We start from the raw sequence: 57671 nt of genomic DNA on the forward strand, positions 1-57671 counted from the left end.
GACCTTTATGCCGAGATGAAACGGATGCCTTCCAGTGAGCGGATTCGCTTCTTTGCCTTGCTCACCAGCAATGCCTTTCGCGAGGATGACTTCACCCATGACCAAGTATTCGGGTCCGTTCACAGGGCGCCATTTTCGGTACCAGAGGCAGCCGAGTACCTCGAAGTCTCTGTTCCAACCCTGCGCCGCTATGTGCAATCCGGCAAACTGAGGCCGGTGCAGGTTGTCGGGCGCAGTCAATTGTTTGATGCTGCGGATTTACGTTCTTTTAAACGAAAAAAGTCAGCTGCTTAGAAGCGCGACACACAGTAACTAAATGGTCAACGCATGGACACGGGGTCAGGCCAAGAGTCCTTGCAAAAACACGGGGTCAGGTCTCAAGAAAAGAAATAGGAAACAGGACACGGTTTCTGCTTTTCAAACCGAAACCGTGGCCTGTTTGTCCCCTATTTCTACTCTGCGTTGACTCAAGTGGTGTAACTGTTATATTTACAAGCATGGAAAGCTGTCTGCATGAGATGTAAATTTGACCACCGAAAGAGTAAAAAGCTGAAAGCCGATCCCAGACGGGGAATTGGGTTTACAGAGGTTCAGGAGATATGGAATCATCCGCATTACGTGGACTTTCGGTCGGATGACCCGGAACAATTCCGTGCAATCGGTTGGGTGAAAGGGCAGCTTTTTTCAGTCATATATGAAATCAGAGAAGATGAGCAAGGAGAATATTATCATCTCGTTACGCTTTGGAAATCGACCAGGCAGGAGGAAATCTTATATGAAGAACATAGCTGGTAAAACCAACCCGTCGGCCGATGAAATTGCTGAAAAAGCAGCGAGCGGCGAGGATGTGTCTCTGTATTTCACCAATAAAGGTGAAATGAAACCTGCAGTCCAGAGAGTGAACGTTGATTTTGGGGTTGATATGCTCAAGGAACTTGATGCCATTGCCAAGGAATTAAATGTCAGCCGCCAGGCTGTTATAAAGCTCTATCTGCGTCAATCCTTGAACCTGCATTATTTGGCTCGCAAAGGTATGGAGTCAAAGTAAGCGTACAGAATGGATGAGGGTCAAGTCTTGACATGACAGTTGCCTTGGGCCTGTTAGGCTCGCAGGGTTTACTTCTTGCGTCCATTAAAAATGGGGGGAATACCGAGGCATTTTACGGGATATGCCTGGAGAGGATCATGCGTTGGTGCAAAATGCGCACGACGCCAAGGCTGTCTTTGCCCGGCCGGTAAACAATTAGATGGGAGCCGACCGGGTAGACCAGGTGCGTCGGGGGCAAGTTGTCTCGACAACGGCCAAGTTGCGGGTTGTGATTGAGCGCCATGAGCGCGTCGTTGATCTTATCGCGGTAGACGACGAGTTGAGCGTGGCTCCAATTTTCACCGGTAAAGCGCAGTATGTGTCAATGAAATCCGCTCGTGCTCTCGGCGAGAGCTTGATTAGTAGCGGCCTAAGGGAGGACATCAGGGTCCATTGGTCGGCCACTGTGCATTGCGTTAACAGCGCTTTGGGTCAAAACACGGGGTCAGGCCTCCAAGTTGACAAGTTGCCCCCCCCTGTTTGCCTGCTGATCACCCAAGCACAAGCACAAGCACAAGCAATATTTTTCGCTTTTGGTGAGATTCCACTAGACGAGGTGGCGGAAGTGGAAATCAACCGGGTGTCGATTGATGCTGCTGATGGCTACGCAGAAGTGGCCGACCGGTGGACCGGTGAACATTACAAATTCAAGGGACTCGTAACCGTTCACCACCTTCCTTCCCACTGAAAATAATCGCGGGCATGGCCCGCTCCTACAGGCTCGGTGGTAGTGTAGGAGCGGGCCATGCCCGCGATATATAATGTTCCGTTGATTGTATTGTTGCCCGGTGCGGCTGCCACCAATTGCAACGACCGGGCAGGACATCAGGCTCCCCGCTCTCGGCTGTCATGAGATGGATATGGTTCGAAGTGATCATGGACTTCAGCACCAGTAAACCATAGCGCTTTTCCGCTTCGTACAGCCAATGCCGCCACCTCTGCCAGCCGCGGCGGGTGTTTGATGGCGATGAAAATGCCCGTCAGGCAGTTGCGGTTGATCCCCGCCTGGTATTGGAGGGCGATACGCCGCGTCTTATCGATGAGTGGCAGATTGAACCCGCCATCTGGAATCATATCCGGCGAACAGTTGACGAGCGCGACGCGCCGGGCCAGTTCATCCTGACCGGTTCCGCGGCGCCCGCCGATGATCGATCCGCCTTGTCCATGGCGAGGCAGCGGCTCAAGCAGCATTGCGGCCGGCCCTGGTAAATGAACTGGGGCATGGGGTTGATCATTCCCTTACCGCTGAAGACCTTTATGCCGAGATGAAACGGATGCCTTCCAGTGAGCGGATTCGCTTCTTTGCCTTGCTCACCAGCAATGCCTTTCGCGAGGATGACTTCACCCATGACCAAGTATTCGGGTCCGTTCACAGGGAGCCATTTTCGGTACCAGAGGCAGCCGAGTACCTCGAAGTCTCTATTCCAACCCTGCGCCGCTATGTGCAATCCGGCAAACTGAGGCCGGTGCAGGTTGTCGGGCGCAGTCAATTGTTTGATGCTGCGGATTTACGTTCTTTTAAACGAAAAAAGTCAGCTGCTTAGAAACGCTCGACACGGGGTCACGACACGGGGTCAGGCCTCCAAGTTGACAAGTTTATTTTCCCTGTTTTCCTTCCCACTGAATAAAATCGCGGGCATGGCCCGCTCCTACAGGCTCGGTGGTAGTGCAGGTGCGGGCCATGCCCGCGATAAGGGTGAAATCAGGGACAGACATCACGCCGAAAAAACCTGTCATCACAGAGGAGGCCAAGTCCTGGGTTGTCAACTCTTTTCTCCCTCTATTACCAGGCGGGATTCAAGTAACAAATTGGGGGGGGCTTACAGAGTTGGCCGGTTGACTTCCCTTAGGGGGTTCGTTACTATTTGAAAATAGAAGACGATCAGGGAATATCCTTTTTTTTGAGGGAGATGATGCCATGAGAAATGTGGTTGAAATTGATTTTCCAAGTGAAATACTGCTTGGCCTCCACCTTGATGCCGAACAATTTGCCAAGCTGATTAAAAAAGAAACGGCTCTTGCCCTTTTCAAGGATGGTAAGCTTTCTTCTGGCATGGCAGCGCGTTGGCTCGGTGTCCCCAGGGTGCATTTTCTTATCCTGGCCATGCAGGAGGGGGATGCAATGCTGCTGCAGGACGATGAGGATGATTTTGCCCGCGAGACTTCCCTGTTGTGATTGTTTATTCCAACACCACCCCCTTCATCGCGCTGGCGGGCATAGGTTGCCTGGACCTGTTGCCGAAAATATTCGGTCAGGTTCGTGTCGCCCAAGCTGTCGTTGATGAGTGCGCCGAAGGTGGCCGTGTATTCGTTCCTTCTTTGCTTAAGTTGGATTGGGTTATTCCTGTTCCTGATGATCCGGCCACGGAGTTGACGATTTTATTCGAGCTCGATCGCGGGGAAAAACAAACGATTTTGCTTGCCCGGAAAGATAGGGCCGAGAAAATCATCATCGACGAAAGGCTGGGAAGAAGGGTTGCGGAATACCTTGGGCTTGATGTGGTTGGTACACTGGGTATCCTTGCCAAGGCCAAAACACTTGGCCACATCAAGTCATTTAAAGACACGGCATCCCTCATGCAGCAGAACGGAGTCTACTATAACTCCTCGTTGATTCAGCGTATCGCGCTCCATTTGGGTGAATGAGGTAGCCATGGGCAAGCGGCACGGGGTCAGGCCTCCAAGTTGACAAGTTGATTTTCCCTGTTTCCCTTCCCACTGAAAAAAATCGCGGGCATGGCCCGCTCCTACAAGAAATAATCGCGGGTATGGCCCGCTCCTACAAGTTCGGTGGTGGGGCCCTGAATCCGTAACGGCTGGACGCTTGTTTTGGATGCTGGTGCCAGTCGGCCTGCTGCTTGCCTGCAACTCGGGCGTGAGCTTTCCCTTCCTTGGGTGGTCAAGTTGGCCTCGACGGAGCTGCCGACCGGCAGCAATCGCCCTTGGGTCTCCCGCGGCAGCCACGGCGTCCTGGTGCTCAAACCATGAACCCGGTATACCTGGAGACCGCTCGGCTGCTCACCCAAGTGGTTCCGCTGATTTTTAACGGTGATACTTTCGCGCTCAAGGGCGGGACGGCCATCAATTTGTTTGTGCGCGATATGTCACGACTATCCGTGGACCTCGACCTGGTATTTCCCGATCACCGGATGGAGCGTGTACAGGCACTGAAACAAATCAATGAGGCCATCCGGCAAGCTGCGGGACGGTTGAAAGCAGAGGATTCCAGATCTATACCTTTACCGCCGCAGATGCCGGCGAAACCAAGCTCCTGGTTCGATGGGTAGAGTGGAGGTAGGTCAAGGCCGAGGTCAATTTTGTGATGCGCGGCACCGTGTACCTGTACCCGGTTCGGATCGGGTCACTGTCCGCTAAGGCGTGCGATTTGCTGATGGTGATAGGTTCATTTGGCGCTTACGTTTAAATCACGTTCCGCCGATGGTCGCCAATTGTCGAGACACAATAGAGTGGGAGGAAGTGCAGTTTCTGGTCAGATACTGTATTGCTTGTGCCACTATACAGTACCAATCCATGCGGGCAATTCTGATATTTTTCCAGCATCATGTGCAGACTTCGCAAACTCCCGCTTGCTCCCGACTTAACTTCTACCGGGTAAATATTTCCTTGCCGAACAACGAGAAAATCTACTTCGGCACTGCTGCCACGGCTCTCCCGTGCCCAATAAAACAGTTCTGAACTATGCCAGGCGAGGAGTTCCTGGGCTACGAATTGTTCGGCAAGTTTTCCACGGTACATCGCCAGGAGATTTTCCTGCTGCAATTCCAGTTCAACCGGCACCTGACAGAGTCTCTGCATAAGACCTATGTCGAGCATGGCTGCCTTGAATTTCTTGGGGTTGGCTGTTGCCCCTAACGGCAAACCACGGGGATCACAGGCCGGAATTTTATGAATAACCTTCGCCTTGGCCAATAGGTCAAAGGCCTTCCGATTCATCTGGCTTGAATGCGCATCATTTAAGCGGGTATATTTTAATTGCTCGCCAATACTTTTTGCCACTCCCAAAAAAACTGCATCCAGACAGGTCGTGTTGATATGGGGGGTGTATTTGGAAAAATCATCGCGATACGAGTCGAGGATTTCTGCTTGGACTTGAAAGGTTTCAACCATGGAACCAGAGTCACGATAGGTCTTGACACATTCAGGCATGCCGCCAACAAAGAAATAGTGCCGCAATTCCTTAAGAATAGTTTTCTGCATGGGCCCGGCAACATCAACCGATTGCTGGAGAGTGTATTCGGCCATCTGTTCTTTGCCGGTTGCCAGAAGATATTCATAAAAAGTCATCGGATGCAGATACAGATACTGAACGCGACCGACAGGAACGGATATTTCGCCGAAGGCAAACTCCAACAATGAACCGGCTGCTATAACATGGAGTTCGGGCAGCTCTTCATAAAAGTAGCGTAAGGCCAGTATTGCTCTCGGGCACGCCTGAATCTCGTCAAAAAAAAGGAGCGTCTGCCCGGGTATGATTCGACCGGCTGTCAATTCCAAATGGTTCAGTATCGATTGCGGCTGAAGATTCTCAGCGAAAAGAGGGTGAAGGTCGCGACGTTTTTCCAGATCTACTTTGACAAAGCTGGTAAATTGTTTTGCCAGCACATTCTCGACCAACCATGTTTTCCCGACCTGGCGTGCCCCGCGAATAATTAGAGGCTTCCGGCGCGACGAATCTTTCCAGCCGGCAATCTGTTTTTCAGCCAATCGTTGCATGCATTATTCTCATTTGTTCCAGGTGGTTCGCACAACGGTAAAGCACAACACAACCGTAGAGTACCCTCCGTGAAGATATAAAGTCAATGTTATTTCGACCGTATAAAAGTAAAAATTCAACGGTATTAATATTGCTTTATGGGTCATTTACGGGGTCAGGCCTCCAAGTTGGCAAGTTGACCCTCCCTGTTTCCCTGCCCACTGAAAAAAATCTCGGGCAGATGGCCCGCTCCTACAGGCTCGGTGGTAGTGTGGAGCGGGCCATGCCCGCGATATATAATCTTGCATACTTCACGCAACAATGGTACACGCAAAGTTACATATTCTATCACTTTGTGTGGACTTTTTCGATGCAACCGATAAAACAACTCAGCCGGATTCTCGACAACCTTGCAGACTCGGATAATTATCTCTTTGCTGTGGATGATCTGCGCTGCGCACTGCCGGATACCGGTTCCGGGGCATTTAAGGCGTTACTGAGCCGTGCGCAAAAAAACAACATGCTCAAGCGTGTCTGCAAGGGGATATATCTGTTTGAGCGCGTCAAATATCCTGCGGGGTATGTGCTGTTTCATACCGCTGCGAAACTACGTTCCGATACTTTTAATTACTTAAGCCTTGAAACGGTGCTCAGCGATGCCGGGGTCATTTCCCAGATCCCTTTGCACTGGATAACGCTGATGTCGTCCGGGCGCAGCCATATCGTTGAATGCGGTGACTATGGGCATATTGAATTCATCCACACCAAGCGTAAACCGACTGATATTGCTGATCGATTAACCTATGATCCGGAACGTCGCCTCTGGCGAGCCTCAGTATCACTGGCCCTGCTGGATATGAAACTCACCCGCCGCAGTACCGACCTGGTGGATTGGAGCCTTGTCAATGAGCTTGTTTGATCAACTGGTCGATGAAGCGACACGCAACCTGCCTCAGTGTGCCCCTTTGCGGGTTGTGGTGGAAAAGGAACTGCTGCATCATGACATTCTTCGCGAGATGAGCCGGGCCGGATTTTTACAGAGGCTGACGTTTATCGGCGGAACCTGCCTGCGCCTCTGCTACGGTTCACCGCGGTTGAGTGAAAATCTGGACTTTTCCGGAGGCGCTGATTTCACTAAAGACGCTCTGGTGGATCTTGGATCTGTGCTGGTGAAGAGGCTGGAGGTAAAATATGGATTGCCTGTCTCAGTCAGCGAACCGGTTCGTGAAGAGGGTAATGTCGATACCTGGAAGCTGCGGATGGTAACTCGCCCTGAGCGTAAGCATTTGCCAGACCAACGCATCAATATCGATATCTGTGCGCTACCCAGCTACGATCGGCGTCCGGTGATGCTGCGCAACCACTATGGCGTCGATATGGGAACCTCGGGCCTGATTGTTCAGGCACAAAGCCGAGAAGAGATTTTCGCCGACAAAATCGTTACGTTCGCTCTGCGGAAGAACCGCTTGAAAAACCGCGATCTGTGGGACATCGTCTGGTTGCATCAGCAGGGCCTTACTGTACCGGTGGAACTGGTGCTGCGCAAAGTTACTGACCGGAGGATGAAGCGGGATGTTTTTTGGGATCGACTTGAGCAGCGGCTGACATTGTTACGATCAGACCCTTGGTGTCAAAAGAATTTTTTGTCGGAAATGCGGCGCTTTCTACCGCCGGCGGTGGTGGCTGAAACACTCGCGCAGGAAGCATTCTGGACTGTTTTGATGGATGTGGTTGCCGGGGAGTGTGATCGAGTTAAAAACCAGATCTGATTTTTGAGAGCTTTGTTTTTTTTTCCAGGGTCTGAATCCGTGAGCGGTCGTCCGTGCGTCAGCTTTGTTGTTCGTAACCGTTCGATTAAAGTACACTTTATCGAACGGTTACGGGCAATGAATATGGCGTGCGGACGGATGCCCCGAAGGGCGGCAGGTGAAAGATATTGCCAAGGGTTCCGCTGCAATTATAAAATGATTACAGTAATATATGTTAAAAACAAGCGTCCAGCCGTCACGGATTCAGGCAGGGGAAACAAACGTATTGACCAAGAGAGGGACGATGGTTGCGGACTATGGCGGGATAGCTCTGGGGAAGAAAGAGAAAATGATCATCCACCTGCGCCATCACGGGGCGCGGGATGGGGTGACCGGTTCGTGTCATCAGCTTCTGCTGGACGAGAGAAAGAGCCTGCTCATCGATTGCGGCCTGGTGCAGGGCGCGGAGGCCGGCGACAATAGTGCTGTCGAAGGCGACGTGCTCAAAATCGATTTTCCGGTGGCGGATATCGTTGCCCTGGTGCTGACCCATGTGCATATCGATCATGCCGGTCGCATTCCCTGGCTGCTGGCCGCGGGGTACAAGGGGCCGATCATCTGTTCCGAGCCCTCGGCGGCCCTGCTGCCCATTGTCCTTGAGGATGCCTTCCGGCTGGCGGTGACCAGGCGGCGGGATGTGGTGGCCAATTATCTCCGGATGGTGCGGGAGCGCCTGGTGGTCCTGCCCTACAACACGTTCCATACCCTGCTCGACTCCGAGAAACGGCGAGTGCGCGTCAGGCTGCAGCGGGCCGGACATATTCTTGGATCCGCGTATGTCGAGTGCGATCTTCTTGACAGAGAGACCGGGGTCAGCAAGCGGCTGGTTTTTTCCGGCGACCTGGGGGCACCGTGGACTCCGCTGCTGCCCGCGCCGCGATCGCCCTGGCGTGCCGACCTGCTGGTGCTGGAGAGTACCTACAGAAAAATACGGGGTCAGGCCTCCAAGTTGACAAGTTGAACCTACCCTGGAATATACTATCGATTTGCTCTTGGCCTTTCTCCTTAACGGTCTAATTTTGGTAATAAAATCAGTCTGCTAAGGATTTTTTCTATGCTTAAAACTCCCGACAATGTTATTGCATTTTCTATATTGATTGTGCTGCATTTGTTGGCATAAAACTATTGCAATTGTTGTTATTGATGGTTTGGATTTAACGAGGATGAGATGCGCTATCGCTCAAGAGTGGTGGACAATGAATTGCGGCAGCGCCTCTCATCTACCGGCGCTGTTGTGATTGGAGGACCGAAAGCTTGCGGCAAGACGGCAACAGCCCGGATTCTGGCTGCCAGTGAGGTACTGCTTGATGGCGATGAAAATACCCGTCAGGCAGTTGCGGTTGACCCCCGCCTGGCATTGGCGGGCGATACGCCGCGTCTTATGGATGAGTGGCAGATTGAACCCGCCATCTGGAATCATATCCGACGAACAGTTGACGAGCGCGGCGCGCCGGGCCAGTTCATCCTGACCGGTTCAATTGACATGAAATCAAAAAATATCTGATATGTGATCATACAGAGAAACTACAAGCGCCCCTTCATGCAATTTGTAAAAAAAGGCTCGCAAACCATTGCAGCTGGCAATTGAGGACGCGGTCGATGTAGTCTGCGACACCCCGGATATAGCTGAAGCCAAGGCGGGAGATTTAGCTGGAATCAGGGTTTACAAATTCCGTTTCAAACGTCAGCAGTACCTGATAGCGTATCGCCCAGCCGCGCAGGAATTGATGGTTGAAGTGCTGGTCATTGACTTCTATCAGGTGGGTACGCACGAAAACTTCTACGAGACCCTCAAGCGTTACCTCAGAAAGGAGATCGACCGAGGAGAAAAACCATGAATCAGTCCCTTACCGCTGAAGACCTTTATGCCGAGATGAAGCGGATGCCTTCCAGTGAGCGGATTCGCTTCTTTGCCTTGCTCACCAGCAATGCCTTTCGCGAGGATGACTTCACCCATGACCAAGTATTCGGGACCGTTCACTGGGAGCCATTTTCGGTACCAGAGGCAGCCGAGTACCTCGAAGTCTCTGTTCCAACCCTGCGCCGCTATGTGCAATCCGGCAAACTGAGGCCGGTGCAGGTTGTCGGGCGCAGTCAATTGTTTGATGCTGCGGATTTACGTTCTTTTAAACGAAAAAAGTCAGCTGCTTAGAAGCGCGACACACAGTAACTAAATGGTCAACGCATGGACACGGGGTCAGGCCAAGAGTCCTTGCAAAAACACGGGGTCAGGTCTCAAGAAAAGAAATAGGAAACAGGCCACGGTTTCTGCTTTTCAAACCGAAACCGTGGCCTGTCTGTCCCCTATTTCTACTCTGCGTTGACTCAAGTGGTGTAACTGTTATATTTACAAGCATGGAAAGCTGTCTGCATGAGATGTAAATTTGACCACCAAAAGAGTAAAAAACTGAAAGCCGATCCCAGACGGGGAATTGGGTTTACAGAGGTTAAGGAGATATGGAATCATCCGCATTACGTGGACTTTCGGTCGGATGACCCGGAACAATTCCGTGCGATCGGTTGGGTGAAAGGGCAGCTTTTTTCAGTCATATATGAAATCAGAGAAGATGAGCAAGGAGAATATTATCATCTCGTTACGCTTTGGAAATCGACCAGGCAGGAGGAAATCTTATATGAAGAACATAGCTGGTAAAACCAACCCGTCGGCCGATGAAATTGCTGAAAAAGCAGCGAGCGGCGAGGATGTGTCTCTGTATTTCACCAATAAAGGTGAAATGAAACCTGCAGTCCAGAGAGTGAACGTTGATTTTGGGGTTGATATGATCAAGGAACTTGATGCCATTGCCAAGGAATTAAATGTCAGCCGCCAGGCTGTTATAAAGCTCTATGTGCGTCAATCCTTGAACCTGCATTATTTGGCTCGCAAAGGTATGGAGTCAAAGTAAGCGTACAGAATGGATGAGGGTCAAGTCTTGACATGACAGTTGTCTTGGGCCTGTTAGGCTCGCAGGGTTTACTTCTTGTGCACGGGGTCAGGCCTCCAAGTTGGCAAGTTGATTTTCCCTGTTTTCCTTCCCACTGAAAAAAATCGCGGGCATGGCCCGCTCCTACAAGCAGTAACCGTTCACCTCTTTCCTACCCCCTGGCCAGTTAAGGTGACAGATTATTTAACTGGATCAGGTTCAAGTCCAGCCCCTTGATATGACAGTATCCGCTGCCAGCGCCTACGCCCTGGTGGCAGATTTAAAATCTACACCCTGCTGGTGAGCTAGCCGTGCCCGGGCGTGGACTGGATCACGATCACGCTGCAATAGCCTTGGGCAAGCAAAGTCGGTTACCAAACGTGGTTATTGACGGATATCATCAGGGAATGTTTGCATGATTAAGTTTTCTGTTTTTATTGATATTTTACTTGTTGCACTGTAAAATAAATGAGCAATCTTTGCATCAAGTGGAGGACAAGATGAGCCGACTTATTATCAAGGAGCGAATGCTACGCTCCATCGCCAAGCGAAAAGGCGAAGTGGTGCTACGGGGGGATTTCGAGAAAATGGGCAGCCCGAGCCAGGTCAGTCGAGCCTTAAATGAGCTTATCAAGGCCGGTCGGCTGGTCCGTATCGGTTACGGGGTTTATGCCAAGGCCCGGGTCAGCTCGGTTAGCGGCAAGCCGGTACCGCGTGAGCCGTTGGAAGTGTTGGCATGGGAAGCCCTGGTTCGGCTTAAGGTTGATGTCCGTACCGGTCGTGCTCAAACAGCTTATGCGGAAGGGAAAACCGGTCAAATTCCGATGCAGGCAACCTTCAGCACCGGCAACCGCCGGATTAGTCGTAAGCTGTCGGTTGGTAACCGTTCGGTTCGCTATGAAAACAATTACTCCGCAAGAACGAAACGCGATAATCGACCTCACGGGTGAGGGTCTTTCCCTCCTGCCGGCCGGCGTTCTAGAAAAAGACCTGCTGGTCACCGAGGTATTGCACAACCTCGTTGCCATGAATACACCAGAAGTGCAACTGGTATTTTGTGGTGGTACTTGCCTGGCTAAAGCCCATGGCTTGATCAGCCCACCTCCGCCCGCTTCAGTCCCACCAAATCGCCCACGACTTGGGCCAAACCAGCCTGATGTTCCCGGTCCACCCCAACCTCACCATCGAAGACATTCGACAGACCTGCACCGTCCTCCAACAGGTGATGGCTCAGGCCCAAGCAACAAACGGGAACGAGGGCGCTACTTCTTGCAACCATTTAAAATGGGGGAATACCCTTGGACCCCGCTAGACATCATCCTGGCTCTCTATTGTCAAGCGGGATTGGAGTAATCAGATTATGACCTCGCTGTTTCTTCATAAAATCATACCCGTGCAATTGCACTACAAAAACAAGAGAGATGATGTGGCACCTGCCGCCCTCAAGGGCTGCGGGTGACGGCCATTACAAAATTCAGTACAGAAAACCAAGCAGCCACAGAGGTATTTTGTTACCGATCCCGTATTCTTCGTTGTCCCGGAGATCAAAGCTGTCTTTAATTCCTGATATCTGGTTGAAATCCTTGTTCTTGCCCCCGACTTCGAACAGGTGCCGTTCGTCGACCAGGAAGTCTCCCCGAGCCGGATAGTGCAAGCGATGTCCGGCATTGCCCAGCATGGTGGCGGCAAAGGTTTCCCGAATCGCGCCTTGTTGGGGATAATCGCAGAGAATGCTGAACAGGTTAGGGTTGTCGAAATACAGTTTGTCGGCTTTGGCCAGTGATTTATGAGCGGGTACCGTCCGCACCAGGCTGCCTTTTTCCAGGTAACCCAAGTAGGCGTACAGGGTACGGATATTGATCCTGGCCGCGCCGGCCAATTTGGTCACCTTTAATTCCAGGGGGGGCGACCGGCAGATCAGCTCCAGAATTCGGTTGAGTTTATTGAGATGATCTTTGTCGATATTGTAAATGACCGCCAGGTCGGAATCGATCATTTGCCGGACAACTTCGATCAATTTTATCGGATAGTCCACCACGCCTTCCCGGTAGAAAGGGTAGGCGCCGTAAGTCAGGTAGTCGCGGTACAACGGTAAAATCCTGCGGTCCGCCAGGCGGGTGACAATCTCGCCGGCAATCGCGGCATGGTCCTGGACCAGGGTGGCCAGATCCAGGGCGGCAAACTCCAGGCCGGTTTCCAGTTCTACAAACTCGCGCAGAGAGAGGCAGGGCAGGTTGTAAATCACCGCCCGGCGGGACAGGTCCACTTTGGCATGGTCCAGGTGCAGCGCCGAAGAGCCGGTGAATATGACCCGCAGGGAAAGGGTGTCGTACACTGCTTTGAGGTCGGCGGCAAAGCCGCTTTGTTTGTGGATTTCGTCGATTACCAGCAATTGGCCGCCAAGCTTTTCAAATGCTTCGGCGATATCGTAGAGACGCATGGCGTTGACCCGGGGATGATCGGCGGTGACATAAAGCGCCTTCTCGGCCGCCAACCCTGACTCCTGAAGCAATTGCCTGACCAGAGTGGTTTTGCCCGCACCCCTTGGTCCCTTGATACCGACCAGTCGCCCGTGCGGATTAAGCTTCGCGTGGAGAAAACGCCGGTATTTTTCCTTTCGGCGTTGCAAGATGCTGCGGGACAGGGTGATTAAATGGTCGATATCCATGCTGAAAACCTACTGTTTTTTTTGTAACCGTTCAGTTTCCAGGTTATGCAGTCTTTTTCATAACCCGGTGAACGGTTGCGTTTTTATTGTATCGCAATACATCAAAACAGTACCATTTACTGTACTACGATGCAACATGCATCAAAGGGACGTTGCTTCCCTGATCCGCACGCACAGCCTTTAAAAATACATCCAGATTTTCAGTAGAAATAGGGGACAGACCACGGTTTTGCTTGGGAAACAGAAAAGCTGGTCTGTCCCCCATTCCCTGCTGCAGGGGGGGGCGTGTCGTCCAAGCTGTTGTTGATGAGTGCGCCGAAAGTGGCCGTGTCTTCCCAGGATGTTCCCTTGGGATTTTTGGGTCGCGGGCATGGCCCGCTCCTACAAGTTCGGTGGTGGGGCCCTTGCTTGAGGTAGGTAGGTTGCAAATGATGGACACTATTTGATGTGTCGGTTTGGATCCTGCCGGCCATGCAACACGCGGATAATCTCCATTTGTCTGGATCTTACCTGATAGAACACAACCAGGCGTTCAACCGGAAAGCTGCGCATCCCAGACATAAGCTCAGGGCGTTCAATGCCGATGAGAGGCTGTTCTATCAGCGCCCAAAACCGTTCTTTTAGATGCTCGAGATATCTTAAGGACTGGTTCGCTCCCCAGTTGCGCAGGCCAAATTGATAGATGTTTCTCAGGTCATCTTGAGCAACCGGTGAAATTATCAACCAGTATTGCCAAGGGTTTCGCTGCAATTATAAAATTATTACAGTAAGATATGTCCAAAATAAGCGTCCAGCCGTCACGGATTCAGGCAGGGGAAACAAACGTATTGACCAAGGGGGAGGCGATGGTTGCGGACTATGGCAGGATAGCTCTGGGGGCGAAGGAAAAAATGGTTATCCACCTGCGCCATCACGGGGCGCGGGATGGGGTGACCGGTTCGTGTCATCAGCTTCTGCTGGATGAGAGAAAGAGCCTGCTCATCGATTGCGGCCTGGTGCAGGGTGCGGATGCCGGCGGCAATGCTGCCGCGGAGGGCGACCTGTTCAAAATTGATTTTCCGGTGGCGGATATTGTTGCCCTGGTGCTGACCCATGTGCATATCGACCACGCCGGACGCATTCCCTGGCTGCTGGCCGCGGGGTACAAGGGGCCGATCATCTGTTCGGAGCCCTCGGCGGCCCTGCTGCCCATTGTCCTTGAGGATGCCTTCCGACTGGCGGTGACCAGGCGGCGGGATGTGGTGGCCAATTATCTCCGGATGGTGCGGGAGCGCTTGGTGGTCCTGCCTTACAATACGTTCCACACCCTGCTCGATACCGGAGAGCGGCAGGTGCGCATCAGGCTGCAGCGGGCCGGACATATTCTCGGTTCTGCCTATGTCGAATGCGATCTTGTCAACAAAAAAACCAGGGTCAGCAAGCGGCTGGTTTTTTCCGGCGACCTGGGGGCGCCGTGGACTCCGCTGCTGCCGGCACCGCGACCGCCCTGGCGCGCCGACCTGCTGGTGCTGGAGAGCACCTATGGTGACCGGCTGCATGAAAACCGGCGCCAGCGGCGACTGCGACTGCAGGCAGTGATCGAGCAGGCGCTGCGCAATGGAGGCATCGTGCTGATCCCGGCTTTCAGCATCGGCCGGACCCAGGAGATCCTCTACGAACTGGAAGATATTCTCCATCGTCGCAAGGGAAGCAGTCTGGCTGATGTGCCGGTTTTACTTGACTCGCCCCTGGCCGGCAGGATCACCGAGGTGTACCGCGACCTCAAGCCCTGGTGGGACAAAGAGGCGCTCAGTAAACTTGCCCGTGGTCGCCGGCCCCTGGCTTTTGCTGGTCTGCACCGGGTCGACGGTCACGAGGATCATCTCCGGCTGGTGGATGCGTTGAGCCACAGCGGACGATTGGCCCTGGTGGTTGCCGGCAGCGGCATGTGCACCGGTGGTCGCATCGTCACCTATCTGCAACGGATGCTGGGTGATCCCCGCCATTGCGTGCTCTTCATCGGTTATCAGGCCGCGGGCACGCCGGGCCGCGATATCCAGCGCTATGGCCCGCAGGGGGGGTATGTATATCTGGATGGCGAGAAGGTGGCAATTCGTGCCCGGATCGAGACCATTGGCGGCTATTCGGCCCATGCCGATCAGGCCGGGCTGGTCCGGTTCGCCGCCCGGATGCGTCACCAGCCCGAGGCGATCCGTCTTGTTCACGGCGAGCCAACGGCCAAGGTGGCCTTGCGGCAGGCCCTGGTGGATGAAATGGGGCCGGGGGTTGACATTTCTTGATCCAAAGAGGATAGGCAGACAAGATAAAATTGTATTGTACCCGAATCCGTGACGGCTGGACTCTCGTTTCGGATATATGTTGCTGTAATCAAATTATAATTGCGAAGGAGCCTTTGATAATACTTTTCACCAGCCGCCCTTCGGGGCATCCGCTCACGGATTCAGGTTTTATACAGGTGCCTGGTGTGTTCAGCCTCAAGGCTGGTCCTGGGGCTTCTTCGAACAGACAGTGTTTTTTGTTAAAGATGCCGATTGGAATCCATTTTTTGATGCAATATCCGCACAACATCAATCCCGCCAGGTGTCACCTTGAAGAAAATGACGTGGGAGCCCGAATTGACTTTTCTGTACCCCGGTCTCACGTCACCGATGTGAATGGAATTTGTGGGATCGTTGCTTTGTCTTTCCATTGCCGCCCACAGGTCACGAACATATTTCTCCGCCTGGTCCATGCCCCATCGGGCAAAGGTGAAATCCCAGATGTCGCCCAAGTCAGACCTGGCCCTGGGTGTCAGGGTGACCCTGCTCATACGGAAAGGGACTTCTTTTTATCCGCGATGAACTTTTCAATATCCAAGCCTTTAGAGGGCCCGGAATTTTCCCCCTCGATCAAAGCTTTTCTTAATTCCTCCAGCTTGAGATGATCTCTGCGGATCAGGTCCCGCACATAATCCGAGGCGTTGGCATAGCGCCCGGACTGCACACATTCCTCGACCCATCTCTTCATCTGGTCAGGCAATGAAATATTCATTGTCGCCATGGCACTCTCCTTACTTTTGAGTTGACATCCCTATTTTATGGCAATCTTTGCCATATGTCAAAAAGAAAAATATGAGAGAGATGTAGCCACCAATAACAAAGACCAAGGCAGGACATCACGCTCACCCCTATCGACTGCCAAGTGATGGGTCCGGGTCAACATTCTTAAAAAAACCTTGGCCAGAATGCATTTGCAGCTGAGGTTGTTATTATGCGCAAGAATCTAAATAAATTGTTGCCTCTACCTGTTTCCGCTATAATAGCCAATAAAGAAAAAAATATTTCAGGGGGCCAGACATGAGGAGCACAATCACCACCAGGGGACAGACCGTTATTCCGGCAGAGATCCGGAAACGTTTTCATCTCGACCCTTCCAGGCAACTAGAGTGGATTGGAGAAGATGGAAATATCAAGGTTTTGCCTGTTGCTGAGGATCCCATCGAGGCCTTTCGAGGCCGGGGCAAGGGCGGCTCGACAACACGGTTAATGAATGAGCGCAGACGGGACCGACATTGAGAATGAAGCGTAATTTACTGGACACTTTCGCACTCCTGACCCTTCTGTTCCTGCTCGCAGGTCCTTTTCCCGCGGGAGCAGAATCCCTCGCACGCGGAGCCTTTCTTGCCCCCACCACCTTTGCCGATGTGATCGAGCAGGTCACACCCGCTGTTGTCCACATTGTGGTCAAGAAAACGCCAAAAACGACTACAGGCCCGACTCGGGGGACAGATTTTTTCAACGACCCGGTTATTGCCGATTTTTTTGGCGAAGGAGTATCGGTACCGCAGCACCCCGGGGAGAAACGGCCCCATTACGCCAATGGTTCGGGTTTTGTCATCGATGCCCAGGGATATATTCTCACCAACGCCCATGTGGTGGCTGATGCGGACACCATCACCGTGCTTTTCCCGGACAAAAGGTCGCTGTCCGGCACTCTCATCGGTTCAGATCCTTTGTCCGATGTCGCCCTGATTCGCGTTCAGGGCCGCAACCTGCCCTTCGCTGAACTGGGTGACTCCGACGCCCTCCGGGTGGGTGACTGGGCCCTGGCCATCGGCTCTCCCCTGCAAACCATGCAGACCGTGACCGCTGGGATCATCAGCGCCACCGGCCGCAGCAGTGTCGGCATCAGTGCGTATGAGGATTTCATCCAGACCGACGCGGTCATCAATCCAGGCAATTCAGGCGGGCCGCTGTTCAACATCCACGGCCAGGTCATCGGCATCAACACCGCCTTTGTCACCCAGGCCGGTGGATACATGGGCGTTGGCTTTGCCATTCCCATCAACATGGCCAGAGTCATTGCCCAGCGACTCCAGGAGGATGGTGGCATGATCAGGGGGTGGCTGGGGGTGACGCTGCGGGATGTCACCCCTGACATGCTTGTGGCACGCAACTGGCCGGTCGATGCCCTGCATGGTGCGGTGGTGACGCGGATCGACCCCGATTCACCGGCCGCGAAATCTTCCCTGCGGCAGGGAGACCTGATCCTTGCCTTTGAGGGCAGTGCCATCAAGGGGGCGGCCGACCTGCGCAACCGGGTCGCCCTGAGCAGACCGGGGTCCAAGGCGAGTATCACCCACCTGCACAAAGGGCGGCAACGGACAGCATCCATCGTCCTGGGAACGCTTCAACAGGAATAACAGGCCAGCGTGGACTCCTTGCCATTGATCACCGCGGTCAAGCCGCTGGCACCGGCCCATCCGGGGGGTGGAGAACAGCAGCGTCCGCCCTTTACCCTGGGGCAAATGCTGACAGGCACGGTCAGCGCCAAGGGCGAGGCCAACCAGTTCACCCTCGACATCAACGGCCGGCTGCTGACCGCCGAATCAACCGCCTCCCTGCAGGTGGGGCAGCGACTGAACCTCCAGGTCGCATCCCTGTCCCCCCAGATGGAATTACGGGTCATCACCCACCCCGCCAACCGACCGATCGCCAACGCCATTCATCTGGCCGGCCGCCAGGACACCACGCTTCCGGCCCTTGCCGCCCTGAGGGAAACAATCAACCTCCTGCCGCAACTCAGCCCGGAATCCCGCCAGACTCTGCAACTGTATGCAAACAGTCTTTTCAGCCGCCCTCCAGAGGCGCTATCGCCGCCGGGACAAACCCCGCCGAGCACACCACTGACCGCGCCGATTCTGGAAAAAACCCTTGCAGCCCTGACCAATCCGGCCAACACGAGCAGTGGGCCACTGCTCCGCGAAATCAGCGGATTGCTCACCCAGCTGGCCCGGTCACCGACCCTGCCCACCGTTTTTGCCGGCCAGGCCATGACCCTGGCATCGGTCTTTGCTCAAGCCGGAGACGGCCAACCGGCATCCGGCGCCTTGCCGCTGCCGACAGGGACTGCCTTCCCCGCTGCCGTAGCGGCTGGAGATATGCCGGCCCTGCTCGCCCGAATAGGTACCGCCCAACCGCAGGATCCTCAGCTCCAAGCTCTTCTCGCCCGCCTGCAGCCCCTGCTCCAATCCGATCAGCCCTTGCCTGCCCTGGCAGCCTTCCGCCAGCTGACTGCCCTGCTGGCCGACATCCCCGGTGAACGGATCCCGGCCCTGCCGCCTCTTGCGGACAATGGTCAACAGCTGCGGGAGATTATCGATCGGCTGGGCATCAACATGGAGCAACTGCTTGCCCGCGGCGAACGACAACAGGCGGTGCAAACCTTGAAATTTGCCCTGATGGAACTGGCCCAGCGCCTGCCGGCCGCTGACCCGGGAACGACACAGGTCGACCAGATCACCAGGACCATCGAACTCTACCAGCTCCTGCAGATCCGCCTGGTTAGCGAGGCCCTTTTTTTCCTGCCCCTGCCCTTCTCGTTCCTCGAACAGGGTTTTCTGCTCATCGATGCGGACCATGCCGGCGCCAAAGGGGAGGAAAGCGGCGAGCAAAGGGAAAAATCCATTGAGCTCCACCTGCGCCTGCACGGTCTGGGCAATCTCCGCATCGCCATGCGCCTCGGAGCCAGCGGGGTGGCCCTTGATTTCATGGCTGAAGACGCGCAGCGGGCAAAATTCCTTGCCGATCACCGCGAGGAAATCCACCAATGGCTCACTGCCATGGATGTGACCTCGATCCGCTTTCTGGTGGGCAGCGGTGAACCGGTGAAAACTCTTTTGGAAAAGATTATCGACGGACCTACGGGGATGGTCGACACCAGTGCCTGAAGTCCGGGGAACCTGACCAACCGCGTGGGCAGGCAAAAAGACGCCTGCCCACCCTACTCGGCTCGATCCGCTTTCTGGTGGGCAGCGGCGAACCGGTGAAAACCCTTCTGGAAAAAATTATCGATGGACCCTCGGGGATGGTTGACACCAGTGCTTGAATCCCGGGGAAATCCCAGCAAGCGCGTGGGCAGGCAAAAAGACGTCTGTCCACCCTGCTCTGCCCACGGATTGAGGCTATTAACACCGTAAGAGGTTTGGCATGACGGAAAAGACGCAAAGGAAAAAAGCGGTGGCCCTGCTCTATGATCAGGCAAAATCCGCGGCGCCCAAAGTTGTGGCCAGTGGGTCCAACCTCATCGCCGAGACTATTATTCAAACCGCCATTGAGGCCGGTGTGCATATCAAGGAGGATCCGGATCTGGTCGAACTGCTTGCCGGGGTTCCTGTCGGCGAGGAAATCCCCGCCGAACTCTACCAGACCATTGCCGAGGTCCTGGCCTTTGTCTATGCAGTGAACAGTAAATTCAAGGAAAAACTGGAAGCTCAGACAAAAGAGCAAAGATGAACGCCTGGATTCGCAGGTCAAGGCAGATGCCTGCACGACGGTCGTTCCCTCATCCCTGATGCCGACTTTCTTTTCACTGTGGTCAAGAAAAAAAATATAACGAGCAAAAACCGCTTCATATAAATTTTTTTCTGACGTATACTCAGGTTAAATGAACATGCATCTACAGGATTTTTCTGACAACCTGTTTGATTTTCACGTTTTTTTTGGTTTTCATTACCTGTTTTTCACCTTTTTTTTTTGTTTGAGATCCCCCACTTTAACAGTACTCACGACAAACTCTTTGCACGTGCACGAGGTAGCCATATGAACTATGGAGTTGTTAGCCAGGAACAGCTTGAAAAGATAGATGAAATCCTGACTGAGAAGCTCATCCGCATCGGTGTCGACTGCGTTATCATCATTGACATGGCCGGTAATATCATCACCGCCAAGGATAACGGTACGTCCAAGTACGACGTCTACTCTTTTGCCGCCCTGGCCGCCGGTAACTTTGCCACCGTTGACGCCATGGCCAAACTTGTGGGTGAACAGGAATTTTCCCTGTTGTTTCATAAAGGATCCGAGTGCAACATCCATTTTTCCAAGATCGACGACGAACTCCTGTTGATCACGATGTTCGGCAAAAGTATTTCCCTGGGTTTCCTGCGCCTGAATGTTGTTGAAACCATTGATCGCATCAAGAAACTTTGGGCCCGTAAATAGCATTTTTCATCCTATCGGCACGGATCACCGCTGTTTTTTCGCTGACGTCTCCGATCAGTTTAAAGCCGCAGGAGAGTATTTTGAGTTTCATCAATCTCAAAGAAAAAATCGTCCAGGTTAAAATTGTCTACTACGGTCCCGGCCGTGGCGGCAAAACCACCAACCTGGAATACATCAACCGGAAATTTTCCAGACAGATTCAGTCTGAGATGATCAGCCTGAAAACCCACGGCGACCGAACCCTGTTCTTTGATTTCCTGCCCTTCAATATGGGACAGATCAAAGGCTACGAACTGAAAATTCAGCTCTATACCGTACCCGGCCAGGTGAAGTACAACGCGACGAGAAAGCTCGTTCTCAAGGGGGTGGACGGTATCGTTTTTGTCGCCGACGCGCAGGAACAAATGCGGGAAAAAAACATCCGTTCGCTCAATCAACTGCATGAAAACCTGACGGGGTACAAGGAATCCATTTTTCGCATTCCTCTGGTCCTGCAATACAACAAGGTCGATCTCCGCAACCAGGGAATCCCGGTCCTGCCCACCTCTGTCCTGGACAAGGATCTGAACAGCAAACTCAAGGTCCCGACCTTTGAAGCAAGTGCGCTCACCGGGTACAATGTCCCTGAAACGCTAAAGAAAATAATATCTTCCACCGTTATTTCCATCCAGAAAAAACTCATGTAGTAACGACAACGTGTGGCAGCCAACACCAGAGCCGGGATATGAAAAAATCGCAGCGTGAACCAGTTGTTAAAATAGACGAATTCGAGGATCTGACACTCTTTGCCAATGAATCTTTTGATACCCAGGATGTCGATCTCTTCGAATTTTCCAGGGAAGAGTCCTCGCCCCTGACACGGCTCAAATCCATTATTCTGTCACTTGACTGGGAGATCAATGACGAAATCCTGCAGGAACTGGCAGATGAACTCAAAGCCCTCGATGGGACCTGGGCTGATGATAAAGTCGCTCAGGTTTACCTGCAGGGGTTGAGCAAGATCGGCGCCTATCTCCGTGCCAAGGGCGCGTATGCGCACCCTAATTCGATCAAACTGCTTCTTTCTTTCTTCTATAATTTTGAAAAAATCATCTCCTCGCAAACCATTACCGGTGAAGAAATCACCACCCTGCTCAAGAGTGATGTCCGGAAATTCAAAATTCTCCAATACCAGATCAACCAAAGTGAAGGGGTCGTGAGCCCACAGGTTGCCCCAACCACAACGGCAGCCGAGCCACCGCAACCACAAGCACTGGCTCCCGTGGAAACGGGCGACGGCAAAGAGCTTAAAGCCGCCATACTCAGCCTCGACTGGGAGGTCAGCGACGACAGTCTCAAGCAATTCAACACCAGCCTCTCCCGGTATCACGAAAAGGTCGCCGGCAACAAATGGGCCATGGTGCTGACCCAGGGATTGCAGGCACTGGGCGACTATATCGGCGAAGAAGGTGCCGAGGCCCATGCCGAGGCCTTTATCCTCCTCCACTCTTTCAACGATGCCCTGGAACAGGTTGCTCAGGTCGACGAGAAAACAATCGATCCCGAGCAAAGGGAGACCATTGAAAACATTCTCGTTGACCAGATCAACCGCCTCAACAATCTGAAAATGCTGATCGCGGCACCGTCCCAACCCACCGTCGACGAGCAATTCATCGAGGAGGTCGTTGACCGGCTCAGTACCCCGGCGGCCATGGATGAAGACGACCTGGAACCAGCCGTGCTGGACCAAAACCTGCCATCGCAGCCATCGAAATTGACCGAAAATTTTGCCATTGCGATGGACGAGATCGCCACGGATACAACGGACGACAGTGCCCTGGAAGCTGAACTGGACACCTTTTTTACCCTCAACGATTCCAAACCGGCCATGGAAAGCGCTGAAGTCCAGTATCCCGATGAAATTCTGCCCCCGGATGCGATCCATCCGGTAGACGACGAACTGGCCGACGATCTTATTGGAGCCCAGCTCAGTGACCGACGGGGAATTCAACCTGCCCTTGCTGATGCTGACGAACTGGCCGGCTTCAATGAAGACACTGAACCTCTGGACTTTCCGGCCCAGAGCGATCTGGCGGAACAATTGGATTTTCTTTTTGCGGATGCCGATAGCGATATCACCTCGAAATCAGCTCCATTCAAGCCATTGGATACCGGCCCCCTGGATTCGGTCAGCAATGAAAACCTGGAATCAGTGGCAACGCTGGCCGATGTGGCCCCCGAAGATGCCGATTTCTTAACCCTCGATCTGCAGACATCCACCGACGATCAAATACCGGCAGCCCTGGCCGATACTCAGGCTCCCGACGACATGTCCGGCAGCGAGGTCAAGGAAGAGATCGTTGATCAGGGTATCCTTGATATTGAGAACAAGCTGGACCACTTTTTTGCCGACGCCGCGGACGAGTCTTCCGAACCCGCGGCAGTGGCCACCGACCACAGTGCCGACGAGGTTGAACGTGCCCTGTTCTTCACCGAGGAAAACGGGGTCGAATCAGCCCTGGCAGACAGCCAGGAAGAGCGAGGTTTTTCCGAGGAAGAGGCCATCGCCTCCCTTGACTACACTCCTCTTGGTGAAATAGAGGAAAAACTCGATTTCTTCTTTGGCTCTGAAACCGATGAGCAACTCGGCGAAGAAGAAGAGACCGGTCTGGTCATGGATGTAACCGGGGAAAAAGAGCCGTCCGTTGTCGAAGGTCAGATTCCAGGACCATTCACCGATGAAGTCCGGGAAGAGGATGCCGTTGCCAAGGCCCTGGGTATTGAGATGACACCTGCGCTTGCAGACGCCGATGACCTGCAGGTGAGGGAGGAGATCGAAACCCCGGCATTTGACGAACTCGAACTGGATGGGGAACTGGAAGAAAAACTCGACCTGTTCTTCGACCTCGAGGAGACCGCTATTGATACGGAAGAACCCTTGGTCGAAATGGTTGCAGCGGCTGAGGAACCCGTCGAAGCATTGACCAGAGCCCTTGAGGCAACGATTGAGGAGGAACAGCCGCCCACGGTCGAATTGGCCGAAGAAGAATCTGTCACCATTTCAACGGGCGACGAGGACAGGCACATCCATCTCGCTGCTCTGGGTGCGCTGCTGCCGGGAATTGTCCGGGCCGCGTCCCGGGAACAGGCGGCGGAATCGACCCGCATCATCCAGGCACTCAACGATGTCGATATGTCAGCAGAACACCAATCGCTGCTGCACATGCTGCAGTCGATGATCAGCCTCCTTGCCCGCCTGCCCGCACGGGATGGTGCGGCAACCGAGAAAGTGGTCAATTATCTCTACGAGCAACTGCTCCAGGAAACATGTCGGCCGGAAGTGCTGACAACAGCTGTGCAGCGTTTCACCGCCTGGTTGCAGGAAGCCACGGCACTCATGCCTCGGGTGCCGACCACCGCGGACAATACGGAGGAGGCACCCCAGTTCGCCTACACCGCCCAGGAACTGTATTTTGAACTCACCGAACTACGTGCCCAGCTCAAAGACGAGTTCGCCAAACTGCGCCACGAAATGCACCACCATAACAGTTGAGCCGGTAAGGTGGGCAAACGGTTGTATCGTTTGCCCGCCCTTACACGGGTATCGGCGCTGGTTGTTTTTTAATCAATAATATCGAGATGTTGCAGGGTGGGCAGGTGTCTTTTCTCCTGCCCACGCGGTGTTGTATAATTTCATTTCTCACCCCGAGCGACGGGAAAAAAACCATGTTGTACGCTGACCGCGTGGGCAAACGATACGGCCGTTTGCCCACCCTACTGCGGCATCGGTTTGATTGCAGTTTAGTCAATAATATCGGAGGGTTTGTAGGGCGGGCAGGCGTCTTTTTTCCTGCCAACACGGCCCTGTATCGTTTTCATGCCGGACCACATGCCGTGCCGGCTTATTTCTGCGGATCAAAAGCCTGGCGCAGGGCCTCACCGATGAAAATCAACAGCACCAGCGTCCCCACCAGAACCAGAAAAGTGGTCAGAGAGAGCCACCAGGTTCGATATTCGCTTACCCCTGGGAAAAAACAGTGTGGGCACGGTACTGCTGTGCCCACACGGGCTGCGCCACGAAATGCACCACCATAGCAGCCGAGCCGGTGGGGGTGGGCAAACGGTTGTATCGTTTGCCCACACACGGGCATCGGCGCTGTTTGCTTTTTTGTCAATAATATCGGAGGTTTTGTAGGGTGGACAGGTGTCTTTTTGCCTGCCCACGCGGTCCTGTATCGTTTTCATGCCGGACCACATGCCGTGCCGGCTTATTTCCGCGGATCAAAAGCCTGGCGCAGGGCCTCACCGATGAAGATCAACAGCACCAGCGTCCCCACCAGAACCAGAAAAGTGCTCAGAGAAAGCCACCAGGCTTCGATATTTGCCTTGCCCTGGGCAAGCAGTTCCCCCAGGCTTGGTGTTGTCGGTGGGACGCCCAGGCCGAGAAAATCAAGACTGGTCAGGGCCAGGATTGCCCCGGACATCCGAAAAGGAAGGAAGGTGATCACCGGAGTCATGCTGTTGGGCAGGAGATGCCGGTACATAATGGTCAGGTTACCGACCCCCAGCGCCTTGGCTGCTTTGACATATTCCATGTTGCGGCCTCTGAGAAACTCGGCCCGGACATAATCCGACAACCCCATCCAGCCGAACATGGACAGTAGCAAGAGCAAAAGGATCGGGCTGGGTTTGAAAATCGAGGCAAAGATGATCAGCAGGTACAACTCCGGCATCGACCCCCACAATTCTATAAACCGCTGGAAAAACAAATCAAGTCGCCCGCCGAAATACCCCTGCAGCGCTCCGGCAACGATACCGATCATGGTTCCGACCAGGGTCAGTGCCATTCCAAAGAGAACACTGAGCCTGAACCCGTAGAGCAGCCGGGCCAGGACATCACGGCCCCGGTCATCGGTTCCGAGAAAATTTTCCATGGTCGGTGGTGAGGGGACCGGACGATCCAAATCCCGATTGATGGAGTTATAACTGTGCGGATTGGGAGGATAAAGAATCCAGTTGCCGTCCTCGGTCAGTATCGAGCGGATATATGCGTCACGGTAATCTGTCTCGGTCTCGAAATCGCCACCAAAAACCGTTTCCGGATACATCCGCAACAAAGGAAAATAGTACTCCCCCTGGTAATGCACCAGGAGTGGTTTATCATTGCTGAGGACCTCAGCAAACAGACTGATACCGAACAGCACCACAAAGATCACCAGGGAATAGAAGCCGCGCCGGTTATGACGAAACCGTACCCATCGCTTCCGAGCCGGGCTGATGTTGGCGCTGCCTGTTCGCTGCTCCATTTCAGGACCTACCCTCAAAACCGATCCTGGGATCGACCAGCACATAGGAAAGATCAGAAAGCAGCCTGGAGATCAACCCGATGATGGTGAAGAAATACAGGGTGCCCAGGACCACTGGATAATCACGGTTCATAACCGACTCGTAGGCAAGCAGTCCCATGCCGTCCAGGGAAAAAATGGTCTCGATCAACAGGCTGCCGGTAAAAAAGGCCGTGATGAAACTGCCGGGAAAACCGGTAATGATCGGGATAATTGCATTGCGGAAGACATGCTTGTACAGCACCCGTCCCTCTTCCAGTCCTTTGGCACGGGCGGTGATCACGTATTGTTTGCGGATTTCCTCCAGAAACGAGTTCTTGGTGAGAAGGGTCATCACCGCCAGACTGCCCACGGTGGAGGCGGTTATGGGCAGCACCATGTGCCAGAGATAATCAAGAATTTTTCCTATCAGACTCAATTCATACCAGTTGTCCGAGACCAGGCCGCGCAGAGGAAAAATATTCCAGAAACTGCCGCCGCCGAACAGCACCAGCAGAACAATTCCCAGAACAAACCCGGGAATGGCATACCCGACCAGAATCGCGGTGCTGGTGAGAACATCGAAGGTGGACCCATCACGCACCGCCTTGGCAATGCCCAGGGGAATACAGACTGAATACACGATCACAAAGGTCCACAAGCCAAGCGACATGGAGACAGGCATCTTGGAGATGACCAGCTGAGCAACGCTCATGTGGTGGTAATAGGATTGACCGAAATCGAAGACAAGATACCTGCGCATCATCTCGGCAAAGCGGGTTAAAGGCGGTTGATCAAAGCCGTAGAGCTTCTTCAACTGCTCGATACGCTCCGGATCGATCCCCTCGCTGCCCTGATACAATCCGCCGGCCGCTGCCTCACCGGTGGCACCGTACCCGCTCAATTGCGCGATCATGCGCTCCACCGGACCACCGGGGACAAATTGGGTCACAATGAAGGTGATGAGCATAACACCGAACAGGGTGGGGATCATCAGCAGTATTCGTTTACAGATATACCAGCCCATGAGGTTCCTGTCCTATGCCGCGCGTCCGTACAGAGAAAGGACCGGTACGGCCAGGAAAAGAAGGAACAGGCATGCACCTGTCTTCCGACCGGGATGGAAGGCACGCTCAGCAGAATACATCATGCAACCACTGCTTCGGTGTACTCCTTCAGGAGATCCTGATCCCGCCGACAAAGTCCCGCTCCTCCCGCTGTACCGCTGCCGGATTCGATCGGCCGTGATGCCCGTCCGACTCCTGCCTGCCGGGAAGGTCACCGGCAATCGTTGTTTCCTTGCGTGGCGAGAGAGCCAGGGGGACATAGGCTGGCGCTGAATTCGCCGCGACCACCGGTTCCGCCGACGGTACTGTCGATGATGAAACAGCTGAAGATCGTTCTTCCAAGGGGCGCTTCAAGATAGCCAGCAATCCCTCCTGGATCAGCGACACGTTCACCAATTCCCAACTCCGGCTTCCCAACTCGTTGAGTGATTTTTCCACTTCTTCATCGTCGATATATTTGTCACCGAGAAGACCATCCTTGGAAAATTCAAACAAAATTGTTCTGTATCGCCACACCATCATCAACCCCTCTTTTCCTGCCCACCTGGGTAAATCGGCCGATCTTTCTGTACCCGTTTCGGGTTGCAGATCAAGCACTTGTTAACCTTGCATCCGATGAACGTGGACATCCTGTGCATAATAATCTTGTATCTCCACCCGCTGCAAGCTCGGATCAGCGCTGCAGCTGATCATCGTTGAAAATACCCTCAATAACCCGGCCATCGCTGAAAGTTATTTTCCCTTTGCCATGCCGCCGGCCATTCCTGAACATTCCTTCATAAATACTGCCATCAGGCGAGGTCAAGATACCGTATCCATGGGGCAGGTCATCTTTGAAGGCACCTGTATATTGTTTCTTCTCAATATAGACCATCGTCCCCTGACCGGAGAATAGTCCTTTATTGAATTCGCCCTCGTATCGACTGCCGTCCGGGAAGGTATACACTCCGCTCCCATGAAAGTGGTTATCTTTAAAGGTCCCGACGTATTCGGAACCATCAGGATACCTGAGTCGTCCCTGACCATTTTTCAGGCCACGCTTGAACAGACCGGTATAGGTGCGGCCATCGGCATACCCATATACCCCGCTCCCTTCGATTCGTCCCTGATTGAATTCACCTTCATAGCGGTCACCGTTGACCAGGGTCAACTGTCCCTTGCCGTGCATCAATCCTGCCACATAGGTCCCTTTATACACACTACCGTCGCTCAGGGTGTTGATTGCCTGTCCTGAAAAGGGCTCTTTAGCCTCCCGATCACGGTACAGCACCCCCTTATGCGTATATAGTCCATCGATGCGCCTGGCCTGCATCATATCGGCAAAGCTGGCGACCTGCTCCGCATCGTCAACCGTTGTCTGTATCGTGGCAGCAGTTGCAACTGGATCCGGCGGTTCGGGATCCGGCTGCGTTACCACAGGTGGCGCTGGAGGTGGGGTGTTCCCCTCCCCGGCCACTGAAGTTTTTGCTGGGGAATGTGATGCCACCTCGGGGGTGATACTTGTTTTGTTACGGTCATCCTCCGTCGCCTCTTCCCGGATCAGCCCCTTGCGGGATGTCTCCACGGGGTCGGGCGGCAGCTCCGGTTGACCATCGGCAAAGAGACCGGTGAAGACTGTACCGTCCGATCGCCGCAACCGCCCCTGTCCTTCCATGCGATCATTGACAAATTCGCCGTCGTATCGGCTGCCGTCGGCGCTGGTTAACCGTCCCCTGCCCTGGCGGACTCCGGCCACCCACTGGCCCTCATACTCGGAGCCGTCACTGAAGCGCATGGCACCACGGCCATGGGGTAAACCTTTATCAAAGGTACCGGTGTAGACGCGGCCATCCGGCCATGTCTGTTTCCCCTCTCCAGTCAGGACGCCATTGTGAAAGGTTCCGGAAAGGACCGTGCCATCGGCGGTGGTCAGGGTGCCGGTCCCGTGATACAGATCCTGATGAAACTCTCCCTCATAGCGGGAACTGTCGGTCATTTCCAGCACACCATGGCCTTGGCGGTGGTCACCGATGAAGGTGCCGGTATATCGTGAGCCGTCAATATAACGGCGGACACCGAAACCGGCGGGTTTCCCTTCAAAAAATTCGCCTTCAAAAGAAGATCCGTCCGCAAACAGCAGTTTTCCCTGTCCCTGGATGATGTTGTTGCGAAAATCGCCGCTGAATTCCCGCCCGTCGGGGTAAAAAAGCGTACCAAGACCATGGAAACGCCCCAGTTCGAAATCACCGATGTATTGCATGCCATCGGGATAGATCAAGGTTCCTCTGCCGCTGATCACTCCGTTGTGAAACATACCGGTGTACTTTCTCCCATCCCTGTACTCAAGGATTCCCTGACCATGGAAACGGCCACGTTCAAACTGCCCTCTGTACACCGTTCCATCCGCGGTTGTCAGCGTTCCCGTGCCCCAGAGATACCCTTCTCGGAACTCGCCCTCATAGACACGGCCGTCGCTGTGGGTCAGTACTCCACGACCATTGTGGCAATCGCCCTGGATACAGGCAGCCTGGGCCGTGAAGGGCAACAGCAGTAGAACAAAACAAAAAATAATGAGCCCTTGCACATCCGCCCCCGTTTACCATCGTTGAACTATTTTCAATCCGGCCGCAATCTTCTTGCCGAGAGAACCGCGATTCCTGGCCGAGATCTTACGCCTCGTTTGCAAAACCTTTGTGCAACCAGTCACAGGCCTGAATCCGTGAGCGTTCGTCCGTGCGTCAGCTTCGTTGTTCGTGACCGTTCGATTAAAGTACACTTTATCGGACGGTTACAGGCAATGAAGATGGCGTGCGGACGGATGCCCCGAAGGGCGGCTGGTGTAAGTTTTTTCAAGGGTTTAGCTGTAATTATAATATGATTACAGCAAGATATATCGAAAACAAGCGTCCAGCCATCACGGATACAAGGGAAAAATCAGGAACGGCGAACATAGAGCCGACATGGTTCACCGGAACTGGACAGGACCACCGAAGAAGGCCGATGCCGGCTTTTGAAGCCATAGGCCCGGCATCCCCACGGCCTTCTCGGGTCGTAGGTGATGAAAAAACTCCGACACTGCATGCAATTCACCCCTTGCCCCTGCGGCGGTTTCCTGCTTGTCATGGGCCTGTCCATGGCAAACGGATTTCGTTCAGCCGTTCTCGACCCTTGGGTGAGGACAAGGAACGGCTCATACTTTTTTCGGGTAGTCGAAAAAATGGAGAAATCCGGTCCCTTCGGTTATCTCGCCCCAGGAGACAACAGGAAATTCCAGGGCGACGATACCGCTGGTGGGAATATTGGCAATCCCGAGATTGCCGAGCATGTTGGCCAGGATCGTACTCTCCGGATTATGACCGACCATCAGGACCGTCACCAACCCTGGATCAAGGGTCTGCACCAGGTTGAGCAGCGTTGCGGGTGCAGCCGCATACTGGTCGGCATGGACCCGCAGCCTTGGCAACGGATACCCCAATTGCGCAGCATAGTGCTCGGCGGTGATTTTTGCTCGAACCGCCGGGCTGGTCATGATCAGATCCGGCCGTATTCCCCGACGGGCCAGGCGTCGGCCCATTTCCGGAGCATCACGCTCCCCTCGCTTATTGAGGGGCCGCTGAATATCGCTCAGCGAGGCATCCCGCCAGCTTGATTTGGCATGGCGGCAGATCAGCAGTTGTTTTGTCTCTTCAGGAGGTGATACGGGTTTGGATTTCATTCCAGAGTCTCTCATACGCCTGGGCGGCATTGGATTTGGGCAGGGCAGCGGCAACAGGCTGCCTGTACAGGCCCATCCGCTCAATGTCCGCGGAATAGGGGATGACGGTTTGCAGCAGACCGGTTTGGTTCTGGGTGCTCCGCATCAGATCCAGGTGCATCTTTTTCCTTTTTTCCACCATGGAAAAAAACACCAGCACCTTTTCCCGCCCTTGGCCGATTTTGTCAAGAAAAGCGAACAGCTGTTCAAGGGAGAGCAGAGACAGGGTTGTGGGAATCACAGGCACCAGGATGAACTCAGCGGCATAAAAGATATTTTCCGACAGCAGGGTGATATTCGGGGGACAATCGAGAAAGATCCGTTCATACTCCTCTTGCAGCGGTTGAAGCACCTTGTGGAGCCGTTGCTGGGACTTCTTGAAATCATCCAGGGCAATATCGATGTTCCGGTAGGAGAAATCAGCGGGCAGCATGTCGAGATCGGGAAAATCCGTGCCCCGGATATTGGCGTCAATATGTTTTCCCCCTCTGAGCAGTTTCTTGCTGCTGAATTTTTTCGCGGGGCGAATGCGGAAATAGTAGGAGGCGGACCCCTGGGGATCCATATCGCAAAGCAGGGTTTTCCTGCCCTGCCGGGAGGCGAGATAGGCCAGATTGACCGAAGTGGCGGTCTTGCCAACCCCACCTTTGATATTGTAGACAGCAACAATACTCATGTTGTTTATTTCCGCGACTGAAAGAGCCTGGTAAATAAGGCGGTGTTTTCGGGATCACTGAAGCGGGTGAAAATCTCCAGAAAATGGCAGCGCAAAGCCAATTGCTCCTCATAGAGGCTCTGCATCAGACCGCCAAGGGCGGCCGCAATTTCCAGATCGCGATGCGTGTTGCCCCTTCGCTTCTCCAGAGTGCTGACCACCATGTCCTGCTGCACGGAAAGATCATTGAACACCCCGAGAATGTCCTGCAATTTTTTCAATTGCCGGACCACCACTTGAATCTCTTTTTCTGGATACAGGGTCCTGAAAAACTCAATGGCGTAGCGGAGTTTCTTACATTGAATCCGTAACCGATGCACATCTGCATCCGGTGTGTCGGCATTCAAGGCCAGACCGTCCTGCATAACCCGCTTGAAGCGACGAAAAATAATCTTGCCGGCCAGCTGATCCACCGGGGTCTTTGCCTCGGCAGCTGGTTTCGCATCTTCGGACGCTAGATACCGCCGCCATTTGTTGAGAAGGGTTCTGGTTTTTTTCGACCGTAGGACCTGCGCCATTTTTTTCACTTCCTTGCGTCTCTGCTCGACGAGATCGTCAAAAAAAGCCTCCAGTCCCGGTCGCAGGGCGGCAGGCAAACGATCGGGATAGCTGTCCCGTCGGAGCAGATAGACATCAAGATCCCGGGTTGGTCCGGTGATTCGTCCCAACTGAGCAAAATCTTTTGCAAACGAGGCAACCACTGACGCCGGCAGTACTTTTTTCACCAGGCTCAACCCTGAACGGGTCCTGCGGATGGCGACTCTGAAATCATGAAGGAATTCACTGTCCAGATCCTCAAGAACTCCGGGCAGGTTGCGTTGCATGGCTGTCAGCAGATGACGGTAGATCAGGACCATGGCCTGACGCGAAGTCAGTGAGTCATCAAGTTGCAGGGAAAATTTGGAGGTATAATCCAAGGGCCGCCGATCAATGGCACGACAACCTTCTTCAAAACCGATCAACGGGGAGGCAGGAGTGGTGAGGCCATTGTTTTCCAGGAGAAGTCGGACCCGGACGGTTTCCTGGTCATACCCACGCACACCGAACAGGCGCAGCATCCGATACACTGTTTTCCCGGTGACCGGTCGTTGTTCCTCAAAGACCACCCTGGCCACGGTCTTCTCATCTTCATTGAGCAGACGGAACTGGCGGCCGACCAGAGAAACCGTGGCAAGAGGCAACAGACAGCGGACAGACAGCAGTGGCTCGATCACTTTCCTGAGGCTGCCCGGGGGGAAATCCCCGGCGAAACAAGCTCGATGCAAATGCGGCCCCCCTTGCTGCACGGTCACCGCGCCGCTGTCACCATGATACAGGGTCCAGGCCGTGCCATGACAATGGAGAATATACCCCCGCCGATACAACCGCCAGTCAAAGGAATCAGCATAGGTCACCGTAGCGGCATATTCCGGGGCGGCATCGACACCAAATTCCGTTGCCAAAGCGGCGAGCAGGGTCTCGGTCCGCAGGGATTCGGGAATAAACCAGGTATCAGGCCCGGATGGCATCATTGTGGCACCTCAACTGCGATAATCGGCGTTTATTTTTACGTAATCAAAAGATAAATCACAGGTGTACACTTCGGCCTCGGCGCGGCCACGCTGGAGTTGCACGGTAACAGTGAACTGCTGCTGTTGCATCACCGCGGTGGCGGCAGCCTCTGCATCTCCACCGACCGCCTGACCATTAGCCACCAGGAGGACCGAATCAAAACTGATCGCCACCCGATCCGGGTCAAAGGCGCATTTCGATCGACCCAGGGCGGCGATAATCCGACCCCAGTTGGCGTCCTCGCCAAAAAAAGCCGTCTTCACCAGAGCGGAATTGGCAATTGTCCGGGCAGCGGCGACCGCTTGCTGCTCATTTTCGGCTCCGGTCACTCTGATGGTCACCATTTTGGTGGCCCCCTCACCGTCGGCAACGATCATCAGGGCCAGCTCCCTGAAAACCTTGTGGAGGGCTGCACCAAATTGATGCAGAGCCTCAGGGGTTCTGGCATCTATCAGGGCATGACCGGCCAGCCCGTTGGCCATGACCAGCACCATGTCATTGGTGGAGGTATCGCCATCAACCGTAATCCGATTGAAGGTCTGTTCAACCCCGGACTTGACCAGGTGATCGAGGGTGGGAAAATCGATGCAGGCGTCGGTCACCACGAAACAGAGCATGGTCGCCATGTCCGGCATGATCATCCCCGACCCTTTGGCCACCCCGAGCACGGAAACCTCAACGCCATCGATCAACATCCGGGTCGAGGCAATTTTAGGGTACGTATCGGTGGTCATCATGGCCCGCGCCAATTCAGTGAATCCCTGGGGAGAAAGCCTGCCCACCAGCGGTGCCATGGATCTGGAAAAAGGCTCAAGGGGCATGGACTGACCGATGACCCCGGTGGATGCCACCTGAATCAGCGATTCCTCCAAGGTCAAGGCATCCGCCGCCAGAGCGCTGACCGCTCGAGCTGTCGCCATGCCCGCGGCCCCGGTACAGGCATTGGCATTGCCACTGTTGACGACCACGGCCTGAGCCAGCCCTGAACGAAGCCGTTCCATGTCGAGCTGCAGAGGTGCGGCCTTGACTGCATTGGTGGTGAAGGCACCGGCTGTCACTGCCGGTACTTGAGAGAAGATCAACCCCAGATCAAGTCGGTTGGGATACCTTATCCCGGCGGCAACCGCAGCGGCGGAAAAACCTTGGACCTGCATGGAATATCCTGTTTTTTATTGAGGTTATTGTATTCACCCACAGCGGGATCACTCTACCAGATACCGTGCAAAAGAAAAGAGGAAGATCGTGGCCCAAGAGCAATTTTCCTTGACCATCAGCAGGTTTTCATGTGACAGTACAGCAACTTGGCAGAATCTCCCGGGTTGTCATGCCAGTAAAGGTTCCTGCTTCCAGTCCACGCCGCCTTTCTCTTACACCCGGTACACGTTTTCCAATTGGCAATCCCGGTCGATACTGTCTGGCCAGACCCGCTCAGGGCGGTTGCAGCCGGATCCACAAAGGGTCCGGTCAGCACCCTCCTGGATTCGTGAAACCTGGGCGCTTGTTTTGGATATATCTTTTTTGTGATCATATTGTAATTACATTGAAATCCTTGATAATAACCTTGACCAGCCACCCTGCGGGATGTCCGTCCGCCCGTCATTTTCATTGCCCGTAACCGTTTGATACAATGCACTTCTATCGAACGGTCTAGGACAAGAAAGCTGACGGACGGACGAATGCCCACGATTCAGGACCCTGTGAGCTACCGTTATCATACCTTATGGATGAATTCACCTGGATACTGACCACATCCCTGTTGATTGCCGACCTTGCCATCCGCATCGGCTTTTCTCTGCGGGTCATCATGCGCAAACGAGTCCCCAGCGTCTCCTTTTCCTGGCTGGTGGTCATTCTTCTTTTCCCCTTCATCGGCGCCCTTATTTATCTCCTCTTCGGTGAGTACAGGCTGGGCGAGCGAAGGGCCCAGCACCTCCTCAAGGGTCGATCGCTCATCAAGGAGTGGTCCAACGCGCCAAGAAACTCAGCTCCTGTCGACTGGGGCAACATTAACCCCGAGTGTCTTCCCCTGGATCGACAGATAATCGCCACCCTTGGCATCCCCACCATGCCCGGCAACCATCTCCACCTGATCGACACCTCTAAAACATTTTTCGACCGTATGATTGAAGATGTCCGCGCAGCCACTTCAACCTGCTACTTCGAATTTTATATCCTCCATGAAGCTGGCCAGGTCAATGATTTGCTCGCGGCCCTGCTGGAAGCGAGACAAAGGGGAGTGACCTGTCGCCTGCTTCTCGACAGTATCGGTTCGAGAAAATTCCTGCGCGGCAAAACAGCGGCACGGATGCGACAGGAGGGAATCGAGGTGGCGGAAGCGCTGCCGGCGGGTCTTATGCATATCCCTTTTGTCCGCATCGATCTGCGCAATCACCGGAAAATTGCCGTCATTGACGGAGAAATCGCCTATACCGGCAGTCAGAATCTGGTGGATCCCCGCTACTTCAAGCAGGAGGGAGGATATGGTCAATGGATTGATACCATGGTCCGGGTCACCGGACCGGTGGTGGAATTGCTCACCGCGATCTTCATGTTTGACTGGCTGCTGGAAAGCAACAAACGGCTGCCTGATTATACCGGCATCACCAACATCCACCAGGTGCCTCCGGCGGGCGAGGCCCTGGTGCAACTGGCTCCCTCGGGGCCCGGCTACGGCGAGGATACCATCCATAACCTGCTGTTGACCACCATCTATGCCGCCCGCAGGGAGTTGGTGCTCACTACTCCGTATTTCGTACCGGACAACGCCATCCTGGCGGCACTCAAGTCGGCAGCCCAGCGCGGAGTTGCGGTGACCATTATTGTCCCGGAAAAAAACGATTCCAAACTGGTCCATTATGCCAGCCGGGCCCGTTACGATACCCTCTCCAGAGCTGGAGTGCGTATCATGACTTTTTCCGGAGGCCTGCTGCACGCGAAAACCATTACCGTCGACAGTGACTTCTGCCTGTTCGGCTCGGTCAATCTTGACATGCGCAGTTTCTGGCTCAATTTTGAAATAACGTTGTTTATTTACAACAAGGACTTCACCCGCCAGGTCCGGGCCCTGCAGCAAAAATACATGGACGGCGCAACCGCCCATGACAGTGAGTCCTTTGCCGCCCGGTCCTATGGCCAGCGGCTCCTGGAAAATTTTGCCCTGTTGCTCAGCCCTCTACTGTAAACCCGCAACCGTTGAACATTTATGAAAATTCTGCTCCTCAGCGATATCCACGGTAACTATCCGGCTCTTGAGGCGGTGAGCAGGGCATCAGCGCACCATGGTTGTGAACAGATCGTCAACTGCGGCGATATTACGGTCTATGCGCCTTTTCCCAATGAAACCATTGACTGGCTGCGCAATCGGGATGTTTTCAGTATTCGGGGCAATACCGACGACAAGGTGCTCAAACTGCTCAAGGGAAAAAATTTCCGCAAACCAAGCAAACCTGAAAAACGGGTCATGTATACCAGTACAGCGGCCCTCCTTTCCCCGGTCAACAGAGAGTATCTGCTGGGATTGAAAAAAAAGAGACTGCTGTCTATCGACGGCATATCCTACGGTCTTTTCCATGGAAGTCCGGCCGACCACGAGGAATTCCTCTTTGCCGACACCCCGGAAAAGCGCTTCAGGGAACTGGCGGCAGGCACATCCTGTAAAGTCGTGATCACCGGGCACTCCCACTCACCTTATCACAGCTATGTGAATGGCGTCCATTTTATCAATCCCGGCTCAGTGGGCAGAATGTTCGATGGTCGCCCGGAGGCCTCCTTTGCCGTACTCGAACAGCTGCACGGCACCATCAGCGTTACCTTTCACCGCTGTCCCTATGATGTCGAGGCAGTGGTCAAGGCCCTGCAGCGGTACCAACTGCCTTCGGTGTACGGGGAAATGTTCCGCACCGCGAGCAAACGGAATTGAACCGCCGTTTGCAATGATGCCTCGCACACGTTCGTCGGGTGGGCAAAAAGGGCTGCATGCCCTGGACCTGAATCCGTGACGGCTGGATCTTGTTTTGGATATATCCAGCTGTCATCAGATTGTCATTACAGAGAAATCCTTGATAATAACCTTCACCAGCCGCCCTTCGGGGCATCCGCTCACGGATCCAGGCTGGAAACTGGGCACTCTGCCAGATGCTCACCCCTCGGCGGCGGATTGACAGGCCTCCATGATCCTGGCCTCCACATAGCCCAGTTGGTGCTCGGAGCAGGTCTCAAGATCGAAACAAAGGGCATCTTCCCCCAGGAGACCACCGGGGACAAAAGCGCCCCGCTCTTCCGGGTCCTCGATCATGTCAGCGAAAAAACAGACCGACAGCCAGCGGGGCTGGTCCTCGATCACATCAATCATCAGCAACAAGGGCCGATTACTTTCAGGATGCGTGGCCCGAAGGGAATAGGTCAAACCGGGACGGGGATGAAACTCGAATTCGACCCCGGCCCGCGCCGCGAGCAGATCCTTCATCCGGATAAAACCTGCTCTGGCTCCCTCGGTATCATCCTGCCAATCCCTGAGAAATGCCTCTATCGTCTCGTTGATCTGGTCCATTGTCTTCCCCCTTCTGTTTTCGTTGCCAGTACAATCAGGTATCTGAATCCGTGACGTCAGGGCGCATGTTTTGGATATATCTTGCTTTAATCATGTTATAATTGCAGTTAAACCATTGACAATACCTTTCACCAGCCGCCCTTCGGGGCATCCGTCCGCACGCCATCTTCATTGCCCGTAACCGTCCGATAAAGTGTACTTTAATCGAACGGTCACGAACAACGAAGCTGACGCACGGACGAACGCTCACGGATTCAGGAGGAAACCTGATTTTTCGTTTCCTGTTCTTTCCGTTGTGGATTTTCCCGCAACTGATATGCTACCCTGCCTTATACCGCAAAAAAATCCTTCTTCCAGAAAAAAAGCCGAGCACCATCAGGCCTCAACCGTTCATACATCTCAGGGGACAGACGAATGGGTAAAAAAGTCAAAAAAAATGAGCTGGTCAAAACCGTGGACATCAAGCTGCAGGAAGGAACCGCGTTGCGGTTCAAGGATGTGAAGAAGGACAACGACAACCTGCCGGTATGGGTCAGCAAAAGCGCCCTGGCCTATGAAATAGAATTAAAAAAACTGCAGGCTGAACTGATGAAACTGCAACTGGATATGAAAAAAAACGGTACCCGCGTTCTTGCTATTTTCGAGGGGCGTGACGCTGCCGGCAAAGGCGGGACCATCAAACGAATCACCGCTTTTCTCAACCCCCGCAACACCAAGGTCGTGGCCCTGGCCGCGCCCAGCGACAAAGAGGTGACCCAGTGGTTTTTCCAGCGCTATGTGCCCCACCTGCCCGCCGCCGGCGAGTTGGTCCTCTTTGACCGCTCCTGGTACAACCGCGCCATGGTTGAGCCGGTCATGGGTTTCTGTACCGACGAGCAGCATAAACGATTCCTCAAGGATGTGCCCCTGTTCGAAGAGATGCTGGTCAAGGACGGTATCAAGCTGTTCAAATTTTACTTCTCCGTGTCCAAGGAGGAACAGGCCAAGCGTTTTGAAGCCCGTAAAACTGATATACTCAAGCAGTACAAGCTCTCCCCGGTGGACAACCTGGCACAGAAATACTGGGATCAGTACACGGTCAAGAAATTTCAGATGCTCAACGAGTCAAACCGTTCCATCAGTCCCTGGACCATTATTCGTTCCGATAACAAAAAAACAGCGCGGCTCAACTGCATCAAGCACATCCTCTCCAATCTCGAGTACGAAAAAAAACTTCCTGAAGAAGAGTTGCAAATCGATCCCAAAGTCGTTATTTCCGGTATTGAAGAAATCAAACACATGGAAAAAAATCTCTTTGAACCGGAACTCCTGCGCGGCTGAAATCCATGGCGTGCCCGTGCATCGGCCACCAACAACGTAGCTGACGCACGGGACGAACGCTCACGAATTCAGATCCATGAGAGCGATCAAGCTGTCGCCCTGCCCGCGGCCTCAAGCCGCCATGCCACAGCATTTTTTGTATTTCTTGCCCGATCCGCAGGGGCAGGGAGCATTTCGCCCGATTTTCTCTTCGCTTCGCTGTATCGGTTTCCGCTCTGCCTGCGCTACAGTCTCGCCGCCGCCTGTTTGTTTTGCCTGTTCAAGTTCACGTTCGCGCTGACGCCGTTGCTCTTCCTCCATGCGGGCCAGTTCGTCATCACGGACAATCTGGATACGCATGAGGTTGGCAACGGTGTGTTGCTTGACGGCTTCCACCATGGCGCGGAAGAGATTGAACCCTTCGCGCTTGTATTCGATCAGTGGATTTTTCTGGCCGTACCCGCGCAGCCCAATGCCCTCTTTGAGATGATCCATCTGGAGAAGATGATCCTTCCACAGGGTATCCACCATCTGCAACATGACCATGCGCTCGAGCTGGCGCATCTGTTCAACCCCATTGCGCTCTTCCTGACGGGTATACCCCTGCTGGACGACGGCCAACAGTTTTTCGGTGAAGGTGTCGGCACTTAACTCCTGGCGATCCTCATCGCTCCAATCGAGTTTGAGGTTGAAGAGCTGCCCGATCCGTTCCTCCAACCCCGGCCAGTCCCACTCCTCGGAGGTCGTTTTCTCAACGGCATACTCGGCCGCCACCACCTGAACCAGGTCAGAGATCATGTCATCGATGATCGGCCGGACAGTCTCGCTGGCCAGGACCTCACGGCGCTGGCCATAGATCACCTCCCGCTGTTTGTTCATGACATCGTCATAATCCAGCAGGTGCTTGCGGATATCGAAGTTATGCCCCTCCACCTTGCGCTGGGCGTTCTCAATGGCTTTGGAAACCATGGAATGCTCGATGGGCTCATCTTCCTCCATGCCCAGTTTATCCATGATCCCGGTCAACCGGTCGGAACCGAAGATACGCAGCAGGTCATCCTCCAGGGACATGTAAAAACGGGAGGACCCCGGGTCACCCTGCCGGCCGGAACGACCGCGCAACTGATTATCGATGCGGCGGCTGTCATGCCTTCCGGTGCCGAGAATATGCAGCCCGCCCAATTCCCGCACCCCTTCTCCCAGCTTGATGTCGGTGCCGCGGCCCGCCATGTTGGTGGCGATGGTCACCCGTCCCTTCTGGCCGGCGCCGGCAACGATTTCCGCCTCCCGATCATGCTGTTTGGCATTGAGTACGTCATGGGCGATTCCTTCCTTGCTCAGGAATTTGGAAATTTTCTCGGAGATGTCGATGGAAATCGTGCCAACGAGAATTGGTTGGCCTTTTGCGTTGAGTTCTTTGATTTCCTCAACAATATTACGGTATTTGGCTTGCTGATTCTTGTAGATGACATCGGGAAAATCCAACCGGATCATCTTCTTATGGGTGGGGATAACCACGACTTCAAGGTTGTAGATCTTCTTGAACTCCGCTGCTTCGGTATCCGCGGTCCCGGTCATGCCGGAGAGTTTTTCATACATACGGAAGTAGTTCTGGAAGGTGATCGAAGCCAGGGTCTGGTTTTCTTTTTCGATCTTGACTCCTTCCTTGGCCTCCAGCGCCTGATGGAGCCCATCGGAATAGCGCCGACCTTCCATGGTCCGACCGGTGAACTCGTCGACAATGACCACAGTTCCATTTTTGACAATGTAATCAACATCACGCTGAAAAATGAAATGGGCCTTCAATGCCTGATTGATATGGTGCAGCTGATTGATACTGCTGGGATCATAGAGGTTCTCGACCTCAAGTAACTCCTCGCCAAGAGCCACTCCCGCATCGGTGAGCAGGATCTGCCGGGACTTTTCGTCCTTGGTGAAGTGTTCCTCGGGCTTGAAGTGACGCATGATCCGATCAACCTTGTGATACATATCCGTGCTCATTTCCGCCGGGCCGGAGATGATCAGCGGGGTGCGGGCCTCATCGATGAGGATGGAATCGACCTCATCGACGATAGCGTAATGAAAACCGCGCTGGCAAAAATCCTCGATTGAAAATTTCATGTTATCGCGGAGGTAGTCGAAGCCGAACTCGTTATTGGTACCGTAGGTGATGTCGGCCCGATACGCTTCCTGCCGCTCGGCATCATTCATTCCGTGGAGGATACAGCTGGTAGTGAGCCCAAGAAAACGATACACTTCGCCCATCCAGTTGACATCGCGATTAGCCAGATAGTCATTGACGGTGATCACATGCACACCCTTTCCAATGAGGGCATTGAGATAGACCGGAGCCGTTGAAGTCAGGGTCTTCCCTTCACCGGTCTTCATCTCGGCGATCTTGCCTTGATGGAGGACAATGCCGCCAACCATTTGCACATCGTAATGCCGTTCTCCAAGCACTCGCTTGGCAGCCTCGCGCACAACGGCAAACGCCTCGGGCAGCAAGTCATCCAGACTCGCTCCCTGGGCCAGCCGTTCCTTGAACTCAACGGTCTTGCCGGCCAGTTCAGTATCGGAAAGCGGTGCTATTGTGGCTTCAAGCCCGTTGATAACCTGAACGGTCCGGTGGTATTGCTTGAGCATTCTTTCATTTCTACTGCCGAAAAGTCTGGCAAATATTCCGCCTGGCATTCTGTATCTCCCTCCGAGGATTGCACATCTCTCGGGTCTATTGAAAAAATTGGTTCAGTTTCAGCGAATCGTTCCCGCATCAGGAAGGTGATGAGGCCCTGCGGATAAGGGCATCCTCATCGCAATCGGGAAATTTTGAGCAGTGCAGGCAATCGCTCCAAATCTTGTGGGGCAGTTCCTGTTTGTCACAATCCACAAAACCAAACCTCCGGAAAAAAGCAGCCTGGTAGGTGAGGACAAAGACATTGTCAATCTCGAGGCTTCTGGCCTCGTCCAGACAGGATTCGACCAGCTGCGCGCCGATACCGCGTTTCTGCTGTGTTTCAGATACCGCCAGCGAGCGGATCTCAGCAAGATTGTCCCAACAGATATGCAGTGCGCAAATTCCCAGTATAGAGCCATCTTCCTCGTAGACAACAAAATCACGTAAATGATCGTAAAGAGAGCTGATGGATCGGGGTAGCATCAGCCCCCTGGCGGCAAACAAAGTCAACAGACCATGGATGGCCCGGACATCACCCATCCGCCCGGGACGAATCCGACCGGAACTTTTCTGCTGCGGAAAATCGACCATAGCCACCTCAAACCGTTCATCGGTTGCAAGTCAAAACAACGCTTCATAAGCACAGACAGACTGGCGGACTGCAGTGATCCCTGCACAACTGCCTGACCGTCCGTGGATGGGGGGCGGGAACGGATACCATGAAAACGATATCATGCCCGGTTACCTTGCCAGGTGTCGGTATGGAAACGGGATATTCTGCATTGAATCGAGGCTCGCTGGTGAAGGCAACCGTGGGTGTGTCCATATTTTTTCAAGGAGGACATTTGACAGCGCACCAGGGAGCAGGAGAAAAAAACGTTTCCGGTTGGGCACCACATCAGATGCCACCTGACCCTGCAACTGCCTGGTATATCTGTACGCAGAAAGGGGCTGAGATTCTGTTGGTTTCACCAGTGGCTCAGGAAACGGGGCCTTCCCTGCCAGGAACGAGGCCGGACTGACAGTAGTGGGTTCCTGCTCTACGGACATGGTCGATTGCGCTGTTGGCTGAAGACATGCCGACCGTGGTACGGCTCTTCCCGGCCCCACCTGCCTCACCGGTCGGGGGAAAAATGACCTGACCCGCCCACATGCCCAGGAGAAACATCCACAGAAACAAACAAAAACAAACCACCAGCAGGCCAAACATCCCCCCCCAGCCCAACTCCAGGCGAAATGCTTTGGTTTTCCTGGTCTTAGCGGCAGTTTTTTTTTTCATACCTTTCATCGGACCGCAAGCATGGCGTCATGATCCGCATGATCCCTTTCCCTGCTCATTCTCCTGGGTCCGTGAGCGATCGTCCATGCGGTATTATCAAGGATTCCGCTGCAGTTGCAATCTGAGTACAGCTGGATATATCCTCTTTTCATGTCCCACTAAACCAGCGGCTCCCTTGCCCGGCACGCCTCGATTGAGAACAGAATATCTCGTATCTGCACAAGCGTTAAATCAAAAATTATAAATACTTCCCTGGGGAAAGCAAGCGTTGCCTATTAAAAAACATTGTAAAGCGACTTTTCAGCAAACAGTCACGGACGACAAAGCGGACCCAGGAAGAACCAGCACGAATCCTGATAAAGAACTGCCTGGATCCGTGAGCGTTCTCCGTGCGAACCGAAGGGCATGAGTACGCGGCCCGTTGTTGTTGCGCCTACATACGTTCCGGAGCGGAGATACCTAAAACCTGGAGACCATTGTGAAAAACCTGCTGCAAGGCCCCGCAGAGGACAAGGCGAGCCCGGCTTAATTCAGGATCGTCACCGAGGACCTTGTGTTTATTGTAGAAGCCGTGAAATCGGGCCGCCAGATCCATCAGGTAAAATATGACCCGATGAGGCTCCAGATCGGTCGCGGCGCCGGCAACCATGCGGGGGTAATCGGCCAGGGTTTTCAGCAGCGCATACTCCTCGTTTTCGCGCAGACGATTCAGGGCCGCATCCTGGGGGGTCATGCCGCTGATCCCCAGTTCACTGGCCTGTCTTGCAATGCTGCATAACCGGGCATGGGCATACTGAACATAGTAGACCGGGTTTTCCTGGCTTTGTTTTTTGGCCAGATCGAGATCAAACTCGATCAGGTTGTCAGGTTTGCGCATGAGGAAAAAAAAGCGGAGAGCATCGGCACCCACCTCGTCCACCAGCTCGTCAACGGTGACAAAGGTTGCCTTGCGGGTTGACATCTTCACCTGCTTGCCGTCTCGCAGGAGGGTGACAAACTGATAGAGGATCACGGTGATCCGCTTGTCATCATACCCCAGGGCCTGAACTCCGGCGAGGACATCGGGGACGGTGGCAATATGATCGGAACCGAAGACATTGATCATCCAATCATACCCACGGTGAAATTTGTCACGGTGGTAGGCGATGTCCGGCAGCCGGTACGTGGGCTCACCACTGCTCTTGACAATCACCCGATCCTGTTCCTGGCCGAATGCAGTGGTCTTGAACCAGAGGGCACCCTCTTGCTCATAGACCAGATTTTTTGCCCGCAAATCCTCAATCACCGCATCGACGCGGCCATCCTCGTAAAGGGTATGTTCATTGAAATAAGTATCAAATTCGATACCGATCCGTTTGAGAGTTGCGTCGATATCGGCAAATATGGACTGCTGCGCCCGCTGGGTGAAGACGGCTGTGTCCGCATCCTGCAGACAATCCCGGCCTGATGCTATCATCTCCCGGGCAATATCGTATATATAATCTCCCTGGTAGCCGTCTTCGGGAAACTGGTTGGGCAGATCGAGGAGTTCCAGATAGCGTGCCCGGGTGGACTCGCCCAGAACCCGCATCTGACGGCCGGCATCGTTAAAATAATATTCGCGTTGGACCGTATATCCACAGGTTTCAAGAATCCGGGCGATGGCGTCGCCAAGCACGGCGTTGCGGCCGTGACCGACACTCAAGGGACCCGTGGGATTGGCACTGACAAACTCGACCAGTACCTTGCGACCGTTGCCCATGCTGCTGCAACCATACCCCTCGCCCTGCTCGAAAATCGGCTCAAGCACCGTCGCCCACACCGACTTGTCGAGAAAAAGGTTGATGAAACCGGGCCCGGCAATTTCCACTCGTTCCAGCATTGGATCATTACGCAATAGACCAGCGAAGCGATCAGCCAGTTCCCGTGGTGTACAGGCATCGATTCCGGCAGCCACCAGGGCGAAGTTGGTGGAAAAATCGCCCTGTCCCTCGCGCTTGGGAACCTCAAGGGCATAGCGGCCTTCAGCGGCGGCACTCCAGTATCCCAGCTGAACGCCCTCGGCAAAACAGCGATCAACGATTCCCTTGACTTGCGACTTTATCATAATGAAAACAGATGCATTAAAAAGAAAGGTAAACGCTCACAGATGGGGGCATCTGTGAGGGCTTGCACCAGAGAAACGTGGTAAACCCCACAGCTCCAACCCCGTGATTGGTACTACAAGTGTTCGACCAAAAAAAAGACCCTGAATCCAACGTTGCCACATCAGTCAGGCATGGTGCTTATTCCACCAACACTCTGTTATTGAGATTGCCGAACAAACAAAGCACTTCGTAACTGATGGTCCCCATCCAATCGGCGACATCGTCGGCGGTTATCTCGTCGTCACCCTGACGACCGAGTAACACCACCTCATCGCCAACCTCCACATCTTCCAACCCGGTAACATCGATCAGGGTCAGATTCATGGACACTCGTCCAACCACCGGAGCCCGATGACCTCGGATAAGAACCTGGGCAGTGTTTGACAGACTGCGCAGGTAACCGGCCCCGTATCCCACAGGTAGAACCGCTATGGTCGACGGTCGAGAGGTGGTGAACAGATGACTGTAGCCGAGACCATGCCCGGCGGGAATCCGCCGCAGTTGGATGACCTGGGTGGTGAAACGCATGGCGGGGCGCAGAAGCGGCAAGGAGGCTGCCTTGCGGCCGGCATGGCCGTCCGGATAACAACCATATAGAGCTAATCCCAGGCGAACCATGTTGAAGCGGGATCCGGCAACATAGAACAATCCGCCGGAGTTGGCAAGATGAAGGCAACATTTCCCGGGTGCAAGTATATCGAGGGCCGCGGTGGTCTCGCGAAATATATGCAGCACCTCCCAGGAATTTAGGGATCCGGGGTCATCAGCCATGGGAAAATGTGCCATAACTCCATCGATGCGCAGGTTGGCATGCGCCTGTACCCTTTGGACCAGGGAGAGAAAATCACCGGGCAAGGTTCCCTGACGCCCCATACCAGCGTCCATTTTCAAGTGCACCCCTACCTTTACCCCTGTTTCTTCAGCTAAACGGGAAAATTCGCCAAGGTTGGTGGCATCGGTGATTACCGGTGTTAAATTGGCATCCAGCATGACCGGCAGGCTCTGGGGGAGACTTCCCACCAGAACAAAAACCGGCAGCGTCAACCCGGCCTGCCGCAGTCGCAGCCCCTCCACTGCTTCGGCAACACCGAGTGCGGCGGCTCCCTGTTCAGCAAAAATGCGGGCACAGGAGATCATGCCATGACCATAGCCGTCGGCTTTGACCATGACCATGATATCCGCTTCTCCGGCCAGGCGCCGACACAGATGAAAATTGTGGACCAGCGCACCGCGGCTGATTTCGACCCGATTAAGCGAGTTCATCATTCCTGAGCAGTCTGTACCAATGATACCAGCCATATCGACTGGACAAACACAAGGCCCAGCCAATCGAACAATACAGGATCCCGAGACTGTTTCCTGACTGAGGTATCTGTCGGAAAAGATACCCGGCGGAAATCATCAACGCCACCACTATCCAGGTTTTCCAGGAATACACAGCGCCAAGACACGTGTTTTCCTTGAAATGGAGTATCCGAAGAATCGATTTTTGCGCGGTAGCATCCAGAATACACAGTGATTTCAGAGTGCCAAGGCAACCAGCGATCACAACCACGAGGAAACTGTGGTCCGAATCAATCCAGGCCCAACCACGGATCATGAGCAGACAGCCAACTGTGGTCCAGAGAAACGGTGCGGCAAAAAGGTGCACCAGCCTTGATACGCCTGGTTTGAACGGATCGTTCACCAACTTCGTTCCCTCAACGGCCGGGACAGGCTCCTGCCCTTCTGGCGTTCCGGCATGGTTCACGAGCATTCCATGGAGAGTCAAACAGACCTTGTGGGTCCTGGCCTGAAAAAGGACAGCTCATTGACCTTGGCATAAAACCACCCTGAATGCAGAGCGGCTGAACTCCTATTCATTGCCCATCCGCCAACGGCAATAATCAACTCTAAGCCCGCGGGTGCTCTTCTCGGCACACCTTCAAGCAGAGCAAAGCATCTCCCTGAATCCGTGACGGCTGGACGCTTGTTTTGGGTATATCTTGCTGTCATTATATTATAATTGCAGTGGACCCCTTGATCCTCTTAAAACAAGTTAAGCCCATCCCTCAAAGGGATGGGCTTATTGATTGATTCTCGACCGAAGAACGAGTCCGGTATGTTACATCTCAGTGACGGTCACCGCGCCTTCCGGACAGACCTCGACACAGGTCTCGCACCCCAGACACTCGTCGGCGTTGACCGGCTCGGCCTTGCCGTCCTGCATTTCAAAAACCTGGGTAGGACAGGCGTTGACACATTCTTCATCGCCGGAACATTTATCTTTATCAACAACGATTTCCCACATGGCACAACCTCCAGAATAAAAAAAAATAAGAACTGCAATACGGTCTATTCCTGCCGTGGCAGGAAGGGACAAGACTACCTAAAAGTCGTTTTCCTTTATAGGACAGCCCATGGTTTGTCAAGACAAATTATTGTGCGCACCCACCCGCGGAGGTACGCCCATTCCCGGCCAACGCTCACCGGAAGCGAACAACAGACAGTAAAGGCGCACCATGATTCTGCACAGTTGCCAGAAACCGGGTGACATTGATCTTCATAACTCGGGTCAAATGAAAAAACACAAGAGGCCGGCTGTCACGGATCCATAACCAGGCAAAGAATCGGGCGTGCACAGTGCATGCGATGACGACTGCAAAAAGGGCAGAGCAGGATAATAGTTTGCAAATTTTTATTTGATCTTGCCGCAAACAAAGGTACAAATAAGCTGACAAATACTCTTCAGCAAAGGTGACACAGTATTATGGCAAAAAAATTTATCCCTCCCGCCGCCTCACCCGAGAAAGGTGAACAAGCCATGGTCGAAGGCATCCTTGAAGGCAGTCCGGATGCCGTCGGCGTGGCGGTGATCCGCCTGGATTGCGGATGCCGAAAAATGGCGGCGATCAATCAATCAGGAGAACCCGCCAGCAAGATCATCATGTATCGGGATAACGCGGAATCCATCTGTGAACAATGTCAGAATGACCACGGCGATTACTTTCGGGTGAGCAATCAGTTCATCAGTTGGAAAACACCGGAACCCGACCAATACACCAAAGAGATGATCATAGCCAAGGTTCTTGGCAGTCAGGGGTAACCCGTGCCTCTTCAGTAACGGCTCTGGCCCCTACTCCTCTGTCCCACTGGACACTATCCTCTTTCTGAACTCGTGACGCATGGACGAACGCTCACGGATCCAGGTCACCATGCTTCCTCTCTATCCTCAAAGCACTCCTCCCAGCCTGTCGCTCAGGCCTGCACTGCATCCGCTTTTCAAACAGGTTCAGGAAGGAATCTCCGAATTCACCTTTGCCAATCTGTATCTGTTCCGCCGAACACATCAATACACCTTATCGATGCTGAGCGACGGTACCGTGGTCATTCTGGGACGTGACGACCGGGTCTCCTTTTTCATGCTGCCTTTCGGCCTTCCTCAACAAGGGCTGCTGGACCGCCTCTTCACTGATCATCTGCTCATGAAATCAGCCACTGTCCTCCAGGCAGAAATGTTGCACAGCCTGGGTTATCCAGTGCGGGAGGATCGAGACAACTTTGATTATCTCTATCAGCGACAGGACCTGGCCGCATTGGCTGGCCGCAATTATCACAAAAAACGTAACCTCGTCAAAACCTTTGTCCAATCATACCCATATGCAGCTCTGCCGCTGCGAGAGGAATACCGTGGTGAAGCCTTGAGCGTTCTCGATGCTTGGCGCCGGGAAACCGGGCAGACTGGTGATTACGAGGCAGCCCGTGAAGGGTTGGAAAAGATGGAGGAGTTACAGCTTTGCGGTGGACTCTACCGGGTGGCGGAGCGACCCGTTGCCTATGTCCTGGGAGAAGAATCGGCCGATGGCACCTGTTTTGTCATTCATTTTGAAAAAGCGCTGGCCGGGTTCAAGGGATTATACCAGTTCATCAACCAGTCATTTGCCGGTGTTCTGCCGGAAATCTATACCACCATCAATCGGGAGCAGGATCTGGGCGATCAGGGATTACGACAGGCCAAGCTCAGCTACAGACCATCCGGATTCATTAAAAAATTTCTGGCGCGTGCGCAGGATTCGACTTTTCCGGATTCTGCCCGGTAACGGCGGGAAAGGGCTGAAAACACCAATAGCCGGCACCTGGCCGGCTATTGGTGTTTTCTCCAATGAGAGAACTGTTCAGTTGACCGCGTCCGTCAGCTTACTGCCCGGCTTGAACTTGGCGACCGTTTTGGCGGGGATCTCGATGACCGCTCCGGTCCGCGGGTTTTTCGCCTTGCGCTCAGTGCGCTTGACTGTGGAAAAGGTTCCGAAACCGACCAGCGTGACCTTGTCTCCCTTGGACAGGGCATCGGATACAGCGATAAGCATTCCATTCAGCGCCTTCTCGGCAGCAGCCTTACTGATTTCCGCAGCCTCCGCCATGAACTCAACCAGTTCCTTCTTATTCATTCTTCCCTCCCAATGGTTTTAACATTGCCTGTAACAGTCAGGCCAGTTCCTGACGCGGCTTCTTCCGATAACCTCGAAACTAAAATAAAAAAAAAAATCTTTGTCAAAGAAAAAACCATGCCTCTCTTTGCCTGGGCCTTGACCAGGGGCCGTTCCCGGTCTGAAAAAGAACCTCGGAAGCCGTCAGCGTCCCTCCAGGTCCAGCAACACTTTCCTCACCCCGTTGTTTCGCATAAAACGCAGAATGGAGAGCCTGATACCTGAATTGAGCAGAAGATCGAAATCCGATCCGGCGACCTCGACATGGACCACATCCTCGCAATCTTTGGCCAGCCGGACCCGACAACCAGTCAAGCCGAACTTTTCCATACCCTTTTCCCAGGCCTCAATCCGTCGAAGTCGCTGGCTGGTGATCATCATCCCCGAGGGGATCCTGGTCGCCAGGCAAGAGGAGGAAGGATGCTCCCAGTTGCTCAGTCCGAGACGACGACCGTATTCACGGGTATCGGCTTTACTGAAACCGGCTGCAACCAAGGGCATTTTCACCCCCAGTTCATGAATGGCGCGAAGTCCGGCACGCCTGTCCTTGAGGTCGTCGGCATTGGTCCCATCAAGCAGAAGAGAAAAACCCGCTTTTTCCATCCGCTGTCTGAACAATGTATAGATCCGGAGCTTACAGAGATAACAACGATCTTCGGAGTTGTTGACAAACTCCTTCCAGGCGAGGGGTTGCAGATCAACAACCTCCAACTCGACCCCTCTGGGATATCCGTTGTCGACCGGCCAGCTTTCTGCCCGCTCGATTTCTCCTGATTTAAGCAGTTCGGACCGGCCAAAAAGAGGGAGGACATTGCCTGCCCCCAGGGTATCGAGGGCGCACTTCACCAGCAGTGAGCTGTCAATACCACCGGAAAAAGCAATTGCCACCCGCCGGTACCCCTGTAATATGGAGCGTAACCGTTGAGCTTTATCATCAAGATGCAAGCAGCAGTACCTCCTGTCGCGGCCCAAATGGCTCGACTGGTCTCGAATGCATGGATCGCCTTGCCTCCGACCGAGGCATGGATCGGATCCTTTTCCTGTATACACCAGACCGGACGAATCCTGCAAGCAGCAGGAATAAGGATCGGGCTGGACAGGGCAATCAAAGCTGACGCGTGGACGAACGCCCCCGAAGAGCGGTGGTGAAAGGTCGTATCAAGGATGCCACTGCTTATCATCTGATTACAGCAGGATATATCCAATACAAATGGCCAGCCGTCAGGATTCAGAGTTAAAAATTGCCGAGGTGAACCGCGCCATACAGCTCGACCAGAAATTTCTCCGTAGCTGGAGACAGGGAGATGAATTCAGTACCGTATAAAGAAGTGTCAACATTTTTAACACGGACCTTTTCCTGTATGTGAAAATTTTTACCAATAGTGCAGTTGATGATCAACAGGTCGCCGACAGCATGCTCCACAGGAGTCTGCAACCGTGCTCCTCCCAGGCTGATGTCAACAATCGTGGCGGTACTGTTACGCAGAGTCGAGGTGTTATAACAGGCGGCAACGATTTCGCTATCCGTGATCTTGTTCCGCACGATGCGTTTGGACCGACGGCGTTCCTTGAACTCATAGGGGTATGCATCGACCTTGCCGCCGGATTGCTCCAAGTCGATGCTTCCCCCGGCCATCTGCATGAACAGCGGGATATCACTGCTTTTGATATGGTCCATGAACCAGGTATCAAGGAAAGTGGAGATTTCGGTCCCGGGATCTTTCTTATTGCGAAAGCTTAACTTGAATTTGCGGAACTGCTTGACAAGATCATAATGCTCAAGACTGTGGGACATTGATTGTTCGTGCAGGTGAAAGAGTTCCTCCTCTGCTTCGAAATGTCTGTAGACATAGTTTTCAAGGACATCAAAAAGCGTGTCAGCGACCCTTCTGTCCGCCGAGGCACGAGTGACGTTGTCAAGATCATGGATGAGATCAAAAATAATCTTGTGTTGATTGTCGATGATGCCGACCCCGACATTGAGGTCGGCGTCCCACGTTCTTCGTTTTTTCATCCTCACTCCCTGATTTGTATTGCTTCCGTGGGTTTTTTTCATCACACTGTCAAGCAGTTGCCGGAACCGGTCCGGCCTTGCACCCCCTGTTCAAGTACAAGGCGCGTGATGACCCAATCAGCCGTTCATTGCAGTTAATCCTGGAAAAGTGTAAAGAACCTGGCTGCAAATGTCAAAAAAGAACCAACGGGCCTGATCTCTGCTCATGCGAATTAGCTTGAAAAATCCGTTTACTCTCTTTAATGAAACAAACGGAGAAGAAATAGGGTCCTCCCGCCCGAACGGTCACCCTGGACTCGTTCACCGGAGGGGTGAAATTGCGCTGTTTGTCATGCCCCTCGTAAGCGGTCAAAGGACATCAGATTTATCCAGACCCTGGATCCTTAATCGTGCGGACGTACGCCCCGAAGGGGCTGGTGATATTTATTACCAAGGATTTCGCTACAATTAAAAAATAATTACAGCAAGATATATCCAAAACAAGCGTCCAGCCGTCATGGATTCAAGTAGACGCGACTGTCAGCCAGAGCCCCTCACTACCGGCAGTCGTACCAGTGCAACAATGGGCACAGGTGATCAATTACCTCACCCTTGATCAAAGGAGATGTTGTATGCGGGAAGAAATCCGAAAGGTCCTTCGGGACGTAGCCGGAGGCAGTGGCAGGATCACCGTGCTGACGGGTGCCGGAATCTCGGCGGAAAGCGGAATTCCCACCTTTCGCGGCCCTGAAGGCTACTGGACAGTGGGGTCCAAAGTGTACCATCCCCAGGAAATGGCCACATTCGCAATGTTTACCTACCAGCCGGACGAAGTCTGGAAATGGTATCTGTACCGCATGGGGGTCTGTCGGCGAGCGAACCCCAACCCCGGCCATTTCGCCCTGGTGAACATGGAAGAGCGGTTTGGCGACCGCTTCACCCTTGTCACCCAGAATATCGACGGCCTGCACCTGCGCGCCGGCAACAGTCTGGCCCGCACGTACCAGATCCACGGTAATGTCGATTACATGCGCTGTTCCCTGGAATGCAGCGATGCCATCTATCCCATTCCGGCAGAGGTCGAGGCCAAGTCAAACGAAGAAAGCCTTACCGAAAGCGACCGGCATTATCTGCGCTGCCCCCTGTGCCAAGCGCAATCTCGACCCCACATCCTGCTTTTCGACGAATACTACAACGAACACCATTTCCACTTTTACAGCGCACTGAAGGCGGCGGAAGAAACTGCTCTGCTCATCGTGGTCGGCACCGCCGGTGCCACCAACCTGCCCAACCAGGTAGCCCGCCAAGTCTTCCAGCGCGGTGGTATTATCATCGATGTCAATATCGACACCAACCCCTTTGCCCAACTGGCGGAACGCAGCGGGCAGGGTTTCTTTATCCGGGAATCGAGTGCCACGGCCTTGCCCGCCATGCTCGATGCCATGACCGCAGACATCTGAATCCATGACGGCTGGACTCAGGGTCCTGGATCCGTGAGCGTATATCCACAGCAAGAGTCCAACCGTCACGGATTCAGGTTTTCTCCTGAGAGTCGGGCAAACAGATCCCAATACCACCGGCGTATCCGGGTGGACCACAGGCTCAACTCCTCATGGCTTCGTGCCAGCAGATAGTACATCGATGGCACCACCACCAGGGTGAGGAAGGTGGCGATCACCAGGCCAAAAACCACCACAACCGCCATGGAACGCCACCACAAGCTGGATTCGCTCACCCAGGAAATGGCCATGATATGAAAATCATAGGACACACCGGTGATCATCGGTACCAATCCGAGAATAGTGGTCACGGCAGTAAGGAGCACCGGTCGCAGACGAGTGGCACCGGCCCTGACGACCGCTTCCTTGAGGGCAAAACCCCGGGCGCGGAGTTTGTTGGTGTAATCGATAAGGACAATAGCGTTGTTGACCACCACGCCTGCCAGGGAAATGACGCCCACACCAGTCATGATGATGCCGAAGGGTTGGCGAAACAGCATCAAACCCAGGAAGGCCCCGCCAAGAGACAGAAGCACCGAGGTCATGATCAAAAAGGGCTGGCTGACCGAGTTGAACTGCCCAACCAGGACCAGGAAGATGAGCAGTAAGGCAACAATGAAGGCCTTGGCAAGAAACTCCTCGGATTCCTGCTGAAACTCGAACTCGCCGGTGAAGGTGACCTTGTATCCCGGCGGCAGCGGCAGGGTTTCCAGCAACTTTTCGGCACTGGCCCTGGCCACCGGACCAGTTGTAATCGTTTCGTCGACATTGGCCTTGACCGTGACCACCCGCTCACTATTGATGCGAATGATATCACCGATGGAACCGGCAAAGCGAACCTCGGCCAGGGTGGAAAGGGGCACCAGATGGCCGCTGGGAGCGGGAATGATCAACTCATTGAGAACATCCATCACCTGGCGATTTTCCTCGGCCAGTTGCACGGTGATATCAAAGTCTTCGTTACCCTCCCGGAAGGTGGAGACATCCAGGCCGTTATAGGCGGTTTTCAGAGCGAAACCGATGCTGTCGGTGGTCAGGCCGAACAAAGCCGCTTTCTGACGGTCGACCCGTACCTGCACCGAGGGTGTTCCCTCGTTGAAATCATCGCGCACATCCTTGACATGGGGGATTTCAACGAGAATAGCCCGAATTCTTCTGGCGATCTCTCCCAGCACCGCAAAATCATCGCCGGCAATTTCTATGTTGATGGCTGCTCCGGTGGGCGGCCCCTGCTCTTCCATGGCCACAGTGATGATGCCACCGGGTATGGTCTGAATACGTTCGCGGATGGTCTCCACGGTACGATACGAGGATTCCAGACGATCCTGCAGATCGAGAAAACGGACGCCGACATGGTTGGGGGCGTTGGCCTCAAAACCTGAACCCGGTCCGGGGGAAACCACGCCTTTGGTGTAGACCATCTCGATATTTTCCAGGTCCCCGGGCCCCCTGAAGGGCACACCGGAGGCGTTGACACGATCCCTGGGCCGCAGGGTACGTTCATAATCGTCGCGGTCAAAGTCATCGGCAACCACCGTGCCGATATCAGCTCCGGCAACCGCCATTTCGACCCGACGCAAGACCTGGTCGATATACTCGAGATCCGCACCCTCCGGAGTTTCAACATTGACGTAAATCCCCTTGGGATCGATATCCGGAAAAAATTCCACCGGTTTCTCCAGTCCGATCACCAGCAGCCAGCCCTGCACCATAACCACCAGCAGCGCAAATGCCGACCCGATGACCGCCAGGGGCCTGGTGAGACAGAAACGCAGCAGACGATCGTAGTGGCGGAGAAGAAAGGTGTTGATAGCCACCGGACTTTCCACCGACAGTGCCGCGGATTGCCCTGACCGACCGGTATCCGGTCTCTGTTTCTCTTCCATGAACAGCGAGGCCAGGGCGGGGTTGATCACCAGGGCAACAAAGAGGCTGGAAGAAAGGGTCACAATCAGCGTCAAGGGGAGAAAACGCATGAATTCCCCCATGATCCCCGACCAGAAGAGCATGGGGACAAACGCGGAAAGAGTGGTCAGCGTGGAGCAGATGACGGGATAGGCCACCTCCGAGGTCGCTTTCATCGCCGCATCGACCCGTGAAGCCCCCTGCTCGATGAACCTGTGGATATTTTCGACAATGACAACAGCATTATCCACCAGCATACCCAGCCCCAGAGTCAGACTGAACAGGACCACCATGTTAAGGGTGATGCCCATGGCGTAGAGAACCGTGAAACTGATCAACATGGAAAAGGGAATGGCCAGGCTGACCAGAATGGCATTGCGCAGCCCCATGACAAAGAAAATGACCAGCAGGACCAGAACCAGACCGGAAAGGATATTGTTTTCCAGGTCCGCCACCATGATGTTGATGTCCTTGGCCTTGTCAAGAACCTTGGTGATTTCCGTGCCCTGGGGCCAGTTGGATCGTTGTATATCGATCACCCGATCAATTTCCCGGCTGATGGCAATGATATTCTCGCCGGTCCGTTTTTTCACCGCGATGTTCACCGCCTCGCGTCCGTTGAGCCGGGCACGGCTGGCTTCTTCCTTGAAGCTGTCCACCACCTGGGCGACATCCTTGAGATACACCGGCTGCCCCTGATGGGTACCAACCACCAGCCAGAAAATCTCTTCAGGGCTGGTGAATTCTCCTGGAACCCTGAGCAGGAACCGGCCAGCCCCGAGACGGAAGACACCGCCGGAAGTATTCAGATTTTCACGCTGCACCGCATCGCGAAGATCAATGAAGCTCAGGCCGTAATAACTGAGTTTTTCCGGCGAGACCTCCACCCGGATTTCCCGTTCCAGGCCGCCGGTGACATCGACTTCAAGAACACCGACAATCGCCTCGATCTCATCTTCGAGATCATCGGCAATTTTTTTGAGACAGGGCATCCCGCAGGTGCCGGACAGGGAGTAAATTACGATGGGCAGTTCGGAAAAATTGACCTCGAAGACCGAAGGATCTTCATCCAGGTCGGTGGGCAGGTCCCCCATGGCCTCGTCAACCTTGTCCTTGACATCCTGCAGGGCCTTGGAAATATCAGTCCCGGTGACAAACTCGATGTTAATGGAGGAATTACCCTCGGAACTGATGGACTGGATTTTTTTCAGGCCATCGAGCCCCTTGAGTTTATTCTCGATCTTAACGGTGACCCCGGTCTCGATATCCGGAGCCGAAACACCACGGTATTCGGTGGAGATAAAAACGTTGGGAATGGTGATATCCGGCTCACTCTCACGCGGCAGCACCAGATAACAGTAGGTCCCGAAAACAAGGATAAGGCACGCAAGCACCACCACGGCGATGCTGTTCTTGACAGCGGTATCGGAGATGATCATAGCAGGCGCTCGGTGGGATCGGTCATCACCTTGATGACATTGATCTGCTGCCCGTCCTCGACATCACGATGCCCCTCGACCACCACCCGGTCGCCGGGCTGCAGGCCCTCGACGATCTCCACCCGCCACTGCTCGATCACCCCGAGGCGAACCGGTTGCCTGCGCACTGTGTCATCTTCGGCAATAAAGACAAACTGCTCGTCATTGCGACTGATCACGCTGAAGAGCGGCACGCTCAGGGCGTCATCGATTCGACGTTTAACGATGCGGGCCCGGATAAACATACCGGGCAGGATTTCATAGTCGGGGTTTTCCAGGGCCAGTTCCAGCCGATAGAGATAGGCTCCGGAATCCGGGGCCGGGGCGAGAAAATGAGTTTTGCCGACCAGAGCCCTGTTCTTCAGTGCTTTGATATGGAGGCCGACTTCATCGATACGGCGGACCGCATCCACATCTGATTCAGGGATACCGACCACGGCCTTGAGCCGATCGATGCGCAATAATTCACCCAGAGGGTCACCGATACCGACAAACAGCCCGAGCTTGGCATCCAGGCGCTTGATGACCGCATCCATGGGCGCGGTGATAGTACAGCGGCTCAACCGCAGCCGGGCCTGCTCCATTTCCGCGGTGGCAAGCCGCAACCGAGTCTCGCTGGATTCCAGACCGGCGGTGGCTATGACCTTATCCCGATACATGGTTCGATTCCGCTCATAGTCGGCCACGGCCTGGGCATGGGCGGCCTCGGCGGCGTCAAGGGCAATACGATACTCATCGGGTTCAATAAGGGCCAGGACCTGACCGGCCTTGACAAAATCACCCTCCCGCACCTTGACCTCGACCAGAACCCCGCTTACCTGGGCCATGAGTTCGAGCCCCGCCCAGGGTTCAATGGTCCCCGGCAGGTTCATGGCATCCTCGATGGGCTCGGGTTGAACCTCGAGCAGCACTGCATTCACCAGCACCTTTTCCTCGACGCGGGCGGCTCTTCTTTCCTCCTCCAGGTCGATTTTTCGATTCTGCACTGCGCCCATGAGGACAAAAATGAGGAGAATCAGGAAGATCAGGATACAACGAGGCAGATTTCTCCACACCATCAACAAGAGTCTGTTTTTGAACGAAGGTCGGGCCAGTGGCCCGGAAGTGTCATTTTTCATGATCGGTTATCCATGGGTGTCCGGCAGGAAAGGAGATATTTTGTTCTGCCTCGCAGCGCGCCGGCAGATGATGTGCCCGCGGACTTGGAGTGAGGAATTTGGGAATAGAGGTAACAGTACCCTGAATCCGTGAGCGTTGGTCCGTGCGTCAGCTTCGTTGTTCGTGGCCGTTCGATGAAAGGACACTTCATCGGACGGGTACGGGTATTGAAGATGGCGTGCGGACGGATGCCCCGA

56 protein-coding genes and 2 pseudogenes are annotated in these 57671 nt (G+C 54.0%); 28 read left to right on the plus strand and 30 right to left on the minus strand.

Features of this window, described 5'->3' with window-relative positions:
- Both JWG43_RS00005 and JWG43_RS00010 read left to right on the plus strand, forming a co-directional pair.
- Window positions 1–294: helix-turn-helix domain-containing protein (locus JWG43_RS00005; protein ID WP_205240753.1), on the plus strand; the 294-nt coding region annotated here is incomplete at its 5' end.
- A gap of 481 nt (window positions 295–775) precedes the next feature.
- Window positions 776–1048 carry a ribbon-helix-helix protein, CopG family gene (locus JWG43_RS00010; protein ID WP_205240754.1) on the plus strand — a complete coding sequence of 91 codons (273 nt, stop codon included), beginning with the start codon at window positions 776–778 and terminating at the stop codon, window positions 1046–1048.
- Between the two features lie 112 nt (window positions 1049–1160).
- On the opposite strand, the gene JWG43_RS20120 is transcribed toward JWG43_RS00010, so the two are convergent.
- Entirely contained in the window at window positions 1161–1406 is a 246-nt protein-coding gene (locus JWG43_RS20120; RefSeq protein ID WP_205240947.1) for a type II toxin-antitoxin system RelE/ParE family toxin, read from the minus strand.
- A gap of 506 nt (window positions 1407–1912) precedes the next feature.
- Window positions 1913–2278 carry a hypothetical protein gene (locus tag JWG43_RS00020; RefSeq protein ID WP_205240755.1) on the minus strand — a complete coding sequence of 122 codons (366 nt, stop codon included), beginning with the start codon at window positions 2276–2278 and terminating at the stop codon, window positions 1913–1915.
- On the opposite strand from JWG43_RS00020, the gene JWG43_RS00025 reads away from it, so the two are divergent.
- The gene (locus tag JWG43_RS00025) at window positions 2278–2631 is read left to right on the plus strand and encodes a helix-turn-helix domain-containing protein (protein WP_205240756.1); all 354 of its coding nucleotides are present in this window, start codon (window positions 2278–2280) and stop codon (window positions 2629–2631) included. The genes JWG43_RS00020 and JWG43_RS00025 overlap by 1 nt on opposite strands.
- Window positions 2632–2683: 52 nt before the next feature.
- Here JWG43_RS00025 and JWG43_RS00030 read toward each other — a convergent pair whose 3' ends face one another.
- Window positions 2684–2854: a hypothetical protein gene (locus JWG43_RS00030; RefSeq protein ID WP_205240757.1), complete on the minus strand. Its 171-nt coding sequence runs from the start codon at window positions 2852–2854 to the stop codon at window positions 2684–2686.
- A 151-nt stretch (window positions 2855–3005) separates the two neighbouring features.
- Between JWG43_RS00030 and JWG43_RS00035 the strand changes: the two genes are divergently transcribed.
- The 3 genes and pseudogenes from JWG43_RS00035 to JWG43_RS00045 all read left to right on the plus strand — a co-directional run.
- The gene (locus tag JWG43_RS00035) at window positions 3006–3263 is read left to right on the plus strand and encodes a UPF0175 family protein (protein ID WP_205240758.1); all 258 of its coding nucleotides are present in this window, start codon (window positions 3006–3008) and stop codon (window positions 3261–3263) included.
- On the plus strand, window positions 3260–3733 hold the full coding sequence (locus JWG43_RS20000) for a PIN domain-containing protein (RefSeq protein WP_205240759.1): 474 nt from the start codon (window positions 3260–3262) through the stop codon (window positions 3731–3733). The genes JWG43_RS00035 and JWG43_RS20000 overlap by 4 nt, the downstream gene beginning before the upstream one ends.
- A 338-nt stretch (window positions 3734–4071) precedes the next feature.
- Window positions 4072–4481: pseudogene (locus JWG43_RS00045) on the plus strand (nucleotidyl transferase AbiEii/AbiGii toxin family protein); the annotation flags it as partial.
- A gap of 26 nt (window positions 4482–4507) precedes the next feature.
- Here JWG43_RS00045 and JWG43_RS00050 read toward each other — a convergent pair.
- Window positions 4508–5821 carry an ATP-binding protein gene (locus tag JWG43_RS00050; RefSeq protein ID WP_205240761.1) on the minus strand — a complete coding sequence of 438 codons (1314 nt, stop codon included), beginning with the start codon at window positions 5819–5821 and terminating at the stop codon, window positions 4508–4510.
- A gap of 176 nt (window positions 5822–5997) precedes the next feature.
- Here JWG43_RS00050 and abiEi point away from each other — a divergent pair, with 176 nt between their 5' ends.
- The 8 genes and pseudogenes from abiEi to JWG43_RS00090 all read left to right on the plus strand — a co-directional run bounded on the left by abiEi (window position 5998) and on the right by JWG43_RS00090 (window position 11483).
- Entirely contained in the window at window positions 5998–6720 is a 723-nt protein-coding gene (gene abiEi / locus JWG43_RS00055) for a type IV toxin-antitoxin system AbiEi family antitoxin (protein ID WP_240193278.1), read from the plus strand.
- 58 nt (window positions 6721–6778) lie between these two features.
- Window positions 6779–7570, plus strand: coding sequence for a nucleotidyl transferase AbiEii/AbiGii toxin family protein (locus JWG43_RS00060; RefSeq protein ID WP_338033204.1), 792 nt, complete (start codon window positions 6779–6781; stop codon window positions 7568–7570).
- 328 nt (window positions 7571–7898) lie between these two features.
- A pseudogene (locus JWG43_RS00065) lies at window positions 7899–8531 on the plus strand (MBL fold metallo-hydrolase); the annotation flags it as partial.
- Window positions 8532–8777: 246 nt separating this feature from the next.
- The gene (locus JWG43_RS00070) at window positions 8778–9113 is read left to right on the plus strand and encodes an AAA family ATPase (protein WP_240193279.1); all 336 of its coding nucleotides are present in this window, start codon (window positions 8778–8780) and stop codon (window positions 9111–9113) included.
- Between the two features lie 67 nt (window positions 9114–9180).
- A complete protein-coding gene (locus tag JWG43_RS00075) occupies window positions 9181–9447 on the plus strand; it encodes a type II toxin-antitoxin system RelE/ParE family toxin (RefSeq protein WP_205240764.1) in 267 nt (88 codons plus the stop codon).
- Window positions 9444–9761, plus strand: a complete 318-nt coding sequence (locus JWG43_RS00080; RefSeq protein WP_205240765.1) for a helix-turn-helix domain-containing protein — start codon at window positions 9444–9446, stop codon at window positions 9759–9761. Before JWG43_RS00075 ends, JWG43_RS00080 begins: the two co-directional genes overlap by 4 nt.
- Window positions 9762–10242: 481 nt before the next feature.
- Window positions 10243–10515 (plus strand): hypothetical protein, encoded by a 273-nt coding sequence (locus JWG43_RS00085; protein WP_205240766.1) that lies wholly within the window; start codon window positions 10243–10245, stop codon window positions 10513–10515.
- A 518-nt stretch (window positions 10516–11033) separates the two neighbouring features.
- Window positions 11034–11483, plus strand: a complete 450-nt coding sequence (locus JWG43_RS00090; protein WP_205240767.1) for a DUF6088 family protein — start codon at window positions 11034–11036, stop codon at window positions 11481–11483.
- A 524-nt stretch (window positions 11484–12007) separates the two neighbouring features.
- Here the strand turns inward: JWG43_RS00090 and JWG43_RS00095 are convergent.
- Both JWG43_RS00095 and JWG43_RS00100 read right to left on the minus strand, forming a co-directional pair.
- Window positions 12008–13201 (minus strand): ATP-binding protein, encoded by a 1194-nt coding sequence (locus JWG43_RS00095; protein ID WP_205240768.1) that lies wholly within the window; start codon window positions 13199–13201, stop codon window positions 12008–12010.
- 438 nt (window positions 13202–13639) lie between these two features.
- A complete protein-coding gene (locus JWG43_RS00100) occupies window positions 13640–13951 on the minus strand; it encodes a type II toxin-antitoxin system RelE/ParE family toxin (RefSeq protein WP_338033205.1) in 312 nt (103 codons plus the stop codon).
- Between the two features lie 140 nt (window positions 13952–14091).
- Here JWG43_RS00100 and JWG43_RS00105 point away from each other — a divergent pair, with 140 nt between their 5' ends.
- A complete protein-coding gene (locus JWG43_RS00105) occupies window positions 14092–15480 on the plus strand; it encodes an MBL fold metallo-hydrolase RNA specificity domain-containing protein (RefSeq protein WP_371925135.1) in 1389 nt (462 codons plus the stop codon).
- 239 nt (window positions 15481–15719) lie between these two features.
- On the opposite strand, the gene JWG43_RS20125 is transcribed toward JWG43_RS00105, so the two are convergent.
- Both JWG43_RS20125 and JWG43_RS00115 read right to left on the minus strand, forming a co-directional pair.
- Complete coding sequence (locus JWG43_RS20125) at window positions 15720–16010, minus strand: type II toxin-antitoxin system RelE/ParE family toxin (protein WP_205240771.1); 291 nt, start codon at window positions 16008–16010, stop codon at window positions 15720–15722.
- Window positions 16007–16240, minus strand: a complete 234-nt coding sequence (locus JWG43_RS00115; RefSeq protein ID WP_205240772.1) for a type II toxin-antitoxin system ParD family antitoxin — start codon at window positions 16238–16240, stop codon at window positions 16007–16009. Before JWG43_RS00115 ends, JWG43_RS20125 begins: the two co-directional genes overlap by 4 nt.
- A 296-nt stretch (window positions 16241–16536) precedes the next feature.
- On the opposite strand from JWG43_RS00115, the gene JWG43_RS00120 reads away from it, so the two are divergent.
- From JWG43_RS00120 to JWG43_RS00150, 7 genes are all read left to right on the plus strand, one after another.
- The gene (locus tag JWG43_RS00120; protein ID WP_205240773.1) at window positions 16537–16755 is read left to right on the plus strand and encodes an AbrB/MazE/SpoVT family DNA-binding domain-containing protein; all 219 of its coding nucleotides are present in this window, start codon (window positions 16537–16539) and stop codon (window positions 16753–16755) included.
- 2 nt (window positions 16756–16757) lie between these two features.
- A complete protein-coding gene (locus JWG43_RS00125; protein ID WP_205240774.1) occupies window positions 16758–17882 on the plus strand; it encodes a trypsin-like peptidase domain-containing protein in 1125 nt (374 codons plus the stop codon).
- Window positions 17883–17891: 9 nt separating this feature from the next.
- Entirely contained in the window at window positions 17892–19409 is a 1518-nt protein-coding gene (locus JWG43_RS00130) for a TP0910 N-terminal domain-containing protein (protein WP_205240775.1), read from the plus strand.
- A 259-nt stretch (window positions 19410–19668) separates the two neighbouring features.
- Complete coding sequence (locus JWG43_RS00135) at window positions 19669–19974, plus strand: EscU/YscU/HrcU family type III secretion system export apparatus switch protein (protein ID WP_205240776.1); 306 nt, start codon at window positions 19669–19671, stop codon at window positions 19972–19974.
- Between the two features lie 306 nt (window positions 19975–20280).
- On the plus strand, window positions 20281–20679 hold the full coding sequence (locus JWG43_RS00140; protein WP_205240777.1) for a roadblock/LC7 domain-containing protein: 399 nt from the start codon (window positions 20281–20283) through the stop codon (window positions 20677–20679).
- A gap of 80 nt (window positions 20680–20759) precedes the next feature.
- Window positions 20760–21365: a GTP-binding protein gene (locus JWG43_RS00145; RefSeq protein ID WP_205240778.1), complete on the plus strand. Its 606-nt coding sequence runs from the start codon at window positions 20760–20762 to the stop codon at window positions 21363–21365.
- 38 nt (window positions 21366–21403) lie between these two features.
- Window positions 21404–24211, plus strand: coding sequence for a hypothetical protein (locus JWG43_RS00150; protein WP_205240779.1), 2808 nt, complete (start codon window positions 21404–21406; stop codon window positions 24209–24211).
- A 349-nt stretch (window positions 24212–24560) separates the two neighbouring features.
- Here JWG43_RS00150 and JWG43_RS19495 read toward each other — a convergent pair whose 3' ends face one another.
- The 10 genes from JWG43_RS19495 to argJ all read right to left on the minus strand — a co-directional run bounded on the left by JWG43_RS19495 (window position 24561) and on the right by argJ (window position 34202).
- Window positions 24561–24722 (minus strand): hypothetical protein, encoded by a 162-nt coding sequence (locus JWG43_RS19495; protein WP_240193280.1) that lies wholly within the window; start codon window positions 24720–24722, stop codon window positions 24561–24563.
- Window positions 24723–24926: 204 nt separating this feature from the next.
- Window positions 24927–25964 (minus strand): ABC transporter permease, encoded by a 1038-nt coding sequence (locus JWG43_RS00160; RefSeq protein ID WP_205240780.1) that lies wholly within the window; start codon window positions 25962–25964, stop codon window positions 24927–24929.
- A gap of 1 nt (window position 25965) precedes the next feature.
- Window positions 25966–27009, minus strand: a complete 1044-nt coding sequence (locus JWG43_RS00165; RefSeq protein WP_205240781.1) for a microcin C ABC transporter permease YejB — start codon at window positions 27007–27009, stop codon at window positions 25966–25968.
- A gap of 148 nt (window positions 27010–27157) precedes the next feature.
- Window positions 27158–27571 (minus strand): DUF4177 domain-containing protein, encoded by a 414-nt coding sequence (locus JWG43_RS00170; RefSeq protein ID WP_205240782.1) that lies wholly within the window; start codon window positions 27569–27571, stop codon window positions 27158–27160.
- 151 nt (window positions 27572–27722) lie between these two features.
- Complete coding sequence (locus JWG43_RS00175) at window positions 27723–29612, minus strand: MORN repeat-containing protein (RefSeq protein WP_205240783.1); 1890 nt, start codon at window positions 29610–29612, stop codon at window positions 27723–27725.
- A gap of 350 nt (window positions 29613–29962) precedes the next feature.
- On the minus strand, window positions 29963–30151 hold the full coding sequence (locus tag JWG43_RS00180) for a hypothetical protein (RefSeq protein ID WP_205240784.1): 189 nt from the start codon (window positions 30149–30151) through the stop codon (window positions 29963–29965).
- A gap of 67 nt (window positions 30152–30218) precedes the next feature.
- A complete protein-coding gene (locus JWG43_RS00185) occupies window positions 30219–30743 on the minus strand; it encodes a SixA phosphatase family protein (protein ID WP_205240785.1) in 525 nt (174 codons plus the stop codon).
- The gene (locus tag JWG43_RS00190; protein ID WP_205240786.1) at window positions 30715–31458 is read right to left on the minus strand and encodes a ParA family protein; all 744 of its coding nucleotides are present in this window, start codon (window positions 31456–31458) and stop codon (window positions 30715–30717) included. The genes JWG43_RS00185 and JWG43_RS00190 overlap by 29 nt, the downstream gene beginning before the upstream one ends.
- Before the next feature lie 5 nt (window positions 31459–31463).
- Window positions 31464–33008, minus strand: a complete 1545-nt coding sequence (locus JWG43_RS00195; protein WP_205240787.1) for a CHAD domain-containing protein — start codon at window positions 33006–33008, stop codon at window positions 31464–31466.
- A 9-nt stretch (window positions 33009–33017) separates the two neighbouring features.
- Window positions 33018–34202: a bifunctional glutamate N-acetyltransferase/amino-acid acetyltransferase ArgJ gene (argJ, locus tag JWG43_RS00200; protein ID WP_205240788.1), complete on the minus strand. Its 1185-nt coding sequence runs from the start codon at window positions 34200–34202 to the stop codon at window positions 33018–33020.
- 566 nt (window positions 34203–34768) lie between these two features.
- On the opposite strand from argJ, the gene cls reads away from it, so the two are divergent.
- Both cls and JWG43_RS00210 read left to right on the plus strand, forming a co-directional pair.
- Window positions 34769–36229: a cardiolipin synthase gene (cls, locus tag JWG43_RS00205; RefSeq protein WP_205240789.1), complete on the plus strand. Its 1461-nt coding sequence runs from the start codon at window positions 34769–34771 to the stop codon at window positions 36227–36229.
- A gap of 21 nt (window positions 36230–36250) precedes the next feature.
- Window positions 36251–36967, plus strand: a complete 717-nt coding sequence (locus tag JWG43_RS00210) for a metallophosphoesterase family protein (protein ID WP_205240790.1) — start codon at window positions 36251–36253, stop codon at window positions 36965–36967.
- Window positions 36968–37186: 219 nt separating this feature from the next.
- Here the strand turns inward: JWG43_RS00210 and JWG43_RS00215 are convergent, their stop codons facing one another.
- Entirely contained in the window at window positions 37187–37597 is a 411-nt protein-coding gene (locus JWG43_RS00215; protein WP_205240791.1) for a hypothetical protein, read from the minus strand.
- Between the two features lie 414 nt (window positions 37598–38011).
- On the opposite strand from JWG43_RS00215, the gene ppk2 reads away from it, so the two are divergent.
- Window positions 38012–38917: a polyphosphate kinase 2 gene (gene ppk2 / locus JWG43_RS00220; protein ID WP_205240792.1), complete on the plus strand. Its 906-nt coding sequence runs from the start codon at window positions 38012–38014 to the stop codon at window positions 38915–38917.
- Window positions 38918–39028: 111 nt separating this feature from the next.
- Here the strand turns inward: ppk2 and secA are convergent, their stop codons facing one another.
- From secA to JWG43_RS00250, 6 genes are all read right to left on the minus strand, one after another.
- A complete protein-coding gene (secA, locus tag JWG43_RS00225) occupies window positions 39029–41587 on the minus strand; it encodes a preprotein translocase subunit SecA (RefSeq protein ID WP_205240793.1) in 2559 nt (852 codons plus the stop codon).
- A 79-nt stretch (window positions 41588–41666) separates the two neighbouring features.
- Entirely contained in the window at window positions 41667–42161 is a 495-nt protein-coding gene (locus tag JWG43_RS00230; RefSeq protein WP_205240794.1) for an N-acetyltransferase, read from the minus strand.
- Window positions 42162–42549: 388 nt separating this feature from the next.
- Window positions 42550–42849, minus strand: coding sequence for a hypothetical protein (locus JWG43_RS00235; protein WP_205240795.1), 300 nt, complete (start codon window positions 42847–42849; stop codon window positions 42550–42552).
- A gap of 433 nt (window positions 42850–43282) precedes the next feature.
- A complete protein-coding gene (gene argS, locus JWG43_RS00240) occupies window positions 43283–44935 on the minus strand; it encodes an arginine--tRNA ligase (protein ID WP_205240796.1) in 1653 nt (550 codons plus the stop codon).
- A gap of 178 nt (window positions 44936–45113) precedes the next feature.
- The gene (gene alr, locus JWG43_RS00245; RefSeq protein ID WP_240193281.1) at window positions 45114–46241 is read right to left on the minus strand and encodes an alanine racemase; all 1128 of its coding nucleotides are present in this window, start codon (window positions 46239–46241) and stop codon (window positions 45114–45116) included.
- A gap of 838 nt (window positions 46242–47079) precedes the next feature.
- Window positions 47080–47265, minus strand: a complete 186-nt coding sequence (locus JWG43_RS00250; protein ID WP_205240797.1) for an ATP-binding protein — start codon at window positions 47263–47265, stop codon at window positions 47080–47082.
- Between the two features lie 459 nt (window positions 47266–47724).
- Between JWG43_RS00250 and JWG43_RS00255 the strand changes: the two genes are divergently transcribed.
- Complete coding sequence (locus JWG43_RS00255; protein WP_205240798.1) at window positions 47725–48060, plus strand: hypothetical protein; 336 nt, start codon at window positions 47725–47727, stop codon at window positions 48058–48060.
- 79 nt (window positions 48061–48139) lie between these two features.
- Entirely contained in the window at window positions 48140–49054 is a 915-nt protein-coding gene (locus JWG43_RS00260) for a DUF2156 domain-containing protein (RefSeq protein ID WP_240193282.1), read from the plus strand.
- A gap of 75 nt (window positions 49055–49129) precedes the next feature.
- Here JWG43_RS00260 and JWG43_RS00265 read toward each other — a convergent pair whose 3' ends face one another.
- The 3 genes from JWG43_RS00265 to JWG43_RS00275 form a co-directional block, all read right to left on the minus strand.
- A complete protein-coding gene (locus JWG43_RS00265) occupies window positions 49130–49402 on the minus strand; it encodes an HU family DNA-binding protein (RefSeq protein ID WP_205240799.1) in 273 nt (90 codons plus the stop codon).
- A 183-nt stretch (window positions 49403–49585) separates the two neighbouring features.
- The gene (larE, locus tag JWG43_RS00270; RefSeq protein WP_205240800.1) at window positions 49586–50386 is read right to left on the minus strand and encodes an ATP-dependent sacrificial sulfur transferase LarE; all 801 of its coding nucleotides are present in this window, start codon (window positions 50384–50386) and stop codon (window positions 49586–49588) included.
- A 289-nt stretch (window positions 50387–50675) separates the two neighbouring features.
- Window positions 50676–51455 carry a hemerythrin domain-containing protein gene (locus JWG43_RS00275; RefSeq protein WP_205240801.1) on the minus strand — a complete coding sequence of 260 codons (780 nt, stop codon included), beginning with the start codon at window positions 51453–51455 and terminating at the stop codon, window positions 50676–50678.
- A 611-nt stretch (window positions 51456–52066) separates the two neighbouring features.
- Between JWG43_RS00275 and JWG43_RS00280 the strand changes: the two genes are divergently transcribed.
- Entirely contained in the window at window positions 52067–52894 is an 828-nt protein-coding gene (locus JWG43_RS00280) for an SIR2 family NAD-dependent protein deacylase (RefSeq protein ID WP_205240802.1), read from the plus strand.
- 65 nt (window positions 52895–52959) lie between these two features.
- Here the strand turns inward: JWG43_RS00280 and JWG43_RS00285 are convergent, their stop codons facing one another.
- Together JWG43_RS00285 and JWG43_RS00290 are read right to left on the minus strand one after the other, a co-directional pair.
- Window positions 52960–56277 (minus strand): efflux RND transporter permease subunit, encoded by a 3318-nt coding sequence (locus JWG43_RS00285; protein ID WP_205240803.1) that lies wholly within the window; start codon window positions 56275–56277, stop codon window positions 52960–52962.
- Window positions 56274–57434, minus strand: coding sequence for an efflux RND transporter periplasmic adaptor subunit (locus JWG43_RS00290; RefSeq protein WP_205240804.1), 1161 nt, complete (start codon window positions 57432–57434; stop codon window positions 56274–56276). The genes JWG43_RS00285 and JWG43_RS00290 overlap by 4 nt, the downstream gene beginning before the upstream one ends.
- Between the last annotated feature and the right edge of the window lie 237 nt (window positions 57435–57671).

Origin of the sequence: Desulfobulbus alkaliphilus, from assembly GCF_016918545.1 — a bacterium.
Lineage (GTDB): Bacteria > Desulfobacterota > Desulfobulbia > Desulfobulbales > Desulfobulbaceae > Desulfobulbus > Desulfobulbus alkaliphilus.

What these genes read in the sequence shown, in the direction of transcription:
- JWG43_RS00010 (WP_205240754.1), top strand. Translation starts at nt 776, where the DNA reads ATGAAGAACATAGCTGGTAAAACCAACCCGTCGGCCGATGAAATTGCT.
- JWG43_RS00020 (WP_205240755.1), bottom strand. Translation starts at nt 2,278, where the DNA reads ATGCTGCTTGAGCCGCTGCCTCGCCATGGACAAGGCGGATCGATCATC.
- JWG43_RS00035 (WP_205240758.1), top strand. Translation starts at nt 3,006, where the DNA reads ATGAGAAATGTGGTTGAAATTGATTTTCCAAGTGAAATACTGCTTGGC.
- JWG43_RS00050 (WP_205240761.1), bottom strand. Translation starts at nt 5,821, where the DNA reads ATGCAACGATTGGCTGAAAAACAGATTGCCGGCTGGAAAGATTCGTCG.
- JWG43_RS00070 (WP_240193279.1), top strand. Translation starts at nt 8,778, where the DNA reads ATGCGCTATCGCTCAAGAGTGGTGGACAATGAATTGCGGCAGCGCCTC.
- JWG43_RS00080 (WP_205240765.1), top strand. Translation starts at nt 9,444, where the DNA reads ATGAATCAGTCCCTTACCGCTGAAGACCTTTATGCCGAGATGAAGCGG.
- JWG43_RS00085 (WP_205240766.1), top strand. Translation starts at nt 10,243, where the DNA reads ATGAAGAACATAGCTGGTAAAACCAACCCGTCGGCCGATGAAATTGCT.
- JWG43_RS00090 (WP_205240767.1), top strand. Translation starts at nt 11,034, where the DNA reads ATGAGCCGACTTATTATCAAGGAGCGAATGCTACGCTCCATCGCCAAG.
- JWG43_RS00095 (WP_205240768.1), bottom strand. Translation starts at nt 13,201, where the DNA reads ATGGATATCGACCATTTAATCACCCTGTCCCGCAGCATCTTGCAACGC.
- JWG43_RS00105 (WP_371925135.1), top strand. Translation starts at nt 14,092, where the DNA reads ATGGTTATCCACCTGCGCCATCACGGGGCGCGGGATGGGGTGACCGGT.
- JWG43_RS20125 (WP_205240771.1), bottom strand. Translation starts at nt 16,010, where the DNA reads ATGAGCAGGGTCACCCTGACACCCAGGGCCAGGTCTGACTTGGGCGAC.
- JWG43_RS00115 (WP_205240772.1), bottom strand. Translation starts at nt 16,240, where the DNA reads ATGGCGACAATGAATATTTCATTGCCTGACCAGATGAAGAGATGGGTC.
- JWG43_RS00120 (WP_205240773.1), top strand. Translation starts at nt 16,537, where the DNA reads ATGAGGAGCACAATCACCACCAGGGGACAGACCGTTATTCCGGCAGAG.
- JWG43_RS00125 (WP_205240774.1), top strand. Translation starts at nt 16,758, where the DNA reads ATGAAGCGTAATTTACTGGACACTTTCGCACTCCTGACCCTTCTGTTC.
- JWG43_RS00135 (WP_205240776.1), top strand. Translation starts at nt 19,669, where the DNA reads ATGACGGAAAAGACGCAAAGGAAAAAAGCGGTGGCCCTGCTCTATGAT.
- JWG43_RS00140 (WP_205240777.1), top strand. Translation starts at nt 20,281, where the DNA reads ATGAACTATGGAGTTGTTAGCCAGGAACAGCTTGAAAAGATAGATGAA.
- JWG43_RS00150 (WP_205240779.1), top strand. Translation starts at nt 21,404, where the DNA reads ATGAAAAAATCGCAGCGTGAACCAGTTGTTAAAATAGACGAATTCGAG.
- JWG43_RS00160 (WP_205240780.1), bottom strand. Translation starts at nt 25,964, where the DNA reads ATGGAGCAGCGAACAGGCAGCGCCAACATCAGCCCGGCTCGGAAGCGA.
- JWG43_RS00165 (WP_205240781.1), bottom strand. Translation starts at nt 27,009, where the DNA reads ATGGGCTGGTATATCTGTAAACGAATACTGCTGATGATCCCCACCCTG.
- JWG43_RS00170 (WP_205240782.1), bottom strand. Translation starts at nt 27,571, where the DNA reads ATGATGGTGTGGCGATACAGAACAATTTTGTTTGAATTTTCCAAGGAT.
- JWG43_RS00180 (WP_205240784.1), bottom strand. Translation starts at nt 30,151, where the DNA reads ATGACAAGCAGGAAACCGCCGCAGGGGCAAGGGGTGAATTGCATGCAG.
- JWG43_RS00185 (WP_205240785.1), bottom strand. Translation starts at nt 30,743, where the DNA reads ATGAAATCCAAACCCGTATCACCTCCTGAAGAGACAAAACAACTGCTG.
- JWG43_RS00190 (WP_205240786.1), bottom strand. Translation starts at nt 31,458, where the DNA reads ATGAGTATTGTTGCTGTCTACAATATCAAAGGTGGGGTTGGCAAGACC.
- JWG43_RS00195 (WP_205240787.1), bottom strand. Translation starts at nt 33,008, where the DNA reads ATGATGCCATCCGGGCCTGATACCTGGTTTATTCCCGAATCCCTGCGG.
- argJ (WP_205240788.1), bottom strand. Translation starts at nt 34,202, where the DNA reads ATGCAGGTCCAAGGTTTTTCCGCCGCTGCGGTTGCCGCCGGGATAAGG.
- cls (WP_205240789.1), top strand. Translation starts at nt 34,769, where the DNA reads ATGGATGAATTCACCTGGATACTGACCACATCCCTGTTGATTGCCGAC.
- JWG43_RS00210 (WP_205240790.1), top strand. Translation starts at nt 36,251, where the DNA reads ATGAAAATTCTGCTCCTCAGCGATATCCACGGTAACTATCCGGCTCTT.
- JWG43_RS00215 (WP_205240791.1), bottom strand. Translation starts at nt 37,597, where the DNA reads ATGGACCAGATCAACGAGACGATAGAGGCATTTCTCAGGGATTGGCAG.
- ppk2 (WP_205240792.1), top strand. Translation starts at nt 38,012, where the DNA reads ATGGGTAAAAAAGTCAAAAAAAATGAGCTGGTCAAAACCGTGGACATC.
- secA (WP_205240793.1), bottom strand. Translation starts at nt 41,587, where the DNA reads ATGCCAGGCGGAATATTTGCCAGACTTTTCGGCAGTAGAAATGAAAGA.
- JWG43_RS00230 (WP_205240794.1), bottom strand. Translation starts at nt 42,161, where the DNA reads ATGGTCGATTTTCCGCAGCAGAAAAGTTCCGGTCGGATTCGTCCCGGG.
- JWG43_RS00235 (WP_205240795.1), bottom strand. Translation starts at nt 42,849, where the DNA reads ATGAAAAAAAAAACTGCCGCTAAGACCAGGAAAACCAAAGCATTTCGC.
- argS (WP_205240796.1), bottom strand. Translation starts at nt 44,935, where the DNA reads ATGATAAAGTCGCAAGTCAAGGGAATCGTTGATCGCTGTTTTGCCGAG.
- alr (WP_240193281.1), bottom strand. Translation starts at nt 46,241, where the DNA reads ATGATGAACTCGCTTAATCGGGTCGAAATCAGCCGCGGTGCGCTGGTC.
- JWG43_RS00250 (WP_205240797.1), bottom strand. Translation starts at nt 47,265, where the DNA reads ATGTGGGAAATCGTTGTTGATAAAGATAAATGTTCCGGCGATGAAGAA.
- JWG43_RS00255 (WP_205240798.1), top strand. Translation starts at nt 47,725, where the DNA reads ATGGCAAAAAAATTTATCCCTCCCGCCGCCTCACCCGAGAAAGGTGAA.
- JWG43_RS00260 (WP_240193282.1), top strand. Translation starts at nt 48,140, where the DNA reads ATGGACGAACGCTCACGGATCCAGGTCACCATGCTTCCTCTCTATCCT.
- JWG43_RS00265 (WP_205240799.1), bottom strand. Translation starts at nt 49,402, where the DNA reads ATGAATAAGAAGGAACTGGTTGAGTTCATGGCGGAGGCTGCGGAAATC.
- JWG43_RS00275 (WP_205240801.1), bottom strand. Translation starts at nt 51,455, where the DNA reads ATGAAAAAACGAAGAACGTGGGACGCCGACCTCAATGTCGGGGTCGGC.
- JWG43_RS00280 (WP_205240802.1), top strand. Translation starts at nt 52,067, where the DNA reads ATGCGGGAAGAAATCCGAAAGGTCCTTCGGGACGTAGCCGGAGGCAGT.
- JWG43_RS00285 (WP_205240803.1), bottom strand. Translation starts at nt 56,277, where the DNA reads ATGATCATCTCCGATACCGCTGTCAAGAACAGCATCGCCGTGGTGGTG.
- JWG43_RS00290 (WP_205240804.1), bottom strand. Translation starts at nt 57,434, where the DNA reads ATGAAAAATGACACTTCCGGGCCACTGGCCCGACCTTCGTTCAAAAAC.